At 36.6% G+C, this 57671-nt stretch carries 49 protein-coding genes, 1 pseudogene and 1 CRISPR repeat array (2 of these 51 running past the window's edge); of the genes and pseudogenes, 40 read left to right on the forward strand and 10 right to left on the reverse strand.

All coding sequences use genetic code 11. From position 1 onward, the window contains the following. The 12 genes from H3R21_RS06310 to H3R21_RS06365 all read left to right on the forward strand — a co-directional run. On the forward strand, positions 1 to 588 hold the 3' portion of the coding sequence (locus H3R21_RS06310; RefSeq protein WP_046305973.1) for a ParB/RepB/Spo0J family partition protein. Its footprint begins 300 nt before the window's first position; the window shows 588 of its 888 coding nt (coding positions 301-888); its start codon lies off the left edge, out of view; its stop codon occupies positions 586 to 588. Continuing rightward, on the forward strand, positions 581 to 856 hold the full coding sequence (locus H3R21_RS06315; protein ID WP_046305975.1) for a DUF951 domain-containing protein: 276 nt from the start codon (positions 581 to 583) through the stop codon (positions 854 to 856). The genes H3R21_RS06310 and H3R21_RS06315 overlap by 8 nt, the downstream gene beginning before the upstream one ends. A 24-nt stretch (positions 857 to 880) precedes the next feature. Further along, entirely contained in the window at positions 881 to 1981 is a 1101-nt protein-coding gene (ychF, locus tag H3R21_RS06320; protein ID WP_198183857.1) for a redox-regulated ATPase YchF, read from the forward strand. Between the two features lie 9 nt (positions 1982 to 1990). Then, complete coding sequence (locus H3R21_RS06325) at positions 1991 to 2773, forward strand: DUF1129 family protein (protein WP_046305979.1); 783 nt, start codon at positions 1991 to 1993, stop codon at positions 2771 to 2773. Between the two features lie 144 nt (positions 2774 to 2917). Continuing rightward, entirely contained in the window at positions 2918 to 4642 is a 1725-nt protein-coding gene (locus tag H3R21_RS06330) for an ABC transporter ATP-binding protein (RefSeq protein WP_198183859.1), read from the forward strand. Between the two features lie 3 nt (positions 4643 to 4645). Beyond that, positions 4646 to 6514: an ABC transporter ATP-binding protein gene (locus H3R21_RS06335; RefSeq protein WP_198183861.1), complete on the forward strand. Its 1869-nt coding sequence runs from the start codon at positions 4646 to 4648 to the stop codon at positions 6512 to 6514. A gap of 216 nt (positions 6515 to 6730) precedes the next feature. Beyond that, the gene (locus H3R21_RS06340) at positions 6731 to 8257 is read left to right on the forward strand and encodes an ABC transporter permease/substrate-binding protein (RefSeq protein ID WP_198183933.1); all 1527 of its coding nucleotides are present in this window, start codon (positions 6731 to 6733) and stop codon (positions 8255 to 8257) included. Position 8258: 1 nt separating this feature from the next. Beyond that, on the forward strand, positions 8259 to 9239 hold the full coding sequence (locus H3R21_RS06345) for an ABC transporter ATP-binding protein (RefSeq protein ID WP_198183863.1): 981 nt from the start codon (positions 8259 to 8261) through the stop codon (positions 9237 to 9239). Between the two features lie 165 nt (positions 9240 to 9404). After that, positions 9405 to 10091: a response regulator transcription factor gene (locus tag H3R21_RS06350; RefSeq protein ID WP_046305986.1), complete on the forward strand. Its 687-nt coding sequence runs from the start codon at positions 9405 to 9407 to the stop codon at positions 10089 to 10091. A 6-nt stretch (positions 10092 to 10097) separates the two neighbouring features. Next, complete coding sequence (locus H3R21_RS06355; protein WP_198183865.1) at positions 10098 to 11252, forward strand: cell wall metabolism sensor histidine kinase WalK; 1155 nt, start codon at positions 10098 to 10100, stop codon at positions 11250 to 11252. Positions 11253 to 11295: 43 nt separating this feature from the next. Further along, positions 11296 to 12864 (forward strand): UDP-N-acetylmuramoyl-L-alanyl-D-glutamate--2,6-diaminopimelate ligase, encoded by a 1569-nt coding sequence (locus H3R21_RS06360; protein WP_122034203.1) that lies wholly within the window; start codon positions 11296 to 11298, stop codon positions 12862 to 12864. A gap of 15 nt (positions 12865 to 12879) precedes the next feature. Further along, a complete protein-coding gene (locus H3R21_RS06365; RefSeq protein WP_198183867.1) occupies positions 12880 to 13626 on the forward strand; it encodes an aspartate/glutamate racemase family protein in 747 nt (248 codons plus the stop codon). Between the two features lie 173 nt (positions 13627 to 13799). Here the strand turns inward: H3R21_RS06365 and H3R21_RS06370 are convergent, their stop codons facing one another. The 4 genes from H3R21_RS06370 to H3R21_RS06385 all read right to left on the reverse strand — a co-directional run bounded on the left by H3R21_RS06370 (position 13800) and on the right by H3R21_RS06385 (position 17874). Further along, positions 13800 to 14603 carry an ABC transporter ATP-binding protein gene (locus H3R21_RS06370; RefSeq protein WP_109715082.1) on the reverse strand — a complete coding sequence of 268 codons (804 nt, stop codon included), beginning with the start codon at positions 14601 to 14603 and terminating at the stop codon, positions 13800 to 13802. Next, entirely contained in the window at positions 14581 to 15498 is a 918-nt protein-coding gene (locus H3R21_RS06375; RefSeq protein WP_109715083.1) for an ABC transporter permease, read from the reverse strand. The genes H3R21_RS06370 and H3R21_RS06375 overlap by 23 nt, the downstream gene beginning before the upstream one ends. Before the next feature lie 30 nt (positions 15499 to 15528). Further along, positions 15529 to 16500, reverse strand: coding sequence for an ABC transporter substrate-binding protein (locus H3R21_RS06380; RefSeq protein WP_198183869.1), 972 nt, complete (start codon positions 16498 to 16500; stop codon positions 15529 to 15531). A gap of 402 nt (positions 16501 to 16902) precedes the next feature. After that, positions 16903 to 17874: an ABC transporter substrate-binding protein gene (locus H3R21_RS06385; RefSeq protein ID WP_198183871.1), complete on the reverse strand. Its 972-nt coding sequence runs from the start codon at positions 17872 to 17874 to the stop codon at positions 16903 to 16905. Positions 17875 to 18346: 472 nt separating this feature from the next. On the opposite strand from H3R21_RS06385, the gene H3R21_RS06390 reads away from it, so the two are divergent. The 9 genes from H3R21_RS06390 (at position 18347) to H3R21_RS06430 (ending at position 28520) form a co-directional block, all read left to right on the forward strand. Continuing rightward, on the forward strand, positions 18347 to 20908 hold the full coding sequence (locus H3R21_RS06390; protein ID WP_198183873.1) for a sigma 54-interacting transcriptional regulator: 2562 nt from the start codon (positions 18347 to 18349) through the stop codon (positions 20906 to 20908). 133 nt (positions 20909 to 21041) lie between these two features. Further along, positions 21042 to 21458, forward strand: a complete 417-nt coding sequence (locus tag H3R21_RS06395) for a PTS fructose transporter subunit IIA (protein ID WP_109715087.1) — start codon at positions 21042 to 21044, stop codon at positions 21456 to 21458. An 11-nt stretch (positions 21459 to 21469) separates the two neighbouring features. Next, positions 21470 to 21967, forward strand: a complete 498-nt coding sequence (locus H3R21_RS06400) for a PTS sugar transporter subunit IIB (RefSeq protein ID WP_109715088.1) — start codon at positions 21470 to 21472, stop codon at positions 21965 to 21967. Positions 21968 to 21977: 10 nt separating this feature from the next. Beyond that, a complete protein-coding gene (locus tag H3R21_RS06405) occupies positions 21978 to 22802 on the forward strand; it encodes a PTS sugar transporter subunit IIC (protein ID WP_109715089.1) in 825 nt (274 codons plus the stop codon). Continuing rightward, positions 22799 to 23626, forward strand: a complete 828-nt coding sequence (locus tag H3R21_RS06410; RefSeq protein WP_198183875.1) for a PTS system mannose/fructose/sorbose family transporter subunit IID — start codon at positions 22799 to 22801, stop codon at positions 23624 to 23626. The genes H3R21_RS06405 and H3R21_RS06410 overlap by 4 nt, the downstream gene beginning before the upstream one ends. Position 23627: 1 nt before the next feature. Continuing rightward, on the forward strand, positions 23628 to 25781 hold the full coding sequence (locus H3R21_RS06415; protein ID WP_109715091.1) for a hypothetical protein: 2154 nt from the start codon (positions 23628 to 23630) through the stop codon (positions 25779 to 25781). A gap of 2 nt (positions 25782 to 25783) precedes the next feature. Continuing rightward, the gene (locus H3R21_RS06420) at positions 25784 to 26899 is read left to right on the forward strand and encodes a glycoside hydrolase family 172 protein (RefSeq protein ID WP_109715092.1); all 1116 of its coding nucleotides are present in this window, start codon (positions 25784 to 25786) and stop codon (positions 26897 to 26899) included. A gap of 60 nt (positions 26900 to 26959) precedes the next feature. Further along, a complete protein-coding gene (gene rpoN / locus H3R21_RS06425; RefSeq protein WP_198183877.1) occupies positions 26960 to 28222 on the forward strand; it encodes an RNA polymerase factor sigma-54 in 1263 nt (420 codons plus the stop codon). Positions 28223 to 28283: 61 nt separating this feature from the next. Next, the gene (locus H3R21_RS06430) at positions 28284 to 28520 is read left to right on the forward strand and encodes a hypothetical protein (protein WP_109715094.1); all 237 of its coding nucleotides are present in this window, start codon (positions 28284 to 28286) and stop codon (positions 28518 to 28520) included. A gap of 109 nt (positions 28521 to 28629) precedes the next feature. Here the strand turns inward: H3R21_RS06430 and H3R21_RS06435 are convergent, their stop codons facing one another. After that, the gene (locus H3R21_RS06435; RefSeq protein ID WP_109715095.1) at positions 28630 to 29571 is read right to left on the reverse strand and encodes an aldo/keto reductase family oxidoreductase; all 942 of its coding nucleotides are present in this window, start codon (positions 29569 to 29571) and stop codon (positions 28630 to 28632) included. A 195-nt stretch (positions 29572 to 29766) separates the two neighbouring features. On the opposite strand from H3R21_RS06435, the gene H3R21_RS06440 reads away from it, so the two are divergent. The 5 genes from H3R21_RS06440 to csn2 all read left to right on the forward strand — a co-directional run bounded on the left by H3R21_RS06440 (position 29767) and on the right by csn2 (position 37074). Next, complete coding sequence (locus H3R21_RS06440) at positions 29767 to 30672, forward strand: L-lactate dehydrogenase (protein WP_109715096.1); 906 nt, start codon at positions 29767 to 29769, stop codon at positions 30670 to 30672. A gap of 119 nt (positions 30673 to 30791) precedes the next feature. Beyond that, entirely contained in the window at positions 30792 to 34985 is a 4194-nt protein-coding gene (gene cas9, locus H3R21_RS06445) for a type II CRISPR RNA-guided endonuclease Cas9 (protein WP_109715097.1), read from the forward strand. 226 nt (positions 34986 to 35211) lie between these two features. Further along, entirely contained in the window at positions 35212 to 36126 is a 915-nt protein-coding gene (cas1, locus tag H3R21_RS06450; RefSeq protein WP_198183879.1) for a type II CRISPR-associated endonuclease Cas1, read from the forward strand. Then, positions 36104 to 36409 carry a CRISPR-associated endonuclease Cas2 gene (gene cas2 / locus H3R21_RS06455; RefSeq protein ID WP_187158499.1) on the forward strand — a complete coding sequence of 102 codons (306 nt, stop codon included), beginning with the start codon at positions 36104 to 36106 and terminating at the stop codon, positions 36407 to 36409. Before cas1 ends, cas2 begins: the two co-directional genes overlap by 23 nt. Next, positions 36406 to 37074: a type II-A CRISPR-associated protein Csn2 gene (csn2, locus tag H3R21_RS06460; RefSeq protein WP_198183881.1), complete on the forward strand. Its 669-nt coding sequence runs from the start codon at positions 36406 to 36408 to the stop codon at positions 37072 to 37074. The genes cas2 and csn2 overlap by 4 nt, the downstream gene beginning before the upstream one ends. A 32-nt stretch (positions 37075 to 37106) precedes the next feature. Then, positions 37107 to 37802: a CRISPR direct-repeat array (repeat unit 36 nt; unit sequence GTTTTAGCTGGTTGTTAAATCAATGATGATTAGAAC). A gap of 4 nt (positions 37803 to 37806) precedes the next feature. On the opposite strand, the pseudogene H3R21_RS07580 reads toward csn2, so the two are convergent. The 3 genes and pseudogenes from H3R21_RS07580 to H3R21_RS06475 form a co-directional block, all read right to left on the reverse strand. Further along, positions 37807 to 37956, reverse strand: a pseudogene (locus H3R21_RS07580) (helix-turn-helix transcriptional regulator); the annotation flags it as partial. A gap of 317 nt (positions 37957 to 38273) precedes the next feature. Further along, the gene (locus H3R21_RS06470; protein WP_198183883.1) at positions 38274 to 39527 is read right to left on the reverse strand and encodes a glycosyltransferase family 2 protein; all 1254 of its coding nucleotides are present in this window, start codon (positions 39525 to 39527) and stop codon (positions 38274 to 38276) included. Positions 39528 to 39714: 187 nt separating this feature from the next. After that, on the reverse strand, positions 39715 to 40629 hold the full coding sequence (locus H3R21_RS06475) for a proline-specific peptidase family protein (protein WP_198183885.1): 915 nt from the start codon (positions 40627 to 40629) through the stop codon (positions 39715 to 39717). A 278-nt stretch (positions 40630 to 40907) separates the two neighbouring features. Between H3R21_RS06475 and H3R21_RS06480 the strand changes: the two genes are divergently transcribed. The 5 genes from H3R21_RS06480 (at position 40908) to H3R21_RS06500 (ending at position 44799) form a co-directional block, all read left to right on the forward strand. Beyond that, a complete protein-coding gene (locus H3R21_RS06480; RefSeq protein WP_046306013.1) occupies positions 40908 to 41357 on the forward strand; it encodes a DUF3290 family protein in 450 nt (149 codons plus the stop codon). A 12-nt stretch (positions 41358 to 41369) separates the two neighbouring features. Next, positions 41370 to 42005 (forward strand): DUF421 domain-containing protein, encoded by a 636-nt coding sequence (locus H3R21_RS06485; protein WP_101138703.1) that lies wholly within the window; start codon positions 41370 to 41372, stop codon positions 42003 to 42005. Between the two features lie 13 nt (positions 42006 to 42018). Beyond that, positions 42019 to 42843 (forward strand): Sir2 family NAD-dependent protein deacetylase, encoded by an 825-nt coding sequence (locus tag H3R21_RS06490; RefSeq protein WP_198183887.1) that lies wholly within the window; start codon positions 42019 to 42021, stop codon positions 42841 to 42843. Positions 42844 to 42852: 9 nt separating this feature from the next. Beyond that, positions 42853 to 43806 carry an exonuclease domain-containing protein gene (locus tag H3R21_RS06495; protein ID WP_198183889.1) on the forward strand — a complete coding sequence of 318 codons (954 nt, stop codon included), beginning with the start codon at positions 42853 to 42855 and terminating at the stop codon, positions 43804 to 43806. 105 nt (positions 43807 to 43911) lie between these two features. After that, a complete protein-coding gene (locus H3R21_RS06500; protein ID WP_198183891.1) occupies positions 43912 to 44799 on the forward strand; it encodes a DNA/RNA non-specific endonuclease in 888 nt (295 codons plus the stop codon). Positions 44800 to 45040: 241 nt separating this feature from the next. Here H3R21_RS06500 and H3R21_RS06505 read toward each other — a convergent pair whose 3' ends face one another. Next, positions 45041 to 45865, reverse strand: coding sequence for a helix-turn-helix transcriptional regulator (locus H3R21_RS06505; protein ID WP_198183893.1), 825 nt, complete (start codon positions 45863 to 45865; stop codon positions 45041 to 45043). Between the two features lie 825 nt (positions 45866 to 46690). Between H3R21_RS06505 and H3R21_RS06510 the strand changes: the two genes are divergently transcribed. The 5 genes from H3R21_RS06510 to H3R21_RS06530 are packed head-to-tail and all read left to right on the forward strand — an operon-like array spanning position 46691 to position 52108. After that, positions 46691 to 47776: an ABC transporter ATP-binding protein gene (locus H3R21_RS06510; RefSeq protein ID WP_109715107.1), complete on the forward strand. Its 1086-nt coding sequence runs from the start codon at positions 46691 to 46693 to the stop codon at positions 47774 to 47776. After that, positions 47776 to 48642, forward strand: a complete 867-nt coding sequence (locus H3R21_RS06515; protein ID WP_074425974.1) for a carbohydrate ABC transporter permease — start codon at positions 47776 to 47778, stop codon at positions 48640 to 48642. The genes H3R21_RS06510 and H3R21_RS06515 overlap by 1 nt, the downstream gene beginning before the upstream one ends. After that, positions 48643 to 49467: a carbohydrate ABC transporter permease gene (locus tag H3R21_RS06520; RefSeq protein ID WP_046306031.1), complete on the forward strand. Its 825-nt coding sequence runs from the start codon at positions 48643 to 48645 to the stop codon at positions 49465 to 49467. It abuts the gene before it with no gap. Then, positions 49451 to 50746, forward strand: coding sequence for an MBL fold metallo-hydrolase (locus tag H3R21_RS06525; protein WP_198183895.1), 1296 nt, complete (start codon positions 49451 to 49453; stop codon positions 50744 to 50746). The genes H3R21_RS06520 and H3R21_RS06525 overlap by 17 nt, the downstream gene beginning before the upstream one ends. Before the next feature lie 48 nt (positions 50747 to 50794). After that, positions 50795 to 52108 carry an extracellular solute-binding protein gene (locus H3R21_RS06530; RefSeq protein WP_198183897.1) on the forward strand — a complete coding sequence of 438 codons (1314 nt, stop codon included), beginning with the start codon at positions 50795 to 50797 and terminating at the stop codon, positions 52106 to 52108. A gap of 56 nt (positions 52109 to 52164) precedes the next feature. Here the strand turns inward: H3R21_RS06530 and H3R21_RS06535 are convergent, their stop codons facing one another. Continuing rightward, on the reverse strand, positions 52165 to 53076 hold the full coding sequence (locus tag H3R21_RS06535; RefSeq protein ID WP_046306037.1) for a LysR family transcriptional regulator: 912 nt from the start codon (positions 53074 to 53076) through the stop codon (positions 52165 to 52167). A 111-nt stretch (positions 53077 to 53187) separates the two neighbouring features. On the opposite strand from H3R21_RS06535, the gene H3R21_RS06540 reads away from it, so the two are divergent. The 4 genes from H3R21_RS06540 to H3R21_RS06555 all read left to right on the forward strand — a co-directional run. After that, a complete protein-coding gene (locus tag H3R21_RS06540) occupies positions 53188 to 54435 on the forward strand; it encodes an MFS transporter (protein WP_198183901.1) in 1248 nt (415 codons plus the stop codon). Between the two features lie 11 nt (positions 54436 to 54446). After that, positions 54447 to 55949, forward strand: coding sequence for an FAD-dependent oxidoreductase (locus tag H3R21_RS06545; protein WP_198183902.1), 1503 nt, complete (start codon positions 54447 to 54449; stop codon positions 55947 to 55949). 249 nt (positions 55950 to 56198) lie between these two features. Next, the gene (locus H3R21_RS06550) at positions 56199 to 57509 is read left to right on the forward strand and encodes an extracellular solute-binding protein (protein WP_198183904.1); all 1311 of its coding nucleotides are present in this window, start codon (positions 56199 to 56201) and stop codon (positions 57507 to 57509) included. Positions 57510 to 57647: 138 nt separating this feature from the next. Continuing rightward, positions 57648 to 57671, forward strand: the start of a protein-coding gene (locus H3R21_RS06555) for a magnesium transporter CorA family protein (RefSeq protein ID WP_198183906.1). 894 nt of this gene lie beyond the right edge of the window; the window shows 24 of its 918 coding nt (coding positions 1-24); its start codon is at positions 57648 to 57650; the stop codon falls past the right edge of the window.

Here is a 57671-nt window from a genome sequence, read left to right on the forward strand (position 1 = left end):
GCCAAGAAAACAACAATTCCAGCAATTGTACGTGAGTTCACCGAAAGCCAAATGATGGAAGTGGCTGTTCTTGAAAACTTGCAACGTGAAGATTTGACACCGCTAGAAGAAGCGCAAGCCTATGAAATGCTGCAAAAGAATTTAGGTTTAACACAGGAAGAAGTTTCAAAACGGATGGGCAAATCACGTCCATATATTGCCAACTATCTGCGTTTACTTACTTTGCCTAGCAAAACCAAGCACCTTCTGCAGCATGGTGACCTTTCAATGGGTCAGGCTAGAACACTGTTAGGGCTAAAAAACAAAGATAAAATTGATGAGGTTGCCAAGCAAGTAGTTAAAGAGGGGATGCCTGTTCGTAAGGTAGAAGCCCTGGTAGCTAGTCTTAACGCAAAGAAACCTCATAAGAAAATGACCAAGAAGTCAGCCTTTATTCGGGAAAGTGAGCATCAATTATCTGATAAGCTAGGTTCCAAAGTTAATATTTCCGAAAGCAAAAAAGGTAACGGCCGTTTATCAATTGGATTCTCCTCAGTTGATGAGCTGAACAGAATTCTCGATATCTTGGGTGTTGATCTTGATGAATAAGACGATCAGTTATAACTTGGCAGACACAGTTTTAATGAAAAAACCGCACGCCTGCAAAGTAAATGAATGGGAAATTTTGCGTTTGGGCGCTGACATTCGTTTAAAGTGTATGGGTTGTGGCCACATTGTAATGATGCCGAGATCAAAGTTTGATCATAATCTCAAAAAAGTTTTAACTAAGGCAAATGATCCTGTAAATGAGAAAAACGAATTCTTTGTACCAAAGGAAAATATTGTCCAACCAAATTTTAATCAAGATAATAATTAATTTAGAAAAAAGAAGAGGATAAAGATGTCATTAACTGCTGGTATTGTTGGATTGCCAAACGTTGGGAAGTCAACCTTATTTAACGCAATTACTAAGGCGGGGGCCGAAATGGCTAACTACCCATTCGCCACGATTGAACCAAATGTAGGGATGGTCGAAGTACCTGATAAGCGTTTGGCACGAATTCAGGAATTAGTACCTGCGAAAAAAATTGTTCACACGACTTTTGAATTTACTGATATTGCAGGCTTGGTTAAGGGTGCGTCAAAAGGTGAAGGGCTTGGTAACAAGTTCTTAGAGAATATTCGTCAAACAGATGCGATTGTTCATGTGGTACGTGCCTTTGAAGATGACAACATTACCTCTGTAACTGGTAAGGTGGATCCAGAAGAGGATATCAATACCATTAACTTGGAATTGGCAATTTCCGATTTGGATGCAGTTAACCGTAGAATTGACAAGGTAAAGAAGCTTGCACAACAAAAAGATAAGGAAGCTAAAGTTGAACTTGCTGTTTTGGAAAAAATCAAGCCAGTTTTAGAAGAAGGCAAGGCTGTACGCTCAATTAACTTCAACGAAGAGGAGCAAAAAATTGTTAAAGGCTTGTTCTTATTGACAGCTAAGCCAGTTATCTATGTTGCCAATGTTGCTGAAGATTCTATGGCTGATCCCGAAAGTGACCAATACTTCCAAATCGTTAAAAAGCATGCAGAAAGCGAAAATGCTGAGTGCTTAGGAATTTCGGCTGCTACTGAAGAAGAAATAGCCGGACTTGATGATGATGAAAAAGCTGAATTTTTAGAGGCTGAAGGTGTCAGTGAGTCAGGACTGGACCGCTTAATCAGAGCAGCATATCACATCTTAGGACTTAGAACTTTCTTCACAGCTGGTGGATCAGAAACACGTGCTTGGACTTTCCATGAAGGCATGAAAGCTCCACAAGTTGCTGGTGTAATTCACTCAGATTTTGAACGCGGCTTTATCCGCGCTGAAGTTGTCTCATTTGCTGACTTAGACAAATATGAAACAATGCAAAAAGTTAAAGAAGCTGGTAAGCTGCGCCTTGAAGGAAAAGACTACGAAGTCCAAGACGGCGACATTATTGAATTTAGATTTAATGTTTAGGAAGAGATAATGGCTGAAAAGAAAACTGAAGAAGAAGTAAAAATAGATACGAATAAGCAAGAAAAGCTGAAAGAAAAAGTTGAGAGTCAAAATAAAGACGACGAAGTGAAGGAAATGAATCCGGAGCAACTGCGTAAGCAATTGAGTAATAAAAACTCGGATTATATTTATCGTTTGCAAAAAGAACTTGAAACCCAAGGCAAAATGAGTGCTGAAGATGCAGATAAACGTGTTGATGATTTATTGGCTGACCTAGTTGTTGCTCAACGTCATGGCCAGCCAGCTTCTACTTTTTATGGCATGGCACCAAAGCTCAAGGCAGCTGATATGTTAAAGCCAAAGAAAAAGACTGCAGCTGATATCCCATTTTGGCAATATGCAGTAGATAGTGCACTCTTATATATTGCATTATTTGTTGGTATTTTTGGTGTTATTGCACTCTTTACGCCAAACTCAAAGAATAATTCGCAAATGGGAATTTTGTCGCTGGTTCTTGTAGGTGGTGTAATGGGCGTCTTCATGACCAAATATAATGAATGGGTTTTGCCTTCAGCTGGAAAGAACAGAAAAATTCCTTGGTCAAAATTGATTTGGGGCTTTATTCTGATGCTGGTGATTCTGTTTGCCTGCTTCTGGGTATTGGCAATTCCAGCATTAAGAATTATTAATCCTGTTTTGTCTGGAGTAGCTAACATTATTATTGCAGCTGCGGCATACGGAATCCGTTGGGTATTCCGTCGACACTTCCAAATAATTGGTTCAGTTTTTAATCCGGCGACAACAAACAAATAGGTGCTTTTTATAAAAAAAAGGCCTATAATTAATGACTATATATTTTAAGAAGGATAAATAGCTTTTTAAGTCTATTTATCCTTTTAAATTAAAATTTGCACTTCGAGAAATAGCTATTTTCCCGTGGATAGAAAGAGGTACTTAATGATTAATACACTGCGTAAATCAATTAGGCAGTATAAGAAGCAATCTTTGCTGTCCCCACTTTTTGTTATTTGTGAGGTTATCATTGAAATGCTGATACCATATCTAGTTGGTATTTTAATTGATAATGGAATCATGAAGGGGAATATGTCATATATCATGAAAACAGGTTTACTGTTGTTCGTGATCACAATTGTGTCACTTGTTTTAGGTGCATGTGCGAGCTATTTCTCTGCTCACGCTGCAGCAGGGTTTGCTGCTAATCTGCGAAAAGATATGTTTTACCATGTTCAAGATTTTTCGTTTGAAAACATTGATAAATTTTCCAGTTCCAGTCTTGTAACTAGAATGACGACAGACGTTAACAACATTCAAATGGCATATCAAATGCTGATCAGAATTGCTGTTAGAGCACCAATGATGTTGATTGTTTCAATCATTATGTCTATAATTATCAGTCCTAGATTGTCATTAATCTTTGTCATTATTGCTCCTGTTTTTGTGATTATCATGGCGCTCATTATTAAAAGCGCTAATCCATATTTCCCTAAAATTTTTAGAGGCTACGATCAGATGAACCAGGTGGTTCGTGAAAACATCCGTGGTATTCGTGAAGTTAAGACATATGTTCAAGAAGATGAGCAAACGACTAAGTTTAAGAAGTCGTCTGGCTTTATTTACAAGCTATTTTCAACAGCACAAAAAATCATGTCACTTAACTCAATGGTTGTGATAGCTGTTTTAAATATTTCAAACTTAGCAATTTGCTGGTTTGGTGCAAAGGAAATCGTTGGTGGTACTCTACAAGCTGGTCAATTGATTTCAATGTTCTCATATTCAAACTCCGTTTTAAACAGTCTGAATATTTTAGCAATGATCATTACTCAGCTTGTCGTTTCAGCTGCTAGTGGTCGAAGAATTGCCGAAGTAATTAATGAAAAGCCATCCATTGAAAATCCACTTAAGCCATTAAAAGAAGTGACTAATGGTGAAGTCATCTTTGATCACGTTAACTTTAAGTATAATCCAGATGACAAAAATTTCGCTTTATGCGATATAAATTTAAAAATCAAACCTGGAGAAACGTTGGGTATCATTGGTAAAACTGGTTCATCAAAATCAACTTTAGTTTCAATGATTCCGCGTTTATATGATACGGACTCGGGTGCAGTTCGCGTTTCTGGACACAACGTTAAATCCTATAACTTAAAGACTTTACGTGACAATGTTGCGGTTGTTTTGCAAAATAACGTGTTATTCTCTGGCACAATTAAGGACAATCTGAAATGGGGAAATGAGAATGCAACTGACGACCAAATTTTAGCTGCTTCAAAGATTGCTCATGCAGATGACTTTATTCAAGAAATGCCTGATAAATACAACACAATGGTTGAACAAGGCGGTAACAACGTTTCTGGTGGACAAAAACAAAGAATTACTATTGCCAGAGCACTTTTGAAGAAACCGAAAATTTTAATTTTGGACGACTCGACTTCGGCTGTTGATACGCAAACGGAACGTGAAATTCGTGAATCTTTAGCACAAGAAATGCCTGATACGACTAAAATTATCATTTCCCAACGAATTGTTTCAATTAAGGATGCAGATCGAATTATCGTAATGGATGATGGAAACATTCAAGATATTGGTAACCATGATGAGTTGATGAAACGTAACGATCTGTATAGCTCAATTGCTAAATTCCAAGAAGAACAAAAGAAGTAGGTGATGAATTTGGATAAAGCAGTGACAAATAAAAATGCAGAAATGAAGGGGCAGCGAACTACTACCTTATTTAGATTATTGAAGTTAATCGCAAATACTAGTCCTTGGATGCTTATTACATCTATCATCGCCATTATTTTGTCGGCAGGGGCTAACATAATTGGATCACTATTTATTGAGCGGTTAATTAATGTTTATATCATCCCTCTAACTAAACAAGCACATCCAAATTTTGGTCCACTTTGGCAAGCAATTGTGGTAATGTTTGGTTTTTATGCAATTGGTTTTATTTCTAGTTACCTGTTTGCCGTTTTAATGGCAGTTTTAGCTCAAAAAGTTCAGTATCGGGTACGTAATGAAATGTTTGAGCACATGGAAAAACTGCCAATTTTATATTTTGATGAAAATGACTATGGCGATATCATGAGTCGTTATACAAACGATATTGATACATTAATGCAAATGATTTCCCAGTCAATTCCGCAATTTATGAACTCAACTTTAAACATTGTCTTCGCGTTAGTGGCAATGTTTACTTTAAGCTGGCAGTTAACAATTTTTACTTTAGTAATGTTTGTGCTCTCACTGGGAATTGTGCGTTTCCTAACTTCTCGTTCATCGCACTACTTCCAATTGCAACAAAAAGAACTTGGGCAAGTTAACGGCTATAACGAAGAAATGCTTAATGGACTGAAAGTTATCAAGGTCTTCAGTCATGAGCCAGAAGTTGAAGAGGAGTTTGAAACTTACAATCATGCCCTAGAAAATGCAGCTGGTAAGGCAAATACATACGCTACTGTCTTGTTCCCCATTATGGGTAACATGGGTAACTTACTTTATGTTTTAATTGCAGTTATTGGTGGTGCCGTTTCACTTAACCACCTCGCACCAATTTCATTGGGTGTGATTGGTGCCTTCTTGCAGCTAGCAAAACAGTTCTCAATGCCAATTGCACAAATTTCGCAACAATTAAACTCAATCGTAATGGCTTTGGCTGGTGCTAAACGAATTTTTGATTTGGAAGATGAACCGGTTGAAACTGATGATGGTGATGTAACTATCACTAAGGACCGCGACGTTAAGGGTGCATGGCACTGGAATGTTCCTCAAAAAGATGGATCTGTTAAGCAAGTAACTGTCAAAGGTCACATTGTATTTGACAATGTTAACTTTGGCTACTCACCAAATAAACAAATTTTGTATAATATTTCTCTTGATGCAAAACCAGGAATGAAAGTTGCACTTGTTGGTGAAACCGGAGCGGGTAAAACAACTATTTCCAATATGATTAATCGGTTTTATGAGATTAATTCAGGAACAATTACCTACGATGGCATTCCAATTAGCAGAATCAAGAAGGATGACTTGCGTCATTCACTATCAATTGTTTTGCAGGAAACTCACCTGTTTACCGGAACTGTAATGGATAACATCAGATTTGGTAATATGGAAGCAAGTGATGATGATGTTTACCAAGCAGCGCATTTATCGCATGCTGATGAATTCATCCATAATCTAGATGAAGGCTATAAGACTGTAATTGATGGTAATGGTGGAGATCTTTCTCAAGGTCAAATGCAGTTACTAAGTATTGCACGAGCAATGATTGCTGATGAGCCAGTAATGATTCTGGATGAAGCAACTTCAAGCATTGATACTCAAACTGAGAAACTTGTTCAAGCCGGAATGGATAACCTTTTGGCTGGACGAACTAGTTTTGTAATTGCACACCGGTTATCGACAATTGTTAACTCTGACTTGATTCTGGTTCTCGACCATGGTCACATTATTGAAGCTGGTAATCATCAAGAACTATTGAAAGAAAAAGGCTATTACTACGAGTTATATACTGGTAAAAAGGAAATCGAATAGTCTTAAATTAAGAAATCCTAATCTCTTATTAGAAGAGGTTGGGATTTTTTGTGTGCTCATAAAAAGCGCTCAAATAAAGGAAATACCGCAAAGCAGATGTTTGGCTTAGAACACTTGTTTGTGTTACCATTATACAAAGATAAAATTATAATGATAGGTTAAAAATACTATATTCAGCAATTAGCGTGGATGTAGGTAAATAAAAGGAAATTAGTGATGAACCAAATACTTCAAATTCTGAGCGAACGTAGGGGCGATTTGTGGGTAGCACTCTTACAGCACTTACAAATTTCGCTTGTTTCGCTATTGTTGGCGATGGTAATTGCCATGCCGCTTGCTTTTTGGGCAACGAAACACAAAAAAGCAGCGGAATTTCTCTTACAGGTGACTAGTATTTTACAAACGATTCCTTCGCTAGCCCTTTTAGGATTATTAATTCCACTTGTTGGAATTGGCACTATTCCAGCAGTGATTGCTCTTGTTGTCTACGCATTACTGCCAATTTTTCAAAACACTTATATCGGCCTAACTGGAATTGATCCGGCATTAGAAGAAGCTGCAAATGCCTTCGGCATGTCAAGGATGCAGAAGTTATGCAAGGTTGAGATACCGCTAGCTTTACCAACAATTATTTCTGGTATTCGAACTGCACTGGTGTTAATTGTTGGAACGGCGACAATGGCTGCATTAATTGGTGCGGGTGGTCTAGGTAGTTTTATTTTGCTGGGAATAGATCGTAATAACACTGCTTTGATTATTATTGGCGCGGTTTGTTCAGGTGCACTGGCAATTTGCTTGAGCGCACTAATTAAATGGCTTGAGCATGCATCTGTGAAAAAGGCTTTAGGCGTTTTTGCAGTTTGTCTGTTTTTCCTAGCAGGCTCAGGTATTTATCAGGCTGTGGAGAATCACACGGAAACAATTACTATTGCAGGTAAACTTGGTTCAGAGCCAGAAATATTGATTAATATGTATAAGGAATTAATTGAAGATGGCGATGCACACGTTAAAGTTGTTTTGAAGCCGAATTTTGGTAAGACTACTTTTTTATATAGTGCACTTAAAAATAATAAAATTGATATTTATCCAGAATTTACCGGGACAATCTTAGAGACTTTTGCTAAAAAGCCAATTTCAACTTCCGGGCTTGACGAACAGCAAACTTATCAAAAAGCTCGGCAATTAATGAAGCAGCAAGACAAGTTAGCTTTGTTAAAGCCAATGGCGTACGACAATACTTATGCGTTAGCAGTAAAAACCTCATTTATGAACAAATATCATCTGCATAAAATCAGCGATTTGGCACCAATTCAGTTCCAATTAAAAGGTGGAATGACGATGGAATTCATTGATCGTAGTGATGGTTTTAAAGGAATTAAAAAGCGCTATGATCTTGACTTTCCGGTTAAATCAATGGAACCAGCACTACGTTACCAAGCAATTCAACAAAATAAGGTCAATATTGTCGATGCTTATTCCACTGACAGTGAGCTACGGCAATATCATTTGAGTATTCTGCGGGATGATAAACATAATTTTCCTATTTATCAGGGTGCGCCTTTAATGAGCTTGGATTTTGCCAATAACCATCCCAAGATTGTTCAAAGCCTAAACAAGCTTGCCGGTAAGATTACTGAAAAAGAAATGCAGGAAATGAACTACGAAGTTAATGTAAAAAACGTTGATCCTGGCAAAGTTGCGCACCAATATTTGGTCAAGCATCATTTGATTAAGGAGAATTAAGATGACGGCAGCAATAAAATTTGAGCATGTAAAAAAATCTTTTGCCGATAAGTTAGTAATTAATGACCTTAATCTGGAAATTAAGCAGGGTGAATTGTTCGTCTTAGTTGGAAACTCAGGTAGTGGTAAAACAACAACAATTAAGATGATTAACCGATTGGAAGACCCTACGACCGGACAAGTACTGGTAAATGAGCAACCAACTACTTCATATGATTTACAGAAATTGCGTTGGAATATTGGTTATGTTTTACAACAAATTGCATTATTTCCGAATATGACCGTTGCTCAAAACATCTCGCTAATTCCAGAAATTAAGGGCGAATGTCGGCCCAAGGATAAGAAGCAGGAAAAGAAAACTGAACAATTGTTAACCGAAGTAGGACTCGATCCTAAAAGCTATTCTTCTCGCTATCCTAGTGAATTATCTGGTGGAGAGCAACAACGAATAGGCATTTTACGTGCGATTGCTTCTCAGCCGCCAATTGTTTTAATGGACGAACCGTTTAGTGCGCTTGATCCATTATCTCGAACTAATTTACAAGACTTAGTTATCGACCTACATGAAAATCTACATAACACAATTGTGTTTGTCACCCATGATATGAGCGAGGCACTTAAAATAGCAGATCGAATTGGAATCATGAAAGATGGTGAGCTGCTCCAAGTGGGTGAGCCCAATGAAATCTTGCGTCATCCGGCTAATCAATTCGTCCAAGACTTTTTCCGTGGCAGCTTGGGTAAGGATATCTACGAAACGCCTGTAAGGCAAGCAATCTTCTTCAATCGACTGGCTGAAGATCATGGACAAGAAAGCGAGCAGCTTCCAACAATCAGCGTTGATGAAAAGTTGGCTAAAGTGCTCAGCCTTTTATGTAATGCCGAAAAAGTTGCGGTTCAGGATCATGATGGTAAATTTATTGGCTTTCTTGACCGGCAATGGGTAATTAAATACTTGAATGGAATAAATGATTTTAGCTAAAAGTTGGGCCAAGTGCCCAGCTTTTTTAACAAAAAGATAAGTTATGTGTGAATGCTAGGTGATTGTAACAAAATTAGCTAAAATATGAATTATAGAGTCTGCTACACTATAAGTGGTAGAGATTATTCGCAATAATTAATAAATGAAAAGAAGGGACAAAGCCCTATGAAAATTTTGGTAGTCGATGACGATAAAGAAATTGTTGAATTATTGAGTATTTATCTAAAGAATGAAGGTTATACTCCGGTTATAGCATATAGTGGTAAAGAAGCTATCACTAAATTAACTACTACACCTGATATTTCGTTAATGATTTTGGACGTAATGATGCCAAGTATGAGCGGAATTGATGTAATTAAAGAAGTTCGAAAGGACTCTGATATTCCAATTATTATTGTGTCAGCTAAAACCGGCGACATGGATAAAATTCAAGGCCTAATTACTGGTGCTGATGACTACGTTTCAAAGCCATTTAATCCGCTTGAAGTAATGGCTCGGGTACGTTCACTTTTACGTCGGAGTCAAAAGCAAGTTAAGGATGATGAACCAGATGTTTTGGAAATCGGGCCGCTAGTTATTAACCGTGATTCACACGAAGTAAAAACAATTGATGGCAAAGATATTCAGTTAACAGCATTGGAATTTGGCATTTTGTATTTACTTGCTAGTCACCCAAATCGTGTTTTTTCTGCTGACGAAATTTTCGAACGAGTATGGCAACAGGAATCTATTGTCTCGGCCAAGACTGTAATGGTCCACGTTTCGCATTTGCGTGACAAAATCCAGAAAGCTACTGGCGGCGAAGACGTTATCCAGACTGTCTGGGGTGTAGGTTATAAGGTTGAGGCCTAAATAAAAATGAATAAAGAACATGTCAAGTTAACAGCTACGGAAAAAAGTGAACTGTTTGCTGAAGGCGTGATTACAATTGTGCTACTCTTGTTGCTCAATTTATCCATTGTTATTTTGATTAATTTGACGATTTTGCAAAATAAGAACTTAGTAAACGGTATTTATTTTTTGAAAAAAACAATTACGTTTGCTGGAGGCCGACACCTATGGTCCTGGCAAAATACGTTTTTAGTCATGATGGGCGTCGGCGATTTGATTGTCTTATATTGGCGTTTAATTAGACGTTATCATCAAATGCAGTTGCGCCATGTTATTTCAGAGCTGCACTATATTGCTCAAGGTCACTTTGACCATACTATTTCGTTTAAAGTAAAAACCGATTTACAGAAGGTGATTGATTCAATCAATTCTTTAGTTGACAGTACTGTAAATGCAATTAATGAAGAAAGGGCAATTGAGCAATCAAAAGATGAATTAATTAGCAACGTCTCACATGATATTAGGACGCCATTAACATCAATTATCGGTTATCTCGGCTTGCTTAAATCTGGTGTAGACGATCCTGAAGAACAGCAACGCTACCTTAACATTGCGTATTCTAAAGCAGAACAAATGAAGTCACTTGCACATGATTTGCTTGAATATACAACGCTAAAATCTACTAATACTAGTTTAAACCTGACTTCCCTGCATATTTTTTCAATGCTTGAACAGGTAGCGGCTGGTTTTGAATTTGAAGCAGATGAAAAAGGGGTTGTTTTTAACATTGAAACAAGACCCAAAGACTTGACGATTCAAGCTGACCCAGAAAAATTAGTGCGTGTGTATAATAATTTGATTACTAATGCCTTGAAATATGGTACCGGTGCTACCCAAATAAACTTGATTGCCAATTTAGTTAATAATAATGAGGTTGAATTGCGAGTAGAAAATAACGGTGAGCGCATTCCAAAGGACTCTTTAAAGAAAATCTTTGAGCGTTTTTATCGTATGGAAGGCTCGCGGAATACTCAAACTGGAGGAACTGGACTTGGCTTAGCTATTACCAAGAGCATAGTCGACTTGCACCATGGCAAGATTCGCTGTGAATCCGACGATAAGTGGACACGTTTTATCATTTGTTTGCCATTAGACCCAAAGAACACAAAATCTCTAGCCTAGCTGTGTTATAATTTTGACTAGATAACAAATAGAGGGGTATAGCATGAGTATTTCTTTAAATACCTGTATTTTAATATTAAAAGAACATCACTTACTTAAATCGAGCGCAGTTCAAGATACTGTTATGACCAAAATGGAATATGTGTCATACGATTCACGTGATATTAAAACCAACACCTTGTTTTTCTGTAAAGGTGCCGGTTTTAGACCAACTTATTTATCAATGGCAAAAGATAATGGTGCTAATTGTTATGTGGCTGAACAGCCCTACCCAGAAGGTAAAGGGATGCACGCACTGATTGTTCGCGATGTTTCAAAGGCAATGGCATTGCTATCTGCGGCATTTTTCCGTTTTCCACAAGATGATTTGTATGTAATTGCAATTACTGGAACTAAGGGCAAGACAACAACCTCTTACTTTTTAAAGGGGATGCTAGATCAAGTTAATGGTGGACGTACTGCATTAATTTCTTCTGTTAACAATGTCGTTGGTCAAAAGCCAGAAGATACTTTTAAGTCGAGTTTAACTACACCGGAGTCGCTTGATTTGTTCCGTGATATGCGTGAAGCAGTTGATAACGGAATGACTCATTTGGTAATGGAAGTTTCTAGTCAGGCTTATAAGCGTAACCGTGTCTTTGGCTTAACTTATGATTTAGGCTTCTTTTTGAACATTTCGCCTGATCATATTGGACCAAATGAACACCCAAACTTTGCGGATTATCTGCATTGTAAGTTACAGCTGTTGGTTAATGCGCGCAAGTGTATTATCAATGCGCAAACAGCCCACTTTGATGAAGTCTACGCAGCAGCTACAACGACAACAGATCCCGATAGTATTTACTTATTTGCGGATGAAAAGTTCACCAATCCGAGCTTAAAGCAAACAATTGACTTCCGCTTTTCTACGGAAGAACTTGATATGGCTCGTACGAAGTTCCAAGTTCTTTGTGTTAGTGACAAGGCAAAGCAGCTTAAGATAGCTGGTGATTATCAGTTGAAGATGCTTGGTGATTTTAACGAGTCCAACGGAACTGCAGCAGTTATTGGTGCAGGCTTGGCAGGTATGGAACATGATCCTGCTGCCAAAGGTATAAGTCAAGTATCTGTTCCCGGAAGAATGCAAACTGAAGTTACTAAGGATCATGGTGTGGTAGTTGTTGACTATGCTCATAATGAAGCATCAATGATGGCTTTAATGGGCTTCATGCAACGCGAATTTGATAATCCAAAAATCATAGTGGTAGTCGGTGCACCTGGTGATAAGGGGATTTCCCGACGTCCGGGTTTTAGTAAGAGCTTGAATGCATATGCTGACAAGGCCTTTTTGACAACTGATGATCCAGGCTTTGAAGATCCAATGGAGATCTGCCAGGAAATTGACGCGGGAATTGACCACTCTAAAGTTGATGTCACAATCGAATTAGATCGACAAAAAGCAATTTATGATGCAATTAGTATGTCAAAAAATGGTGACGTCGTTCTAATCTGTGGTAAGGGTGAAGATGGCTTCCAAAAGGTTCGCGGAGTTAATACACCTTACCCTTCTGATATCAATGTAGCCCAGCAAATGATTAATGAGCTGGAAGGACAGAACGAGCACTTTAAATAGTGAGAAAAGCGCAATATGAGAAACTTTTTTACAATTCTCGGTGGTATGGGGACGATTGCGACAGAAAGTCTTGCAAGGCAGCTTAACCACCGAATTAAAATCACTAAAGACCAAGACTATTTAAATTATGTTTTGGTTAATGACGCCCAAGTACCTGATCGAACAGCTTATATTAAAGACCATTCTAAAACAAACTTTTTCATTAATCTGCGTGAGGATGTTTTACAACAGGCGCAATTAGGTCCAGATTTCTTTATCATGCCATGTAATACAGCACACTATTTTTATGATGACCTTGCTAGTCTAACTGATGTTCCTTTTTTGCATATGATGCGGATTGCAGTGCACCGATTTGTTGAAGAATATCCTAATGAACAGAAAATTGGTGTAATTGCGACTGAGGGATCAATTTATGACCATTTATATGTTGATGAAATTACGGCAGTTGGCCGTCAGGCAGAACTAGGTGGGCCTGAGATTCAGCCGATGGTTACTGAACTGATTTATACTAATATCAAGCAAAAGGGTATAGTGGATGCAGAATTATATCATAGTATTTTGCGTAAGATGCATGATGAATACGGCTGTAATGTTATTTTGTTAGGCTGTACTGAACTTTCCTTAGCCCAAGAAAAAGCTCCTAATCATCCTTATAAAGTGATTGATCCTCAATCAATCATTGCTGATGTAGCGATTGAGTTAGAATTGAAAATTCGTGCGGGGATGGATCCTAAAGAAGCTGTAAAGAAGTACTTATATTAAAAAAGTTTCACTTGCTATTGTGAGTGAAACTTTTTTTAGTATGTAATTGATATTTTGGTTATTAGAAGACAAAAAATATTGCGGGGGAGAAAGATGATTGCAATCATTTTTTTGATTTGAAACAAAAATAAAAGCTCTGAAAGTATTATTCCAGAGCTTTTATTTTAGAATTTTTATACTAGTAACATAGCATCGTCTTCAACTTCAGCACCAACTTGCTTTTGGAATAATTCCATTAACTTAGGCACTGTTAAGCTTTGCTTTTCTTCACCTGCTAAGTTAACTGCAACTTTTCCTTGATGCAACATAATTAGTCGATTACCGTAGCGAATAGCGTCTTCCATGTTGTGTGTAACCATGAAAGCAGTTAGCTTTTGGTCATTAATTAGCTTTTCGGTTAATTCCATTACTGTGATTGAGGTCTTGGGATCAAGAGCAGCAGTGTGCTCATCAAGTAAAATTAAATCTGGTCGTTGCAATGTGGCCATTAATAATGTAATTGCTTGACGTTGACCACCTGATAATAAACCAATTTCTGTATCCAAACGGTTTTCAAGGTTAAGTCCTAACTGAGCGAGTTGTTTTTTGAAGAACTTGCGATCTTGCTTTTTAACTCCCGGACGAAAGCCACGTCTTTGTCCACGTTTCATTGCCAAGGCTAAGTTTTCTTCTACAGTCAATCTTACTGCTGTTCCCATTTTAGGGTCTTGAAAAACTCGGCTTATATTTTTAGCACGCTTGGTAACAGGCAATTTGGTAATATCAGTTCCGTTTAAAATGATTTGTCCTTCTTGCACCGGAATGGTTCCAGCAATACTGTTTAGTAAAGTGGATTTACCAGCACCATTACTACCGATAATGGTAACAAAATCACCAGCCTCTAAATCTAAATTAACGCCGCGCAGCACTCTGTTTTCATTAACGGTGCCACTTTCAAAAGTTTGGTGTAAATTTTTAATCTTTAGTACTTCTGGCATGATTTTTTCCTCCCTTTAGATTACGCGGTAAATGGAAATTAGGTAATACAAGACAAACAACTAGAACTAAGGCAGAAGCCAATTTGGCATCTGCAGGTTCAACGTTCATCTGGAAAACTAGCGCTAAAATCAAGCGGTAAATAATTGCACCCAAGACTAAAGTTAGTAAACGTCCCCAGATTGGCAAGTTGCGTACAAGAACTTCTGCGATAATGATTGAAGCTAAACCGATAACTAGGGTACCTACACCAGAGTTTAAGTCTGCAAAACCATTATTTTGGGCAAGTAACGCACCGGAAAGAGCAATACAACCGTTAGAAATCATGTAACCTAAAATCTTCATTTGTTCAGTTTTGATACCATTTGCGGCACTCATTTGTGGATTATCACCAGTTGCACGCATTGCTAAACCAATTTCAGTTCTGAAGAAAATTACAAGTAAAGCTATTACTAGTAGGGCAATGATTAATCCCATAACGATAACTGCATTATTTCTGGATAAGCCCCATTTTTGCGCGATTGAGAAAATTGTTTCTTTACCTAAGAGAGAAACATTAGCGGCATTTTGCATGACTCTTGAAGTAATCGAGTACAAACCAGTCATTGTGATGATTCCGGCCAATAACGACGGAATTCGTAATTTAGTATTTAAAACTCCTGTCACTAGTCCTGCAATTAAGCCACCGCCAAAAGCTGCTAGTGTAGCTATAAAAGGATTAACACCTTTAACTAGACACATTGTGGCGATTGCTCCGCCCAAGGGAAAACTGCCTTCTGCGGTCATATCGGCCAAGTCAAGAATCCGAAAAGTTAAGTATACGCCAATGGCCATTAGTGACCAAAGCAATCCTTGTGAGGATGCTGAGAGAAGTAATTCCCAAAAAGTATTTAACATTGTTCTACATTCACGCTACCTTTCTGCTATTTATTTAGGGGCTTTAATGGAATTAGGATCAATTCCAAGTGCCTTAGCCATCTTTTTGTTAACAACTAATTGTAATTTTTCTGCTTTTTCAACTGGCATATCAGCAGGTTTAGCTTTACCATCTAAAATTTTAGCGGCCATTTTTCCTGTTTGTTCGCCAAGTGATTCATAGTCGATACCGATTGAAGCTAAACCACCAGTTTTAACTTGGTCAGTTGAGCCGGCAACCAACGGAATTTTCTTTTCTTTAACAACTTTACCAATGATTGAAGCCGCTGAAGCAAAAGTATTGTCAGTTGGAACATAGATGCCTTGAACTTTTCCTGCCAAAGTTTCAGTTACTTGTTGAACGTCATTAGTTGTATTAGCTGTTTTAACTACTACTTTTACACCAGCTTTTTTAAGAGCCTTGATTGCTAAATCTGCCTGAATCTTTGAATTTGATTCACCAGCATTGTACATAACACCAATTGTTTTAGCTTTTGGAACAATTGATAAAAGCAATTTAATTTGCTTGTCAATTGAAACCATGTCGGTTGTACCAGTAATATTTCTGCCTGGTTTTGCGTTTGAATCAACTAACTTAGCAGCTTTTAAATCCGTTACGGCAGTGACAACTACTGGGATATCTTGAGTTGAGTTAGCCACACTTTGTGCTGCTGGAGTTGCTATTCCAAGAATTAAGTCTGACTTCTCGTTCACAAGTTTTTCACTCATACTCTTTAAGTTGTCTTGACTATTTTGAGCGTTTTGGTAGTCAATCTTAAGGTTTTTACCTTCAACGTAACCACCTTTTTTTAGACCCTTTTTAAATCCAGCATATGCTTTGTCAAGGGATGGGTGCTGTACAACTTGCAAAATCCCCACATGCTTAACTTCTGAACTGTTATCAGCTTTTTTATTATTGCTGCATCCACCCAATAAGAGTAATCCGGCTAAACTTAGCCCTGCCATTAATTTTTTGATCTGCATTTTGCAATCCTCCATAAAAAAATACCCACTTACTTCTAAGTGGGTATCACAAAAATTATTTTGTAATTTTAATAGTTGCGCCTAGCCACTTAAAAGTTATGTGGCTAACCGTAAACAAATCGCTCTAGCCATCATAGATAAATTCAAACTTGCGTTTTGTTTGAACCCACCTTGATGAATTCAAACACTATCTAAAGTAGCTAAAGTAATAACGGTTATTCAGTTGTGAATTTTGACAAATATTCATTATCAAATACCTCCAACCTTGATGAAAAAATTATAGGAAAAAAAGAAGAGAAAGTCAAGTTTTGTAATGGTTGTATCTGGAAATAGGGAAGGAGGATGTTTTAGCTGAATAAAAAAGGTCGCCGATATCGGCGACCAGAATTATATTTCTTACAGTTATTTAGGTGCTTTGATTGACTTAGGATCAATACCAAGCGCCTTAGCCATTTTCTTGTTGACAACTAGCTTCATGTCATGAGCTTTTTCAACCGGCATATCAGCTGGTTTAGCTTTACCTACTAAAATTTTAGCAGCCATTTTCCCAGTTTGTTCGCCAAGTAATTCGTAATCAATTCCGATTGAAGCAAGTCCACCAGTTTTAACCTGATCAACTGAACTTGCCACTAGTGGCACTTTCTTTTCTTTAACAACTTTACCAACAACTTCTGCAGCGGAATCGAAAGTATTGTCGGTAGGAACGAAAATACCGTCAACTTTTGAAGCTAAAGTTTCAGTTACTTGTTGAACATCGTTAGTTGAATTAGCTGTCTTAATTAAAACTTTGACTCCTGCTTTTTTTAGGACAGCTGTAGCTAGATCTGCTTGAATTTTTGAATTTGACTCCCCGGCATTGTACATAATACCGACTGTTTTAGCCTTGGGAACAATTGATAGAAGTAGCTTAATCTGTCTCTCGATTGAAACCATATCAGTGGTCCCAGTAACATTTTTACCAGGTTTAGCATCGGACTTAACTAGCTTAGCTGCCTTTAAGTCGGTGACTGCGGTAACCACAATTGGGATATCTTGACTAGCATTTGCCAAACTTTGTGCTGCTGGAGTTGCTATTCCAAGAATTAAGTCTGACTTCTCGTTCACAAGTTTTTCACTCATACTCTTCAGATTATCTTGATTATTCTGTGCATTCTGGTAATCAATCTTAAGATTTTTACCTTCGACATAGCCTTCTTCCTTTAACCCTTTTTTAAAGCCCTTGTATGCTTTGTCTAAAGAAGGGTGTTGAACGACTTGTAAAACACCAACATGTTTTACATTTGAACTATTATCAGCTTTTTTATTATTGCTGCAGCCTCCTAATAATAGTAATCCAGCTAAACTTAATCCTGCCATTAATTTTTTGATTTGCATTTTGCAATCCCCCATAAAAAATACCCACTTATTTCTAAGTGGGTATCATTAACTGATCTGTAAATTAATTAATTATTAGTACTATTTTGCTCTAATAATTAGCCACTTAGAAACCTATGTGACTAATTACACTCAAAAAGCTATAGCCATCATAGATAAATTCAAACTTTTCAGTCTAAATTCATCTAGATGAACTTAGACCTTATCTATAGTAGCTATAGTAATAACGGTTATTCTGCTGTAATTGCTGATTAGAAATCATCAAATTACCTCCAAACCTTTAATATTTTTAGCATAAAGTATTAATAAAAATGTGTCAAATGAATCTAAATATATGCGGCAGTGCAAAAGGCTTATTAATTAGTGTTTTCGCCTAGGAAAAACATTTTTCAAAATTTCTTTAGTTTTTTGCAATGGAAAGCGCTATTATTTATAACTATAACAGGTAGTTAAGTTGAGGGAGTTTGAAATAATGGGTACTGCTAAGAACCGAGTCCTAAGACAAATTGATAATTTGCCCACTAATGCAGCAATTGGCACTAGTGAGTTAGCTGATGAGTTGGATTTATCAAGATCAGTTGTAAGCCATTATCTTAATCAATTGGTTAAGGATGGTAAAGTAAAAAAGATTGATGAGCGTCCTGTAAAGTGGACTAAAGTTTCAGAAAAAGTTACAAAAAATCCACCTGAGTTTGACGACATTATTGGAAATCATGGCTCACTAGAAAAAGTGCTTGAGCAGGTAAGTGCAGCAGTAACTTATCCACCAAACGGGTTGGATGTGCTAATTACTGGCAATTCGGGAACAGGAAAAAGCTATCTGGCGAGCAAAATTTTTACATACGCTAAAAAAGAAGGTGCTATCACAGAAAAAGCACCCTATGTTGTTCTAAACTGTGCTAATTATGCTAATAATCCAGAGTTGATATCCAGTATGTTATTTGGCTATGTTAAAGGTGCATATACAGGAGCTGATAACGAAAAAGAAGGTTTATTAAAGCAAGCAGACGGTGGGTATCTTTTTTTAGATGAAGTTCATCGCTTGAGCAATGAAAATCAAGAGAAATTATTCAGTTTTATAGACACAGGACAATTTTATAAAGTTGGTGATAATGTTCATCCCGTAAGTGCAAGTGTCCGTCTAGTGATGGCAACTACAGAGAAGCCAGAGCAAGTTTTGCTCCCAACTTTTTTACGTAGAATACCAGTAAGAGTGGATTTGCCTGATTTTATCGATCGGCCAGTTGATGAGCGCTTGGAATTAATTAGTTCGCTTTTCTATGTAGAAGCTCAAAAAATCGATAAACAAATAATAGTTGATAAGCGAGTCGTTTCATCGCTTGTTCAGCTCAACCACTCAGGAAATATTGGCTATTTAAAAAACATTATCAAGGTTTCATGTGCTGCTGCTTATCATGATGAGCAAGATGCTGATGTCATTACTTTGGCATTAAAGAATTTACGGACCAATTCTTTACCACTTTTTAAAGATTATGGTCAGATTAAGGTAGGTAAAGGCAACAAAGGAATTTATACAAAAAACTTCAGTCTAGCCAACGAATTGGCAAGTATTAACGATTCGTTAAATGAGCTAGCTTCTAACTATTCTACGAAAAATTTAAATAATTGCCTGTTAGAAATTCAAGCAATTAATAAGTTTCTTACTGACGATGAATTGGTATCAGGGTTACATGTACAGCATCGTTATTTGTTTAAAAAAATCATTGAAAAACAATATGGTTTGAATAAAACTCATTATCTTGAACCAATTATCTACGTTCTTTATGAGCATCACTTTAAGCCCGATTGTAACTTAGAGGATCTTAAAGAAGCTATTAGAGAGCATTTACCGCGATCATTGCATGTGTCATATAAGTTTTATGAACAGTTATCCGTTTTAGATAAAGAAAGTCAAAATGGATTGATTTTGATTTTGGCAATCTTATTGAGTGATCATGTGGATGAAAACATCCAATTGCGTGGTCTGATGGTTGCGCACGGGGAGAGTACTGCTACGAGCATTCAAAGCGTTATTAATTCACTTTGTGGTAATTATGTGTTTGATGCAATTGATATGCCAATTGATGCTGATATCAAATTAATCATTAATGAAGCTAACAAGTTAATTGCCAGTTTTAACACAACAAATGGGTTTATTTTAATGGTCGATATGGGCTCTTTAAGTCAACTTTATGCAAAAATTAGCTCTCAATTAGATGGCGATCTACTGGTCGTTAACAACCTAACGACATTAACGGCACTTGATTTAGCATTGAAAATGAAGCAAAACTTGCCATTCAAACAAATTGCTGAAAAAGCAGATAAAGACTATGGCATTAGTGTGAAGTATTATGAAGGCTTTTCACAATCACTAAATATTTTAGTTTCATGTATTTCTGGCTTGGGAATTGCCGAAAAAATTAGCGAAATTATGAGACAGTATTTGCCTAATAATATTAAGGTCATCCCACTTGGCTATAACGCATTAAAGGAAAAAATTGAAGAAAAGAAATGGTCATACTTTAAGCAGACACTATTCGTATTAACAACAATTGACATTACAGATGAAGTTGAATTTAACTTCATGAATCTATACGATATCTTGGATTCAAGCGGGGAAAACAAGCTCAAGAAGTGGCTCTCTCCATATTTAAGTCCTGAGCAGTTGGACAGTTTTAATAATGAATTGTTACGTTTCTTTTCAAAAGAGGGAATTTCAGAACGACTGAGTTTTTTAAATCCTGACGTTGTCTTAAGTGAGGTTGAAACAATTAATAAAAAATACGAAGACTTTTATAATTTAAAACTGGACGGCAAGGTCAAGCTGAATCTTTATATGCACATTGCTTTAATGATTGAACGATTGATGATGCACAATGAAGGTAAAGTTGAGGTTGAACCATCTTCGAAAAAAGAAAGTGCATTTTTTAAAATTACTAAGAGTATCTTTCAACCAATTGAATTGAAATATAATATTAAAGTTTCAACATACGAAATGTCATTGCTATATGAGCTGTTTAGACAGTTTATCTAAGAGTGTTTAAAAGCGTAAAAAGAAGTGTTTAATTTTTAAACACTTCTTTTTTTGTGTTGCTATTTCAAGCTTTGTTTAACCTGGCATAGATCTTGCTAAAAGAAAAGTAAACAGGAAATAAAGGAGGGACAAGATGACTGATATATTGATTGCAAGTCACGGGCATTTAGCCAGTGGCCTGAAAAGCTCAGTTGATATCTTAACTGGCATGGGAGACAAAATCCAAGTGATAGACGCTTATGTAGACAAAACTGATTATACAAGTAAAATCACCGACTTTATTAAAGGCGCCCAACGACCAGCCGTGATTTTCACAGATTTAAAGGGTGGTAGCGTTAATCAAAAAGTGGTTTTAGAAGCAGCTAAGGAAAAAGATATTTTTATAGTTACTCAAACTAATCTAGCAATTGTAATGGCAGTTTTTCTTGATAGTGAAGAGCTGACAGAAGAACATTTAGAAGAATTGATTGGCCAAAGTCAGGTTGAACTTTTTAAGTTGGAAAAAGAACAAAAGAATGTAGAAGATCAGAAATCTGATTTTTTTGAATAAGGAGTTAAGAAATGATTGCAGCTTTACGTGTAGATGAAAGACTAATTCATGGACAAGTCTCAATGTCCTGGAGCAAGGCGCTGAGACTGAATGGAATTGTTGTTGCTAACGACAAGGCAGCAGCTGATGATATGCAAAAAATGATGTTAAAAATGGCGGCACCGTCTGATATTAAAACAATTGTTTTATCAGTTGATAATGCAGCTGAGTTATTGAATGATGCTCGCTCTAAAGACATGCGCCTTCTAGTGATTACAACTACGGTTAAAGACGCACTGACAGTAGCAGATCATATTAATGAAAAGCCAGATCAGGTCATTATTGGTAATGCTGGAAAAATGAATGCTGAAGGAGATGAAATAACTTTAACCAAAGAAGTTAGGCTGTCGCCAGCAGAAATCGAAAATCTAAGGAAGTTAGTAGATGAATTCCCAGATACATATTTCCAAGGTACTCCTAATATGGAAAAACATACGGGAAAAGAAATTTTGAAGAAAATCAAGGAATAGGGGATAGAAAATGTTTTATGACGCATTAATGACCGCGATTGCTGTATTTATTGGTACAGCTGGTCACGAGTTTTTCGGTAACGCGATGTTGAGTCGACCAATTGTTGTAGCTCCACTTTTGGGCTTTTTATTGGGTGACGTTCATACAGGTCTTATGGTCGGAGCATCAGTTGAAACTATTTTTATGGGAGTAGTTAATATTGGTATTTCCAGTACAGCAGAGCCTGCTTTGGCAGCAGCCTTAGCAACTGTTTTCACCATCCAGTCAGGTAACATGGGAGCAAATATTACGTTGGCATTCCCGCTCGCCGTTTTGGGTCTACAATTTTTGAACATGATTCTTTCATTTGTGATTGGGCCTTTTGCACCGCTGTTTGATAAGTTTGCTAAAAAAGGTGAAGACAAGAAAATGGTTGGACTTCACTTTGGACTATGGGTTCTTCACTATGGCCTATATGCAATGATTCCATTTTTTGCCGTTTTATTCGGTTCAAAGGCTGTACAGATTGCTCTCCAAGCAATTCCAAAGACAATCATGAATGGTCTAACTGTTGCAGGTAATTTGTTACCAGCCGTTGGAATGGCCATGTTACTGCTGCTTCTATGGGACAATAAATTGGCACAATATTACTTCTTGGGCGTAGTTTTAATGGCTTACCTAAAATTACCATTGATGGCTATTGCCGTACTCGCAGCTATTGTCGCTGTTGTTGTCGCTGAACGTGATATGAGTGAAATGAAAATTATGAAGAATAAGCCAGCTGCTGCAGCTGAAGCTAAGCAAACGGATGAAAAAGCGACCATTAGTCAAGAAGAGGAGGATTTCTTCGCATGAAACTAACACAAAATTTATCCAAAGATGAAAAGAAAATGATCCGCAGCATGTTCTGGCGGTCATCAACAATGTATATTTCCGTTAACCCAGTGCTAATGGGTGGTGGTGGCTTCTGTTTTTCACTAATGCCATTCATCAATAAATTCTACAAAAACAATGAGGAAGGTAGACGAAAAGCTCTAGAACGAGAAACTTCTTACTTCAGTACAACAGTTCCGATGTCGACTTTTGTTATGGGAATTGCTGCTTCAATGGAAAAAGAAAATAGTCAAGAACCGGATTTTAATGCGGACTCAATTAATGCAGTTAAAACTAGTTTAATGGGACCTTTGGCTGGTATTGGTGATTCTTTATTCTGGGGAGTCTGGCGTGCAGTGTGTGCAGCATTAGCAATTAACTTCGCACGTAATGACAATTTTTTGGCTCCAATTATCTTCTTGGTAATGTTTAACATCCCTAACTATGTTATTCGTTATTATGGTGGTTTTTTCGGATATTCACTTGGATCAAGTTATGTTAAGAAACTTTACGAAAATGGGCTAATGAATGTTCTGACCAAAGCAGCAAGTATCTTAGGGCTTGTGATGGTTGGTGCTATGACTGTGCAAATGGTCATTTTTAAGACAACGATTAAATGGACAATGGGCGGAAAAACAATTATGAATGTCCAATCCGTTCTTGATCAAATTTTTGAAGGTCTTTTACCCGTAGCAATTACTTTAGTTTGCTACAAACTGTTAAAGGACAAGAAGATTGGCGTAATTACATTGATATTTGCAATTGTTATTCTGTCTGTATTGGCTTCACTGATTGGTATTGTTTAAGATGAAAGAAGAACTTGGATTTATTTTTGAAACTGGCTGGCAAACTAAAAAGAATCAGTTTTATAATGTCACTACTAATAACGACAGCCAAATAACTACTAACCAAAAGAGTTATTATGGTCATTTATTTCCTGCTACAGACTTTTCGGTTGAAGTCAGTAATCAAAAAATGCAAGCTAGTATAAGCGAAAAGGGACTTATAAAAGCAATTAGCTTTTTTAGAGATGCATATTTTACGGAAGATAAGCCTGGTACTTGGGTCTCAAATGGATTTGTTCAAGAGGCAAATATCAGCACAGAAATCGAAGTAAATGGGCATGCAACTCCGCTAGATAAAGAAGACCATCAAATTGAATACGATTTGTTGTTTAAGCTGATACCTCGTTTTATTCATCGCTACTCTGATTTCACAGTTTTGCAATTGTTTTTACCAATTTATCTGGAATCAGGAGAATCGGTCAGTGGGTTAATTGAACTCTGTGCCATAAGAAATGACTCTTCGAAGGATGTAAAGCTGATTTTTCCTAAATGCTATCACTTGAAATATTCTGATCGTCATAATGTTGAATTTAACTATGCTAATAATCAGCGTGTAATGGATGATCAAGCAGGCTGGGCTACTTTAACTGATCCTAACGCAGCTTTTAATGTGACAGATGAAGAAATGAACAAAATAATAATTTCTTCTTATAATTATCTTATTGGAAAATACGGTCAGCTAGAAATACCGACTAATCCAGAATTAGCTACTTTGATTACACGTAAAGCAGCTAATGCGCTGAATAGTATTTCAGAAAGCACAAATGGGAAAGTGGTAGGTGCTAATTGGGGTTCAAGTCCAGTTGTTGATCGAACGTGGCTTCGTGACATGTTTTATGCTAGTTTGCCAGCAATATATTTTGACCATGAACTAGCTAAAAAGGTAATTCTTTGGTTTGTTCAATATGAAATAAAACCAAAGGGTGGAAAATTTAATGGTGGAATCCAACATTCAGTTGAAAATTCTTTGAATAGCGCGATTTTATTAACACTATATCTTACTGAAACTAACGACGTTGAATTTCTTAAGCAAAACCTTCAAATGTGGGAACATATTTTATATGTTGTAAATTACCTAATTGCACGTCGCGATTCCAAATTTGGCTTGATAAAATCACAATGGATATCAGACGGTATTGCGCTAGGGGAATTTCACACTGGTACACAAATCACCTTTTGGACAGCTGTAAATGGCATTGGTAAAATCTACCGTGAAGTTTTAAATCAACCAGATGAAGCAAAGCGTTATGAAGAAATTGCTGATGAACTAAAGAAACAAATTCTAGAATATTGTTTAATTGAAAACAATCAAGGACGAAAACGATTCATAGAAGGCGTTAATCCTGAAAATGGAGAATTAGCGACAGACTTAAAGCAATATCAAACTGATATTGTAGATCAAGGTCTAGACTTTTTAACTAGAGTTATTAAAGAAGACAAGATCACTTTAGAATTTCATGATGGCGAAGAATCTGATACAACACTTGCCCCATTTTATGGCTTTAATGATGTATTGGAAGGCTATTATTTGGAAACACTCCAATTTGCTAGTAGCTCAGATAATCCTACATACAGCAAGCTAAGTAAGGGAATATCGTGGGGTGATCAGTCCGAAGCAACCTTTCCCGGCTACATCACTTTGTTAATGGGTACTGTCAATGACCATTCAAAATTTATGGAAAAGATTGACATATTAGAGAAGTTAACCGACTTAGATGGTAGCTGGTGGTGGTGGCCATATGAAGTAGGAAGCAGTGGAGATAATGTCATGCGATTTAACCACTGCGGTAAATGTGGCTGGAGTGATGGCTCATTCAGTGTTTTAATGATTAAAAACGTTTTAGGTATAGAATTTGATGCACAAAAAGACCTATTGAAGATTAGGCCGTTAACAGTTATACCTAGTTTTAACTGGAATGATTTTCCTCTGACTGATAACTTAAAAGTAAATCTTAGTTATCAAAGTGAGAGTGGACAACAAAAATTAATAGCTAACTTGCATGGCGCAGAGCAGAGAAAAGTTACACTAGAATTTAAGCCACAAGGTTGGTCAACTGGGATAAGTAAAGATTTAACTTCTGATACTAAGGTTCGATTTGAAAAGGAGAGAAATTAGGGATGTTCAATAATCTGACAGAGTTTTCTTCATTTAAGACTAGAGCAATAACTCCAGAAAACCCTACTGGACAAAAAGGCAAAGCAGCAATGACTGCGAGTGATCTAGGTCCTTCGCGAAAAGGGAAGGCAAGTATTACTTTACCTAAGAGTGAAGAAGTGACAATTGCTGACATTAAGGGGCCTGGCACCATTAAACATCTTTGGTTTACAATTCGTGATCATACTGAAAAAGGTAGCTTTGTGATGCGTAATACAATATTACGGATTTATTGGGACGGCAGTAATGTACCGGCAGTTAACTGCCCACTAGGTGATTTTTTCTGTAATGGTTTTGGGGAACGCTATGATGTTAATTCGATTCCAATTGTAGTTGCTCCAACTGGTGGAATGAATTCTTATTTTGAAATGCCTTTTAAAAAGGGTGCAAAAATCACTATAACTAACCTATTTCGAGAAGATATTCGTTCATTCTTTTACACAATAAATTATGAACTCCATGAAGAATCCGATGTAGAAAACAAATTGTATTTCCATGCTTATTGGAATAGGCAGCGCCAAACAGAGCTACAAGAAGATTATGTTCTCCTACCCAAATTAAATGATCATGGCTATTATGTAGGTACATTTATTGGCTTAACAGCATTAGAAAGATATTGGTGGGGTGAAGGTGAATTCAAATTTTATCTTGATGGTGACAATGAGTATCCAACAGTAACATCCACTGGAATGGAAGATTATTTTGGTGGTGCTTGGGCATTTCATAAGTATCATGAAGATGGAACTACATATCCTGCTACCTTCTGTACACCTTATCTCGGCTTCCCTTATCATAGTAATGTAGATCATTCACGTGAGCACTTTAGCACAGGCAAGCCAAATTCACCGCATGCGTTTGGCAATGACGGATTACCTCAGAATGCCCTATATCGATGGCACTTGGTTGATCCAATTGAATTTGAGAAAGACATTCAAGTATCTTTACAGCAAATAGGAAATGATGACGTTGGATTATTTGAACGTAGTGATGATCTTTCATCCGTTTCATACTGGTATGGTGGTAAGGCAGAAGGAATAGAAGCAAGTTTACCTACTTTAGAAAGCTTGCGTCCACGCTAAAATACCAATTATTATAACTCGACTATCTGTTATAATATTAATAATAAAGGAGAAAAGCCGATGACACGATTGCAAAAAATGGTCTTAAAACCGAAAGAGCAGTTAGTTACGCGGCTTTTTTTGTCGCCTAAACTTCAGCAAAACCTAACTGTTCTGTCTTATAGCACCTATGATTTGGTTAGTGCAATGAAGGAGTTAAGCGAAAGCAATCCCTTTGTTTCATTGGCTGAACCTAAGAGTGAAACTCATAGCTTGGAATGGATTGGTGATACTGAAAGTGAAAGCTTGCCCGATCATCTTTTATTACAGGTAAGGATGAGTGACTGGAGTAGTAGGGAAAAGAGTGCTGTTAAGTTACTAATTTATAATTTGGATGATGATGGATACCTGCGCGTCAAATTAAATGAACTTGCTCAAGCATCAGAATTTTCACTTGCAGATTTGGAGCAAGCAAAAGTACTATTACAAAGTTTAGATCCATGTGGGATTGGTGCAAGTAGTCTAAATGAATGCCTGTTAATTCAAGCTCGTCAAAAAGAGAACTTTGATGAAACTGCAATGCAAATTTTACTTTCTGACAGTTTGGAATTACTTGCGGATCCACAAAAATGGGAGCAGTCAGATTTTTCGACTAGTCAATTAACTCAGGCACTAGCTAACATTCAGACACTAGATCCGATACCAGCAAGTGAATATGTGACTGAGCAAAACGTTCAATATTTGCTACCTGATTTGATTTTTAAAGTTGATGATGGACGCCTAACAATTGAAACAGCGAAGTCGCAAATTCCCGAATTACTATTTGATGAAAAAACTTACAAGGAATTAAAAACACAATCTGATCAAGGTAAATATTTTTCGCAACAACGTCAAGATTATTTAGAAATGAAAAATGCAATAGACCAGCGGCAACAAACTATCCTTCGCTTGGGAAAATATGCTGGTGAATATCAAAGAGCATTTTTAACTACAATGCAAACGCAGGAATTAAAACCTTTAGGCTTAAAGGATGCGGCTAATGCATTGAACTTAGCTCCAAGTACGATTAGTAGGGCAATAAAGGACAAGTACATCCAGTGTCAGAATAAAATTTTTAGTTTAAAAATTCTATTTCCACGCAAAGTTACGACCGATTTATCTCAGGCACGAATTGAGTATGATTTGCAAAAGTTAATTGATCAAGAAAGTTCTCAGCAGCCATTAAGTGATCAGCAATTAGTTGAACATTTTGCGGATCACGGTGTTACTTTGAGTAGGAGGGTAATCGCGAAATATCGTAAAAAACTAAATATTCCCAATAGCTATCAGCGCAAAAGAGACTGACAAAAGTAAAAGTTTTTCTGACTTCTATTTATTAATTGTTTAGAATATAAAGCTTCTGATATTGCACGCTGGTGCAAAATATGGAGAGCTAGAAACACTTGTCACGTATAATACTCCACAAAAAATGGCACAAGAAGCCTTTCAACAATTTGTTTATAAAGACGCTCAGGCAAATTTTGCCCATAGAGATGATTTAAAAAGCCGCTCTCTTAAAACCATTGGAATTGGTTTAGCTGTTACATACTATAATGGATATGATTCAAACGGTGTAACGTTCATTGTAAGTACAAATCTTTAGAATATATTCTAATCATTATATCAATAAAAAGCCTAGACAACAGTCTAGGCTTTTTATATTTAGTTAGCTTTCCTTTACAAATGCTAGAGTATTATTTCTAGATGGAAATTTAAGGCAAGTCATTGCCAGCAGCAAGGTAAATATCATACCATTCTTGAGCTGTTAGAGAGATGTCTGCACCTTTAGCACTGTCAACAATGTGTTCTGGTGTCATGGTTCCAATGATTACCTGGCCAATTGCTGGGTGACGTAGTATCCAGGCGGCTGCAATTGCGTTTTTAGAAACGCCCTTTTTGTCCGCTAGTTTCTGTAATACATCGTTAACTTCTGGGAACATAGGGTTGCCGATAAAGTTACCTTCAATTTGACCATATTGGAATGGTGACCAAGCTTGAACAGTCATATTGTGTAAGCGTGAATAGTCTAAGACACCGCGGTCGTGGTCAATGCTGCGAGCATCAGTCATATTAGTGTGGATGTTAAAGTCAATTGGGCCAGTGTGCATGACGCTCAGTTGCAATTGATTAATCAGCAATTTTTGACTCAATCCAGCCTGCAATAGTTCGACTTGCATTGGGTTAAAGTTGGACACGCCAAAATGACGCACCTTACCATCTTTTTGCAGTTCATCAAACGCAGCCGCAATTTCGGCAGGATCCATCAAAGCATCTGGACGATGCAAAAGTAGGCTGTCTAAATAGTCAATTTTCATGCGAGAAAGAATGCCATCAACACTTTTAATGATATGTTCTTTTGAAAAATCATAGCGAGTTGTCTTGTAGTTTTGCGATTCATCCTCAAAAATTCCGGTTTTTGATTGAATGTAAAAATCATCACGACTAAGTGAGGACTTTTCCAAAGCTTCGCCAAAAATTTCTTCTGATTTGCCATGACCATATATGTCTGAAGAATCAATAAAGTTAATTCCTGTGTCATGAGCGGTTTCTAATGCTTTAACAGCTTCATTAACTGACAGCTTGTTCATCCGCATTATCCCAAATGCGATTGCAGAAGCACTAAAGTTAGTGTTACCAATTTTTATTTGTCTCATAATGTACCTCCTAATGCTTAGTATAATTCATGAAAGATAAAAAGGGTTAAAATCATTTTTAATTTTTGTTGAAACTTCATTAGTAATCTAATTATTTTTTAAATTTAAGTTCATCTTTAATGGAAAACAGCTATAATAAAAGATAACAAATTTTTTAGATAAAACCTTAAATTACTTTCTAGGAGGACAAATATCATGAGTAATAAGATCGGTATCATAGGTGATGGTCATGTTGGTAGCACAGTAGCACATCAATTACTTATTTCAGGTTTGGTTGATGACTTAGTTTTAATTGATGTAAATGAGGCAAAAGTCACTGCGGATGAGCTTGATTTCCAAGATGCAATGGCTAACTTGAAGCATCACACCAACATTGTAATTAATGACTATTCTGCCTTAAAAGATGCCGATATTATTATTAGTGCTTTTGGTAACATTAGCTTAGAAGCTGGTGGAGAGCGTTTTGCGGAATTAAACTACAACAGAGAACGAATTGGGAATATTGCAGCTTCAATCAAAAAGAGTGGTTTTGATGGCATTTTGGTCGCAATTACCAATCCTGTTGATGCAATTACTAATATGTATCAAGAATTGACTGGTTTACCTAAAAAGCATGTCATTGGAACGGGTACACTTCTCGATACCTCAAGAATGAAAAGAGCTGTTGGCTCGCGTTTGAACGTTGATCCTCGTTCAGTTGAAGGCTTTAACTTAGGTGAACACGGCAACTCGCAATTTACTGCTTGGTCAACTGTTAAAGTTTTGGAGCAACCAATTACGGAGTTGGTTAAAGACAAGCCGTGGAAGCTTGAAGACCTAAATGATGAAATTAAGTTTGGCGGTCAAACTGTTTATAAGGGTAAGCAATACACCAATTATGGGATTGCAGCAGCAGTTACTAGATTAGTTGAAACAATTGAAAGTGACGCACGCACAGAGCTTCCAGTTTCAAATTACCAGGAGAAATACGGTACTTACTTATCATACCCAGCAATCGTTGGTAGGGATGGCATAGTTCAACAAGTCCAATTGGCTTTAACTGATGAAGAAGAAAAACTGCTGGCAAAATCGGCAGAAACAATTAAAGAAAAATCGAAATAAGTACTTTTGCTAAATGATGGCTAGTTAAGCCATCATTTTTCGTATACTAAAAAAGTAGAGATTATATTTCTTTTTAAGTGTATGATTATAGTAATTAAAAAGTCATTAGGAGAAGGAAAATGAGTCAAAAAAAGGATGACTATATATTAGGTCTCGATATCGGGACAAACTCATGTGGTTGGGCTGCAGCCGACAAGAAAAATAATCTTTTAAAGTTACGTGGTAAAACCGCTATCGGTTCACATTTATTTGAAGAAGGACATTCAGCCGCAGATCGTCGCGGCTTTAGAACTACACGCCGTCGCCTTAAGCGAAGAAAATGGCGTTTAGGATTGCTAGAAGAGATTTTTGCAGAGCCAATGGCTGAAGTTGATCCAGCATTTTTTGTTCGTCTTCATCAATCATGGGTTTCCCCCCTTGATAAAGACCGGCAAAAATACGCCGCAATTGTTTTTCCAACTGCCAAAGAAGATGCAAAGTTTTACCAGAAACATCCGACGATTAAATATCCGACGATTTATCATCTGCGTCAAGCCTTAATGACAGAAAACCGCAAATTTGATTTACGTGAGATTTTCTTGGCGATGCACCACATTGTTAAATACCGTGGCAATTTTTTGCAGGATACTCCTGTAAAAAGCTTTGAAGCTTCTAAAATAGATGTAGCGTCAGTATTAAATTCGATTAATGAGGCTTTTAATAATAAAGCTGATGAAGACTGCGAAAAGCTGGAGTTAAACTTAAAAAATGCACATGCTGTTGAAGAGGTAATAAGGGGTAAGGATCCAGACAAAACGACTTATAAAAAGGATAAAGTCAAAAAAATCGCGTTATTGTTACCAACCTCTACCGATAAAAGCGCAAAAAAAGTAGCTAAACAGATTGCTAATGCCATTATGGGTTATAAAACACAATTTGAAACTATCTTGGCTAAAGAAATTGATAAAAGCAATAAAGCAAGATGGGAATTTAAACTTAGTGATGCGGATGCAGACGACAAATTGGATGCGTTATTGTCAGAACTAAATGAAGATGACCAAACTATTATTGCGGAAATTAAGAAGCTATTTAGTTCAATTATATTGAGTACTATTGTTGATGAAGGTGAGAGTTTATCTGCATCAATGGTAAACAAGTACAAAAAGCATGGAGATCATTATGAATTACTAAAAGCAGTGATTAATGGTCAAGCAGATCGTCAGAAGGCTAAAACATTACGGCTTGGTTATGACTTGTATGTTAATAATCGTCATGGTCACTTATTAGAGGCTAAGGCTAAATTTGGTCAAGATGGTGCTTTAACTAAAGAAGATTTTTATAAAGTAGTTAAAGAAAATCTTGATGATTCCAAGGCAGCTAGTCAAATTTTACAAGAAATTGAAGCTGATAGTTTTATGCCTAAGCAGCGCACTAACAGTAACGGCGTTATCCCATTTCAGCTGCATCAAATTGAGTTAGATAAGATTATTGATAACCAAAGTCAGTACTATCCGTTTCTAGCTACTGAGAATCCTGTTGAAGAGCATCGAAAGCAGGCGCCATACAAATTAGATGAACTAGTTAGATTTAGAGTACCGTATTATGTTGGCCCGATGGTTACTGCACAGGATCAAGAGAAAACTTCTGGTAAGAATTTTGCCTGGATGGTAAGAAAAGAACCTGGACAAATTACGCCTTGGAATTTTGAGCAAAAAATAGATCGACAAGAATCAGCTAACCGTTTTATTAAGCGAATGACTATTAAAGACACCTATCTTTTAGGTGAAGACGTTTTACCTTCAAATAGTTTACTTTATCAACGATTTGAAGTCTTAAATGAGTTAAATAATCTTAGAATTAATGGAAAGAAAATAAGCGTAAGTCTTAAGCAAGATATTTTTAACAACTTATTTAAGGAGAAAAAAACCGTTACAGCTAAAATGCTAGTCAACTACTTGAAGCAAAATGAAAAACTGTTAAATGTGGAAATAAAAGGTTTAGCAGATCCGACAAAGTTTAATTCTAGCTTGTCTAGTTACTACCACTTAAAGAACTTACATGTATTTCAAAGCCAATTGGACGATCCTAAATATAACGCGGACTTTGAGAAGATAATTGAATATTCTTCGATCTTTGAAGATAAAAAGATATTTCAAGAAAAATTACGTGAGATTAATTGGTTATCTCAAGATCAATTTAAGGCGTTATCAACTTGGCGCTTGCAGGGCTGGGGTAGACTTTCGAAAAAGCTGTTAGTTGGTTTACATGATCAAAATGGCCAAAATGTTATGGAACAGCTTTGGGATAGTCAAAAGAACTTTATGCAAATTATCACCGAACCAGACTTTAAGGATGCTATAGAAAAAGAAAATCAGAGTATCACAGAGAAAAACGGTGTAGAAGAAATTCTGGCTGACGCTTACACTTCTCCTGCCAATAAAAAAGCAATCAGACAGGTAGTTAAAGTGGTCGAAGATGTTGTTAAAGCTGCAGGAAAGGCTCCGTCTCAATTTGCAATTGAATTTACTCGCAGCCCAGACCAGAATCCTAAATTGTCACAAATCAGGGGTAACCAGCTATTAAAGATGTATCAGGACACTGCTAAAGACCTTGTTGATCAGGATTTAACTAATAATCTAAAAAATGCAATGACCAGTCGAAAGCTTTTGCAAGATAAGTATTTTCTATATTTTATGCAAGCAGGACGTGATGCATATACAGGTAAAAAAATCAATATTGACGAAATATCTTTTGGCTATCAAATTGATCATATTTTGCCACAGTCATTTGTTAAAGACGATTCATTAGACAATCGTGTATTAACAGCAACACCATTAAATGCAGAAAAGTCAGACGACGTTCCTTACAAAAGATTCGCAAATAACCAAGTTTCTGACTTGCAAATTACGGTTGGTGAGATGTGGAAGAGGTGGCGAAAAGCTGGCATTATAAGCAAGTATAAGTTGAATAATTTATTATTAAATCCTGATAGCTTAACCAAGTATCAAAAGGCTGGATTTATTAATAGACAACTAGTAGAAACTAGCCAAATCGTCAAGTTGGTATCAGTTATTTTACAAAATAAATATCCTGACTCTGAGATTATTACGGTTAAAGCTGGAGACAATTCGGCTTTGCGTAAGCGGCTAGGCCTTTACAAGAGCCGTGAAGTTAACGACTATCATCACGCGATTGATGCTTACTTGTCAATTATCTGCGGTAACTTTTTATATCAGGTTTATCCTAAGTACCGCCCATTTTTTGTCTATGGGAAGTATAAAAAGTTTAGTCAAAATCCTGATTTGCAAAAAGAAGTTATTGATCACTTTAAAGGGTTTACATTTATGTGGCCAATACTACAAAAGGATAATAAGCAGCGTAAAGCTCCAGAAGAAATTTTAGAGAATAATAGTAATAGAGTGGTCTTTCTTAAACATCCCGATATTTTTGATAAACTACGTAAGGTTTATAACTACAAGTATATGTTGGTTTCGCGCGAAACTACTACTGAAAATAGTGGACTCTTTAATATGACTGTTTATCCACGGGGGGAGCGCGATACAGCAAAGACCCGAAAGTTGATTCCTAAAGGTAAAGACCTTGATACGGCAATTTATGGTGGCTATAGTGGAAATGCGGATGCTTATCTAGTAATTGTTAAAATTGAACAATCTAAAGGGGACACTTATAGAGTAGTAGGCGTTCCAATGCGGTTCTTAGCTAAATTACAACAAGCTAAGAGACAGGGTAATTATAATGATAAGCTACACCAAGTTCTCGAGCAATTAATTATGTTTGATAAAAATGGGAAACCCAAACGAGGCATTAAAGGATTCAGAATAATAAAAGACCACGTTCACTTTAAGCAAGTTATAGTAGATGGTGATAAAAAGTTCATGCTTAATTCAGTTAGCTACCAAGTTAATGCGAAACAACTTACCTTGTCACAAGAGACTATGAGGACAGTCACTGATAATATGGATCTAAAAGAAGATAATGAAGATCAACGCTTAGTGAGTGCTTATGACGAGATTTTGTCGAAGGTTGATGCATATTTGCCATTATTTGATACAAATAACTTTAGAGCAGGGTTACATGAAGGTAGAGCAAAATTTATTAACTTGACAGCTAAAGATAAGAAGCAAACTCTAAGTAATATTTTAAATGGTCTACATGATAACCCGGTTGCTTCCGATTTGAAGAACTTAGGAATTAAAACACAATTCGGAAAAATGCAATCACCAAGTGGAATAACTTTATCGTCTAATGCTATATTAATTTTTCAGTCGCCAACTGGCTTGTTTGAAAAAAGAGTAAAAATAACAGATTTGTAGAGCAAAATAGAGAGCCGATGAAATCTGGCTCTCTATTTTTATGTACAAAAAAACCTCCGCTATAGAGCTGAGGCAGGACGGTAATAATACCGCGTTGAAACTTCATATCTTAAATGATATGTCGTTTGATTTTAAATCTGGTTGTTAAATCAATAATGATTAGTTGCTGGGAGCTACCCAACAATTTTATTTTAACATTTATTTTAGAAAATACAAGGAGAATTTTATGGGATGGAGATCAGTCATTATCACACAACATGCCAAGCTAACCTACTCAATGAATATGATGATTGTGCAAACGCGTGATGGCATTAACCAAATTCCAATTGAAGATATTAATCTGTTACTTGTTTCAACAACGCAGGCAGTGATTACCAGTGCATTAATTAGTAAATTGGCTCAAAATCAAACTAAAGTAGTTTTTGTTGATGAAAAGTTTAATCCTGTTACCGAAACGGTTGATTATTACCCTGGGGCACGTAATGCTAATAAACTAAAACTACAGTTTAATTGGCATCAAAGTCAAAAAGAATTATTGTGGACTAAAATTGTTAGCACCAAAATTAAAAATCAAATTGCTGTTTTGAGCAATTATCATTTAAAGACAGATACTGTTCAAGCTGAGTTAGATAAGTTGGAACTAAATGACGTGACCAATCGCGAGGCAAGTTCTGCACGTAAATATTTCATGCTTTTATTTAATAAAGACTTTGTTAGACGAGATACTAGTGCGGTAAACGCGGCTTTAGATTATGGCTATGCTATTTTACTTTCAAGTTTTACACGAGAAATTGCTGTAAATGGTTATTTGTCTTACTTTGGCATTCATCATTGCTCAAATGAGAATCAATTTAATTTAGCTTCAGACTTAATGGAACCTTTTCGCCCGTTTGTCGATTATTGGGTAAAGGCACACGAAAAGATTCAGGAATTAACGCCGGATATAAAATATGGTTTAGTCGAACTTTTAAGCTTAGAAATTATTTTTAATGGTAAGAAAACTCTTCTAACTAATGCAATTACAACATATGTAAGAGAATGTTTGAAGTTTCTAAGTGATAATGAAAATAATGCCTTGCCAGAAATGGAGATGAGTTTAACTAATGAGGTACCGAATAATGCGCTTAATGATAATGTTTGACTTACCAACTGAAACTGCTCAAGAAAGAAAAGAGTACCGTCAGTTTCGTAAGAAGCTAATTAATGAAGGTTTCGTAATGGTACAGTTTTCTGTTTATGTAAGAGTTTGTGTAACTAGACAGACTGCAAAATTCTTAGAAAAGCGGGTTGAAAATTTCTTGCCTCATGGTGGACTGGTTCAATCACTAATGGTAACAGAGAAACAATATAATGATATGCGTTTCTTAGTTGGAAAGCCCGTCGAAGACGTACGCAATACTTCTGATCGGACGGTGATTCTATGATTCTGTCATATTTGACACACAAAAAGTGGACTTTACCAGATTCAGGAGTAACAGTTATTACTTTACAAAGTCCAATTGCATATCGTGATTTAGTTCAGGGATTTAAAGGAGAAAACAATTTGCTGCTTTGTAGCGATGGAGACTTTAATTCTCTAGAAATAACTAAAACTTTTGATTTTGTGGGAGACCCATTGCTCAGTGAGAACATTTCAAAAAGATATTTAACTTTTGTAGTTAATAATTATGTAAAGACTATAGACGAAGAAAACAGAAATAAAGTCTTTAAAGCTTATTACAACCTAGAGACCGTATTGCATGATTCACTTTTACTAGAAAATCTTCCTATAGACATTGACTTTAACGAAGATTTGAAAAAGCTATTAAAGTTGTTGGAAATTCATTTTGATAGGAGTATATTAACTAATCCATATGCTATAATAGAAACTGTTCTAAAAATTCATCAAAATTATGATTTGGGGACAATTCCTGTATTTTGTAATGTAGCGCATTATTTTGATGAGCAGGAATGGCAAGAGGTAGCTAATCTTGCTATGGAAGTCAATTCAAGTGTGATTTTTCTTGAATTTACTAATCCTCAAAATTTGAAAATATCTAAAAACATTACTTGTTATTATGTAGATCAAGATCTAGTCGATTGGTACTAACTGCTATATTAAAATTTGATTATAAAAAATCGGTTTTAGCTGGTTGTTAAATCAATGATGATTAGAACCAATACAGTAACTAACAGAACTAAAGTACGGTTTTAGCTGGTTGTTAAATCAATGATGATTAGAACTACATATCAGAGTTGTGCGTAAAAAGTTGAGTTTTAGCTGGTTGTTAAATCAATGATGATTAGAACACAGTAATGGTCTATTTAAACTTCTATCATGTTTTAGCTGGTTGTTAAATCAATGATGATTAGAACAAAAGGTCTTAATAAGGTTCTTGACGCACTGTTTTAGCTGGTTGTTAAATCAATGATGATTAGAACATGTTGATTTTGATAGAGCCTTAATTAAGGGTTTTAGCTGGTTGTTAAATCAATGATGATTAGAACACTACAGAGAGTGCTAAAAAAAGCGCTAAAGTTTTAGATGGTTGTTAAATCAATGATGATTAGAACTTTACAACGTAAACGTTGTAGCACCAGATAGTTTTAGATGGTTGTTAAATCAATGATGATTAGAACAGGCATTGTTTAACTGGCACTATTTCGTCTGTTTTAGATGGTTGTTAAATCAATGATGATTAGAACTTGAAGCATAGATAACCTTATTTCCTTCGCGTTTTAGATGGTTGTTAAATCAATGATGATTAGAACGTTCAAATTTGAATCGCTGCAACCGTCCCTGTTTTAGATGGTTGTTAAATCAATGCGATTAGGGCTGTTTTTATTGATATTTGTCAAGATCTAAATCAAATAGTGTTTCAATATCTGTATTAAAATACTTTGCTAATTTGTATGCAATGTTAATGGTTACATTGGTTTTAGACTTATTACTTTCTATCTTTCTAATATAAGCTACTGATACACCAGTTACTGTGGCTAAATTTTCCGGCTAAATGTCTAAATTCTGCTAATCTGTTGTGCATTATTACGCTCCCTAAGTGGTTTTTTGTTGGGTTCAGTATATATATACTATTTTATATGGAAGTCAAGCTTGCGGCGCTCTGTTAATATACTGATAGCTAGTGCTGTGCTTTCATGTATTTAAGGTTTTAGGTAGCTGTTAAATAGACGATAATTAGAAGCAAAAAGCCCTTTCTCCAATTAATTGAATTGGTCCAAGACATAGTATAATTACATAAAGAAAAAACGCGCCAGATAGAGCGCGCTTTTATTTTGCTAAAATAAAGTCTAAGTATGACTAGTTTTGGTCCAAGAATTATTGCCGATTAATTCTCTACCAATTGATCGGTAGGGGATAAATGATAATAACCAGCGGTAAACACCAAAACTAAAAATGATTCTTAAAATCTCAATTGGGTTGTTAACGGTACTAAAACCAGTTTCAAACCACTGTTTTTTAATCATTAAACCATTAATAGTGTATTCAGTTAATAATAGAGTCAGGATAATCGCTAAGCTTGCCCCCAAATTGAATCTGGCATAAGCAATCAACGTTATAACAGACACGATTGATGATGGAACCACGATAACTGATATATAAGGCACTAATAAAAATAATAGGATAAAGGCCTTAACTCCAGCTGACATCCGGTCAGATTTGATAATTTTTCCACCATAGATTTTTAGGCATTGCAGACCACCTTGACACCATCTTGTGCGTTGCCGGATTAGCTTGCCAAGATTAGTGATACCTTCTTGTCTAATTGCAACGGTATTTAAGAAGGTGCCATAATAACCTCTTAACAGTCCTTTTAGTGAAAACTCACAATCTTCAAGTAGAGAAGAGGACCAACCCACTTTTTCCGCCATGGTTAATGTAACAAATTGTCCATTGCCAGATGCGAGAGCCGTGCCCCAATTAGTACGGGCCATTTGCAACAAACCGTTGTAAATGGATAATTCAAAATTTTGCATAATCGTCAGATTGTCGACGGTGTTATAGACATCTACGCGTGTTTGAACCAAGTCATAATTTGAATTTTCAAAGGCATTAACTACTTTGTTTAAATAGTTACTATCAAAATGACTATCTGCATCAATAATTCCAACTAATGTTTGTTTTACAGGAAAATTCATTTTAAGCAGATGATTAATTGCGTCTTGCAGCGCCGGTCCTTTACCTTGCTGTGCATTAGGCTTAATACGATGGATAATGTAGAGATTTTCAGGGTTAGATTGTGACCATTCATCAAGCAATTCTGTAGTGCCATCGCTAGAAGCATCGTCTATAAAAACTAGTTTTAAGTCAATAAAGTCTTTGCATTTATCGTGTAATGTAAGCAATCCTGGCATATCTCGCTTCAATGTCGAATATTCATTCATTGCAGGGATTAAAAGAAGCAATGTATTGAATTTACGCTGAAAGCGAGGATATTTTTCTTGCTTAATATGTTGACTAAATGTTAAGTAAAGGCTAAAACACAAGTCGAAAATAAAGGCACACCCACTGATGATAAGCATAGCCGCTATAAAATACCTCATTTTATCAGCTCCTTGTTATTTAACAGTTACTATTTTCATGTTCATCTTACCACCATTATTAAGAAATCAGTTAGAAAATGACTTATCAGTTAAGACTAAATTGATATACAAGAGTATAGAATAAATAGTGTATGTGACTTAATAGTCAAAATAAAAATCAAGTAGAACTCTACTTGATTTTTACTAGTTATTCACCTTTAAAAGTGCCGTTTTCTACTTCACGAATGAAATCAGCCAAATGCTTGTAGTAAACATCTGGATTATCAACCATGTGGTGGTGTCCACCATCTGGAGTTGTTACTAGACGTGAGTTTGGAATCTCTTTTTGCATAGTTTTAGCAGTTGAGATTGGCATTGTTTCTTCTTCGCCAAAAGTTAATAAGGTTGGGACAGTGATCTTCTTCAATTGGTCTCTAAAGTGCCAGTCCTTTAATTTACCAGTGATAACAAACTCATTGTCACCTTGAAAAGCATTATATACTGCGCTTCCGCCAATATCATTTAAGTGGTAGAGCTTAGAAGGCTGCTTACGATCAACAAAATTGATGTTTAAAATGTTGACGTCTTCTTGATAACGAGCGTTGTCGTAGTCATTTTTTTCTTCACATTCGTGCATGAAATCAATTTCAGTTTGTGGCAAAACTTGTTGACGACGGCGATTAACAGAAGCAACGTATTCATCGATTTCGTCAACCATAGAAGAAATAATTGCGCCTTTTAAGTGGTTGCCGTATTTGACAGCATATTCTTGAACAAGAAGACCGCCCCAACTTTGGCCGATTAGATAAAAGTTGTCTAAGCCGAGCTTTTCACGAACTTCATCAACTTCGTCTAAGAAATATTCATAAGTCAAGTATTTTTTAGCGATTTCGGGATCGGAGTAGTCAGGTTGATCTGAATAAAGTGATCCCAGTTGGTCATACATTGTTACTTGAACGTCTAGACCTTGCTTTTTAAGTTGATCAGCAGTATCTTCCCAATATTCATGGTTACCGCCAGGGCCGCCGTGCAAGCAAAGTAAATGAATGTCGCCTTGTCCTTGGGTGTTAGTCCAAAGATGGTAACCGTTGTCTAAAGTAATAATTTTGGATCCAGTTTTCATGTTTTTCTCCTTACTTTTTATTAATCAATTTCTATTTTAGCCTATAACGAGTTAAAGCAAAACAGGACAAAAAGAAATAGAGTATGCTTTTGGAGCTAAATTTACCTAGCAAGCTTGAATCAATCACTTCTGATGAGTCTTTGCTATACTTAAATTAGGTGGCTTTATTTGCTCAGCTAGCTAGTGAAAAAGCTGATTATAAAGCCATAAACGAAGTTATAGCGCAACTACTTGCTGGCTTTTGGGTAGCTGCTATTTTTTAAAAAGGTGGGAATGTTATGACTTTTTATACACTTAAGTATATTGAGCAGAATCAAAATACTAACAAAACAATTTTGTATATTCTAATTGCAGTTGCAGCGGTTGCTATGATTGCTTTTACCGTCCTCTATTTGCGGCACCGATTTAACACCCGCTACCGTGATTTAGGTATTATCGCGTTATTGTTCTTGCTGTTATTTGGTGGCACACAATATGAAAAATACGTTCAAACCAACCTAGTTAAGTCTCAATCAGAGCAAATTACACCGTTTATTAAGTCTGTTGCCAAGGATTTTGGGGTGTCTAATAGTGATGTTTTGGTAAGTTCGACGACACTTCAAGACGGCTTGATAGTACGGATTAACTCAAAAGATATTGATTATCAGTTAGAACTAAATGATGACAATAACACTTATTCTTTGAAACAAGCGCATGTAATTAATCATCAAGTTGATATAAAGAATTAGGAGGAGATTGAGATGGACTATACACAGCTCTTTATTAAATTCGTTTTAGGTGTGTTAACTTTAATTTTTCAAATAAATGTTTTTGGTAAAACCAATATTGCTCCAACCACTGCTCTTGATCAACTCCAGAACTATGTTCTTGGTGGGATTATCGGTGGCGTGATCTATAATTCCAGCATTTCAGTTTTGCAGTTTTTACTAGTACTAATTGTTTGGACATTAGTGGTCTTTATTTTGAAGTTTGCGCGTGAGCACAGCAATTTTATTCGCAGCTTAATTGACGGTAAGCCGATTCAGATCATCAAGGACGGACAAGTTTTAGTAAAAAATTGCTTAAAAGCTGGTATTTCTGCCAATGAATTAATGTTTAAATTACGTAGTCAGGGAATCTATTCTGTTGATAAAGTAAAGAATTGTATTTTTGAAAAGAATGGGCAATTGACTGTAATTAAAACAGATGAGAAAAATGTTCGTTTTCCTTTAATAAATGATGGTCAAATCAATCAAGATGTGCTTGAATCTATTGATGAGGATGAAAACTGGCTGAAAGAAGAAGTGAAAAAAGCTGGCTTTAATGATCCTAGTGATATCTTTTTAGCTGATTTTGAAGATGGTCATGTCTCTTTCACGGGGTATGACCGAAAATAAGAAAGAGTAATTAATGGAAAATCTGAATAAAGCACAGCAATTGCTTAACAATGCGGATGTTGTGATTGTCACTGCAGGCAATAAAATGGCAAAAAATGAAGGACTTGATTTACTGGGAACAGAAAATTTTGAGCAAGATTTTCCGGAAGTTGCTAGTAAATATCATATGAATTCAATTGGGGCTGCTCTTGATCACAAGTTTGATTCCTGGGCTGAACAATGGTTATTTTGGAGTCAATTAATTGAAAAATATTCACTTAATTATGTTCCAAGTCCAGCAATGAAAAAACTGCGTGAATTAATTGGCGAAAAAAAGTTTTTTATTGCTACCTCAACTTTTGGACATTTTTTTGAACAAGCTGATTTCAATAAAAATCGAATCTTCAATGCGTTTGGTGACTGGACGATGATGCAGTGTTCAAGTGGCGTTAATCATGGTGCTAAAAGTGACCAAGAAGTTGTCCAGCAAATACTGATAGCCCACCAAGGTGATCAAGACATAACTAAGCTAGTCCCGAAGTGTGAGCAGTGTGGTCAACCAATGGAGATTCATATGCCATTAAACGAGCACTTTTACCCAGATACAGACGCTAACACTCGTTTTCGCTGGTTTTTAACTGGGAACGAAGAGGAAAAAGTGGTCTTTTTGGAGCTTGGTGTTGATGAAACGAGCCCTCAATTATTTGAGCCAATCATCAGACTGGTTCAACAATTCCCACAATGGACTTACGTAGCGGCAGATTATCAACAAGAAATGTTACCGCTGGACATTCAAGATAGAAGTGCAGCCGTAAATGCGGATACTGCAAGTTTATTGCAGGCTTTAGTTACAGATTAGGAAGATTGCATGAGTATTTATGTCAAAAATGGCGCTTTGCACGTCACGGGTTCTCAGGATAAATTGCGTGCGAAAGGTGAAGAAAAACCATGCTTTATTTCTGATTACACAATGCTTGATATTGAAACAACTGGACTTAATCCCTATCGTGACCATGTGACTGAGCTGGGTGCGGTCAAGGTGCGCAATAACGAAATTGTTGCAGAATTTAGTAAACTAGTCGTTTACCCAAGATCAAATAAGGTTCCTGCCTTTATAACTAAATTAAACGGCATTACTACCGAGCTTTTACTTAGCGAAGGTGTGCCTGTTAAAGAAGCGATGACTGAATTTCGTCAATTTATTGGCGATAATATTATTATTGGCTATAACGTTAACTTTGACTTGAACTTTTTATATGATTTGACGGAAAAATTCCATTTACCAGCATTAAATAATGATTATGTTGATGTTTTGCGACTTGCACGTGCGTACTATCCGTTCCAGCATAACCGGTTGCTGGATTGTATTCAGCGTGCTGGGATTGCAGAGGAAGAGCAGCATCATGGCTTGGCTGATTCAATCGATACCAAAAAGGTTTACGATGATTTTCGCGATCATTTTACCGATGAGCTTTTGGTAGAGGCGCAAGGCAAAATCAAAAACGTGGACTTACTTGAAGCAGAACTTGAGGCTTGGGAACTGGGCTTTCGCAATCCGATTAGTAATAAGCTGATCACATTTGCAGATGGAATTGGCATGGATAATGATGAAGCAGCTTTAATGGTTAATAACATGGGTGGCCAAGCCCAAACCATTGTTACTCCAGAAACCAATTATTTGATTATTGATGATGATCACTTTTTCAGTAAAAACAATGTGGCATGGCAGAAAGCTCAGGAATACAATAAGGATGGTAGTAAGATTAAGCGACTATCCGAAAGTTACTTCTTAAATATGCTTGATGAATGGGCTAGGTCTTAAAGTAAAAAGCAGAGAGAGCAATCTTTGCTTTTTTTATTTACCTTTGTTGCAAACGGCAGTTCGATTGGCTATACTTAGTTATTATTTAAGTAAGGGACTGACTAAATGGCTCGCAAGCGAAGACGGCAAAGCAAAAAAACTAGTGGTAGTGATTTTTGGGCAATTGTCATTATCATTCTTTTTTTGTTGTGGTTTGTTTCAACCAAAGGTGGCTCAGATCCTAGTGGACATCAAGCAATCGAACGAATTGGACGCAATGAACCAGCTAAGAAAAACAAAATTGACCAGGCTAAGCCAGCTGCCAAAGTGTACGGTGGCTTATCACAGGAAGATTACGCTAAATTAGCTAAGCTTGATTTTAAGAGTGGCGATGAAGCATACATTACAGTGAATAATGATAAGTCAACGCTAATTAAAAATGCATGGCGCGTTAACCGCGTTATTTATGCAAACTTGGATAGTTTAAATCGGACTTCTCACTCAAACACTGCCTTTTTGGAAAAAAGAAATGTTGCTAATGATAGTTTACGAGTTCAGCAATATGTTCAACCGACAGCTTGGCACTACAATCGACGCAATGGGACGCAAATTTATAACCGTGGACACCTAATTGCGTATTCTGTTTCTGCGGGAATCGATCAAGCAGGTAATTTCAACCCTCGTAATCTTTCCGGTGACCAGAATAATCCTAAAAATTTATTTACGCAGTCGGCCTATTCAAACCAAAGGGTACAAACTATTTTTGAAAGTAAGGTGCGAAAAGCACTAAGAGAAAATAAACGAGTTATCTATCAGGCTACGCCAATATTTCGTGGCGAGGAGCTAATGGCACGAGGAATCAACCTGCAGGCTGTTTCAACTGACGGCACACTCGACTTTAATGTTTATTTGTTCAATGTTCAACCTGGTTTTTCGTTCAATTATCAAAATGGACGCGCAAAGGTTAACCGCGAAATACAAGTTAAAAGTGAAAATCAAAAAGCTTACTACTAATTATGTAGTAAGCTTTTTTCGCACAAAATGTGAAATAATGGAACATTTTTAAATGGTAGTGATTCACCCTCTTAGAATTTAGAGTAAAGGAGGATGATTAGCATAGGCAACGGGGAAAGTTAGATAAATTAAAGTCGGCTTTCCTAAATATAATTCTATTTTGTAAAAACAATAAAAATATACCCTTCTAGAGACTGCTTAAATAAATTAGCGGTCTTTAGTCTTGTCTGTTGTAATCGCGTTAAGACAAGCGGGAATCAAACTGCTCAATTTCATTTTTCAATCCATTATAGACATCGTCTGCTTCAATCTCTTTAAGCACTTTTAAACAATAAAGTGCTTCTTTTTTCTCTTTTTGGCAAATTGCGAGTCGCCCTTTAGCCATTAGTAATTTATCATAGCGAAAGGTTGCTTTGGCCAAGGTAATTGCTTTAACTAATATCATTGCAGCATCATCAAAGTTCTGTCTGTTCATCAATATGGCTGCTTTGTTAAGAACAAAATTGGTTTCTAGCGATTTTAAAAATGGATATTTTTCTTCAATTGTTTTAATAGCACGATTTGAAATACCAATCATTGTGTCATCGTCAAAAACGAAGAAAATCATGTTAAGTAAATAGAGATCAAGAACATTCCAGTTGTCAGTTTTGGACACCTGGGTTTTCCAAAGTGGTATGACTAAGCTACGTGCTTCGCGTAAACTGCTTGCATTAAATGCTTTTAGAATGACTTTGATTTTTTGAATCTCCTGATCATTAGGAAATTGCTCACAGCGGTTAAGCAAAGAAGCTATTTTATTAACTTCAGAATTATAGGCAATATTGAAAAGATCAAAAATAATTTGTTCTTTGGCATTAAACTGATAATCGTTTCTTATGTAATCAAATTCAATTTGGGTGATGCCCAATCGTTTGATCAATTTTGTTGCATTTTCATAAGAAGGTTCTTCAAATGAATTTTCGATTTTAGAGAGCGTGGTTCGATTAATTAAAGAGCCAGCTAACTCAGATTGGGTAATACCGCGCGCCGTTCTGATCTCTTTTATTGTTTCCCCGAAAGATTTCACTGCAAGTTACCCCTTTCAATGGCTTATCTGAATAAGGTTAATGTGAAATAAGCCAACAATTCACTAAACTAATCTTTAGTTAGTACTATTATTTAATTGTAAGGGATATATTATCATCACTTTATGAATAAATGATGAATATATGTATTCTTTAAAACTTATAGGTTTCATAGAAAGAAGGGAAAAAATGATTTCTAACTTTATTTTCTTATTTGGCTGCTTAGCAGCATGATGCCGAATTGAGTAAGTTAAACTTCATTTAATAGTTCATACTAATTAAATTGCAAATGCAAAATTATATTTTCAATAACATTGTAGACAAGCAGATTATTTTGTAGTTATTAGTAAGCTATAGAATGAAATATTGTAGTGGGTTTATTGAGTGCATTTTATGAATGCATGATCTAAAAGCACATTCCTAACGACAGTCATGGGAGTGTGCTTTTTGTATGCAGTCAAAGATGATATTATTCTTAATTTATTTTATATATATAAATACCTAATTAACTGAATTAGGTGAAAAAAGATAAAATTAATATTCGGATTAAAAAAGCACTTTATGGAAAATTGCTTCAAAGTTGACTTGGCAAGTTTAGTTAGCAATTGGAATGAAATGATAGATTAGCAAAAGTGGAACATTACGAATAAATATGCGTCAATAATTTGTGATTTTGACTACACAAACGAATATTGAAAGAAAAAGCAAGTGTTTTTTAATCGAAGTACGAATTTTTATTAGATAAAACCGGTTGTATTCAGCTGGTTTTTATCATAAAATTAGTGAAGAAAAACTTTAAGCAATACAAGATATAGTGGTGCAGATTAATGGATAACAACAAATTCGTTGAAGTGAAAAATCTCAGAAAAGTTTACGATAATGGACATGAAGCAATCAAAAACGTCAGCTTTTCTGTTAAAAAAGGTGATTTGGTTTGTCTCTTAGGACCTTCTGGCTGTGGGAAGACAACCATTCTGAATATTTTAGCAGGTTTGCTTAATCCAACTTCAGGTGAAATTCTTTTTGACGGGAAGTCAGTAGTAAATGTCGAGCCTAAGGACCGACATATTGGTTACGTTTTTCAAAACTACGCATTGTATCCTCATATGACAGTCTTGCAAAACGTAATGTTTCCTTTAATAGTAGGCAAAAACAAAAAGTCTAAACCTGAGGCGCAAAAAATTGCCGAAAAGTATATGGAATTAACGCAGATTACTGAATTAGCTGATCAAAAGCCTGGTAATTTATCTGGTGGACAGCAACAGCGAGTAGCGATTGCGCGTGCGTTAGTTCAAGAACCTAAGATTCTTCTGATGGATGAGCCTTTGAGTAACCTTGATGCCAGATTGAGATTGAAGATTCGTGAAGAAATTCGTTCTTTGGTTAAATCTGTTGGTATTACAACCTTATTTGTTACTCACGACCAAGAAGAAGCCTTATCAATTGGTGATAAAATTATTTTATTTAATGATGGAGTTATTCAACAAGATGACTTGGGTGAAAACTTCTATTTAGAGCCTAATAATTATTTTGTTGCTAACTTTGTTGGTAACCCCGTAATTGACAACTTTAAGGTAACAAAGACCGATGATGAATTGCAGGGAACTGACTTCACTATCAAGTTAGCCGATTTAGATGAATCACGCTTTAAACGCTCAATTCCTAATGGCGAATATTTATTATCCGTTCGCCCTGAGAACATTGTTCCTGCTTCAGACGGTATCCTTAACGTGAAAGTTGATGATGTCGAATTAATTGGTCGAGAACGTATACTGAAATTTACACATGATGACTCTCAAGCGCGTTCTTTGATTAGTCTTGAAGTACCAGTTAATCATGGTGATCAAGTTAACCTTAAGATGAGACTTGATCGTGTATTTCTATTTACACCTGATGGGGAGCGGGTTTACTAATGAAGACCAATCAGAAAAAAGCGTGGCTGTATTTAGCACCAACAATTATCTTTGTAACTTTATTCAGTATTTATCCTATTTTACGTGCCTTTGGTATGAGTTTCCAAAGTGGATCATTAATCGATTTAACTTGGACGGGATTCAATAATTATAAGTACATTTTTAATGATCCCGAGTTTTGGTTGGCAATTAAAAACACCTTACTCTATGCCGTGATTTCGGTACCGGTTGGTCTAGCAATTTCAATTATGCTAGCTTGGATTATTTTTGACAAAGTTAAACATAAGGCATTGTTTGAGACCACCTTTTTCATGCCATATGTAACGTCAACGATTGCAATCGGAATTGTCTTTCGTTACATTTTCAACGGCGATTATGGGATGTTGAACTTTTTGTTGCGGGCTGTGCATTTGCCTGCACCGGATTGGATTGACGACCCAGCAATGTCTTTAACAACTATTATTATTTTCGGTATTTGGTCTTCTTTGGCCTTCAATATTGTTATTCTGATGGGTGCACTTAGGAACATTGATCCTAACTTCTACACGATTGCCGATATGTATGGTGCTAGCGGCAAAGACAAGTTTTGGCGAATTACAATGCCACAACTAGTTCCAACAATTGCCTTTTTGCTGACAATGAATATCATTGGTGCCTTCAAGATATACACATCAGTCTATGCGCTATTTAATGGTGCTGCTGGTGTTGGTAATTCTGGAACCACTGCTGTGTTCTACATTTACAATAAATTCCAAACAGTAGGTACTCCAGGGGTTGCAATGGCAGCGACGGTTGTCTTGTTCCTGATTATCTTATTTGCAACATTCTTACAACGTAAGATGATGAAGAAGATAGGAGAAAATTAAATGAAAAAGATTCGTTTAGGTGTTGTCTTCAGTTATATTATCTTATTCATCTTTGCCTTCATCACCGTTTTTCCATTCATTTACATGATACTAGGCGGATTGATGAACTTTCAGGAAACAACATCAATTCCACCAACATTAATTCCGCACCATTTTGAGTGGTCTAACTATGCAAAGGTTTTTGCTAGAGCCCCATTCGGTCGCTACTTCTTTAACACAGTTTTGACGGCAACAGTTACGACTGTAGTTAGTCTATTTAATTCACTACTTGGTGCCTTTGCAATGGTTAACTTGCGTTTCAAGGGGAAGGGGGTCATCCAGATGGTGATGCTTTCTCTTTTGATGGTTCCAGGTGAAGCAATTATTTTTACTAACTACAATACAATTGCTCATCTTGGCTTGCTCAACACCTATATTGGTTTGGTTTTACCATTTCTAACCTCGATTTTCTACATGTACTATTTACAAAGCTATTTTGGCTCAATTTCAACCACGATTTACAAAGCGGCAATGATTGATGGGGCAAGCGACTGGGATTACATTTGGAAAATTTTGGTACCAATGTCAAAGAGTGGTCTTTTTACAGTTGGTTTGTTGAGTTTTATTTCAGGTTGGAATTCATTTTTGTGGCCATTACTTGTTACCAACGAAGACACGATGAGATTGTTAAACAATGGTCTGTCTGCTTTTGCTTCTGATGCTGGTAGCGAAACCCAACTGCAACTAGCAGCAGCAACACTAACTGTTTTACCAATTTTAATTTTGTATTTCATCTTTAGAAAACAGATTATTAGGGGAGTAGTACGTAATGACATCAAAGGCTAAAACGACGATCACTTTTTATAATGGGTTAACGACTATTGGCGGTCCAATGATTGAAGTAGCTTATAACAAATCACATGTTTTGTTTGATTTAGGTGAAGTATATCGTCCAGAATTAGATTTGCCTGATGAAAAATATCAAACATTGATTGCAAATCAGTTGATTGGTGATGTCCCTAATTTTTACGATCCTGAATTTACTGGAAAACTAATTGATCATGAACGCTGGGAACATGCTGCTGCCTACATATCACACTTGCACCTTGATCACAGTAAGGCAATGAACTTCTTGGCACCAGAGATTCCGTTATATGCGGGCCCACTTACTGCCAAGATGATGCCAGCTTTAAACGAACACGGTAATTTTTTATTACCAGCTGCTGGTCATGAAGCAAGTTACGTTCGACCAATTATTGCAGCGGAGTACCGCAAGCCAATTCAGGTAGGTGATATTACGCTTGAAGTTTGGCCAAGTGACCATGATGCATATGGTGCAACAGGTCTAATTATTACTACTCCAGATAAGCGAATTGCTTACACTGGTGATATTCGCTTGCACGGTTATCACCCCGACTGGGTGCGCGAGTTTTTAGCAGCTGCCAAGAACTGTGATGCCCTAATTATTGAAGGTACCGGTGTTTCTTGGCCAGAAGAAAAACACGATCAATCAAGTGAAGAATTCACTGGTCCGAAGAATGAAAATGAACTGACTGCTCAATTTGTTGAATTGCAAAAAGACAATCCTGAGCGGCAGATTACATTTAATACGTATCCTACTAATGTTGAGCGACTTTTACGTATTATTGCAGATTCACCGCGCCGCGTTGTTTTGCATGCGCAAAGAGCGCACTTGCTCAAGGAAAGCTTGGGCAAGGACTTTGATTACTATTACTTGCCAGGGGAAGAGAAATTTGCAGATTTGCAACCGGAACTAGCAGTTTCTTATCAGGAACTGCTAAACGACGATCATGCATACCTCTGGCAAGCAGTTGGTAATTATACTGACTTACAGGAAGGTGGATTATACATCCACTCAAACGCTGAACCGCTGGGCGATTTTGATCCGGCTTATCAGCCTTTCCTGCAAGCTTTGTCAGATAAAAAGATTGAGTTCAAAGGATTGCGTTGTTCCGGTCACGCAGATGAAAAAGAGCTCAAGGAAATTATTAAGGAGGTTCAACCAGCAAACTTAATTCCGGTGCACACATTGCATCCGGAGCTGGAAGAGAACCCATTTGGAGAACGGATTTTACCGAAGCGCAATCAAACTATTACGCTTTAGTTAATCAAAAAATTGTTGTTTAGTTTTTATTTTTGGGAGGTTTACCAAATGAAGTTAAGTAAAAAGCTTGCTGCTGCTTTTGCAGTTAGTTTGACATTAGTAGGTACTGCGGCTTGTTCTAATGGCGGAAGCAATTCTTCTTCGTCATCATCATCTAGCAGTTCATCTAAGATTACTAAGGTTAAGAAGAATACCACTATTACTTTGTGGCACGGAATGACTGGGGTACAACAGGATACCTTGAAGGAATTAACAAAGGAATTCGAAAAGGATAATCCTAAGATCAAGGTTAAGTTAGAAAACCAAGGTCAATATACTGACTTGCAAGCTAAGATTAATTCAACTTTGCAGTCGCCAAACAATTTGCCCACAATTACCCAAGCTTATCCTGATTGGCTACAAACTGCAGCCAAGAATAAGATGCTGGTAGATATGACACCATACATTAACAACAAAGAAGTTGGTTGGGGAAGTGCTAAGGCTTCTGATATTAAGACCGCTCTTTTAGATGGTGCTAAGATTAACGGAACTCAATATGGTATTCCATTTAACAAGTCAATTGAAACATTAACTTACAATGCTGACATGTTTAAGAAATATGGTATCAAGAAAGCTCCTGCTACAATGGAAGAATTGAAGCAGGATGCTAAGACAATTTATGAAAAGAGTAACCATAAAGTTGTTGGTGCTGGTTTTGACTCATTATCAAACTACTACACTTTAGGTATGAAGAACGAAGGCGTAGACTTTTCAAGCAAGATTGATTTTGCTGGTGCAACTTCTAAGAAAGTTATCAACTACTATGCTGATGGTATCAAGGATGGTTACTTCAGAGTAGCCGGTTCAGAACACTACCTATCAGGACCATTCGCTAACCAAAAAGTTGCAATGTACATCGGTACTTCAGCTGGTGAAGGTTTTGTTAAGCAAGGTGTAGGTAACAAGTTTACTTACGATGTTGCTCCACGTCCTGGCAAATACACTATGTCACAAGGTACTGACATCTACATGTTTAACCACGCATCTGCTGATCAAAAGGCTGCTGCATTCATGTACATCAAGTTCTTAGTTTCAAAGACTAGCCAACTTAAATGGGCAAACGCAACTGGTTACATCCCAGTTAATAATGCTGCTGCAGAATCTTCTGAATACAAAGACAACAAGAAGATTAAGTTACCAGCTAAATTAGAAGACGCAATGAAGAACCTCTACAGTGTTCCTGTTGTTAAAAATGCTGGAGCTGCATATGGTCAATTAAACCCAATTATGCAAAATATTTTCGCTGCTGCACAAAAGAAACAAAATGTTAATAATGCAATTAACACAGGCAAGTCAAAATTTGATGCTGCTTGGAAGCAATAAAAACTAAATAGCAAGATTATAAAAAGGATTCGTTTTGATGACGAATCCTTTTTGCTTTACCACTGCGTTTTGGAAATGTTAATGGCTTGTGCAATGTACTTATTAATTATGTTAATGTTAGCTCTTTTTTCTGAGCTGACTAGCGACAAAATGCCGTAAGACAGTTTTTGATTCGTCTTTAAAGGAATATAGCGCAGATCGGTATCGTCTTTGTTGTATAAAATGCTGGGGACAATACCAATTCCCATTTTTGCCCGGACATATGCAATTAAAATCGAAGAGTCAATTTCCTCTTGGTAGTTAATGTCGTAGGGACTACTTTGTAAACTAAACTTCAGACTTTCAATTGCAGGAAAATTATCGTGGCCATTCCACAAATAAATTTGGCGGTTAGCCAAGTCACTAAAATCGATGTTGTTTTTAATAAAAAGACTGTCACCCTGTGGAACAACAACGGAAAAGCCTTTTTGCAAAACTTCGACGTAATGCGTTTCATCCTTTTCGTTAATAATATCTTTTTGCATGAGCATCAAATCAATTGTCCCGTCGCAAATTAGCTTGTTGATATTGTGTTCTTGTCCAGGATCAACGAAAAACGGCTTAAGTTCAAGATTAGTCTGTGTGTTGATCAGCCTTAGTGCAACAGGTAACCACTTTTTTTCAAAGGGCAGATCCGTGTAGCCCATCTTGATTTTAGGACGCAGAACGGTGCTACTTTGGCGCAGATTAGTGATTGTGTCGTTAATTTCGGACGTGGAAAGCACCATTTGATTAAAAAAAATCTTTCCTTTATCGGTTAATGCGATTTGGTGATAGCCACGTTTGAAGAGCTTTACCTGTAATTCCTTTTCTAAGTTCTTGATGTTTTTAGAAACAGTTGATTGTGAGAGGTACATTTTTTGTGCAGTTTGCGTGAAGTTTAGTGTTTTAGCCAAAGTTAAAAAACAGTTCACCTGAGTTGAATTCATGATTTAATATTCCTTTTTGTCATTATGCTATTCGGTTTTCAGTTTATCACATGGTTGTTATTGATGTAATATCAAGCTATATTCAAGAATTAGTATTTAGAGGTGATTTTGATGAATAATCAAAAAAGGAATATTAGGCCCTGGGTAGTTATGTGCTGTATAGGTTTAATTTCCGCAGCATGTTTAGGCTCAAGTATGGTTCTAATGGGTTCATTTTTAGCTCCACTAAGCCAAGCTCTGCACACTCAAGTTTCAACCTTATCTTACTACTACACGGTTTTAGTTTTAACAATGGCTGTGATGACGCCAAATGTTCCCAAAATTTTGGCTAAGGTAAACAATCGCTTGTTATATGTAATTGCCAGTTTGGCAGTTGCAGTCAGCTTAATTCTGATGCCGCACTTTACCAATATTTGGCTCTTTTTCATTATAGCCATCATTATCGGGATTGCGATTTCATTTATGTCGTTTACACCAGTTGGCATTTTGCTTGATAACTGGTTTGCGGAAAAAGCTGGTTTTGCGGTTGGACTTTGCTGGGCAATTACTTCTGTTTTCCAAGGAATCATGAGCCCAATCTTATCAGTTTTAATTGAAAAGGTTGGTTGGCAAAGTAGCTTAACGATTTTAGCTGTGATTGTAGCCGTTTTAAGTGTGCCTTGTGCTTTGTTTGGCGTTAACTTCTCACCTGAAAAAGAAGGACGCAAGCCATATGGTTTTAATGAAAAGACGGCACAAAACGATGCAGCTGAAACGGTTAAACCTATTTCTAATCATGAACTCTTCAAGTCAGCCACTTTTTGGATTCTATTAGTAATCGTAATTTTGTTACAATTCCCAGCTGTCTTAAATCAGATGTTTCCAACTTACGCTGTTTCTGCAGGCTTTGATGGTGCTGCGGGCGGCTTCATGGTTACTTCAGCAATGCTATTTGATATTTTCCTTAATCCATTAGTTGGTTCAACTTGTGACAAGTATGGGGCCGAAAAAGCAAGTTTAGCATGGCTTTTGTTAGCAGTTATCTCTTATGCACTACTAATCATTGCCACCAATACTCGTTCGGCTGGCTTGGCAATCTTCAGCGCAGGGATTAATGATGTTTTCTATGTATATCTCGGAACTGGTATTACGACAATTGCAACTGCAGCTTTAGGTAGGAGAGCATTTGCTAAAGGATTTTCTTATATTAACTCAATTGCCTTTTTAATTGGTGCATTCGCAATGCCAGTTAATAACTTGATTGCGGAAAAAATGGGCGGCTTTGTTGCGGTATACATTTTCTTTGCAATTATCACAGTAGTAATTATGGCCTTAGTAGCCGTTATTGCTAAAAATCACTTTGATCAATCACATAGTTAGGAAGTATTTTTATGAACAACCAAGAATATGATGTAATCGTTGTTGGTGCAAGTAACGCTGGTGGAATGGCCGCTGCGGCTGCTGCCGAAAAGGGTGCCAAGGTTTTGGTCATTGATAAAATGGGTAGTGCTGGCTATTTATACCGCGAAACGATTGCTGCAATTCACAGTAAAGCACAAAAGAAGGCCGGTGTTGAAATCGACCGTAACGAATTAGTTAACTTTATTTCTACTTTTAACCAAGGAAACGTTGATCAGCGTCTATTAAACGTTTGGGCAGACAACAGTTCAGAAATGGTTGATTGGCTCGATGATGAAGTTTTACAACCACATGGTGCCTACATTAAGGCAACGCCAGATGCGCATTACGAAACTGAGCGTAACCGTGCCTTTCCTACAGGAAATGAAGCAACTGCTCCTGACGGTAAGTACTGGCAAATGGGTTACGGTAATTGGGTAATTGCTAAGGCAGAAGAGCTCGGTGCAAAATTTGCTTGGCATACAAAACTAGAAGAACTAATTGCTGAAAATGGTCGGGTTGTCGGTTTAGTTGCCAAAAACATGAAATCCAAGAAAACTTCAACTTTTAGAGCGCGTAAAGGCGTAATCCTATGTACTGGTGGTTACGGCTCTAACCAAGCGCTAATGCAAAAATGGAATCCACTTGGCTTAAAAACAAACGTTTATACGGATAGTCAAAGAGACGATGGCTCAGGAATTGTAGCTGCTTTGAAAGTAGGTGCTGCTAAAGATGAAGAACCTGCTTCAATTGTGTTCAACCGTGGTGCAGTTCCAGTTGGAACAAATGCGGAAGACTTCTATGAAGTTGACTTGACTCCTCCTGATGATCCAGGTTACTTATGGCTAGGTTCCTATCCAATGCTAAAAGTTAACTTAAATGGTGAACGTTTCTTTAACGAAAGTGCACCATATCAATTCCAAATGACAGCTGCTTCAAAACAGCCTGGTTACTTAAGTGCAATGATCTGGACAGAAGAAACAATGAGTGATGAAAGCCTCAAGCAATATCATACATTGGGTTGTTCAAGATTAGGTTTCCCAGGAATCTTTACTGGAGAAGAAGCACGTAAGGAAGTAAATGATCGTTTGAACGAAGGCTTGGTTCAAAAAGCTGACACGATCGAAGAGCTGGCTGAAAAGTTAGGTTTACCAAAAGAAAACTTGCAAAAGACCGTTGACCGTTACAATGAAGTGGTAAGCAAAGGTCAAGATAGTGACTTTGGTAAAGAAAGCTATCGTTTAGAGCCAGTTAATAAGGCACCATATTATGGGGCGATTGTTGGGGGCAGATTATTAGCTACACTCGATGGACTGCGAGTTAACACTAAGATGCAAGTAATCAACAAGCAAGACAAGGTAATTGAAGGCTTGTATGCAGCTGGTAATTGCTCTGGCGGGTTCTTCTGGGGCATCTATCCAGATCATGTTCCTGGTTTAACTGCTAGCCATGCTTTAACTTTTGGCCGCTTAGCTGGTAAATACGCAGCAGAATAGAAATTTACAAGACTTGTCCTTTTAGGGCGAGTCTTTTTTGTTGCCAAAATTGATCAAGTAGAACAAAAAAATACCATTAGCAAGTTTATCGCTTCAAAAACGAACTTTAATTGCAAAAATAGATTAATATTGAGATAAAAGCGAATGTTTTTGTTGTAATCTTTCTTTTACTGCTATACAATAGACAAGAATAAAATAATTGACAAGAACTTGTTGATTAATCATCGATTTTTGGAGGAAAAATCAAAAATGAATTTTGGTAAAAAACTGGCAGCATTAGCTGTAGCCGGATTAGCTTTAGTAGGTACTGCTGCTTGTTCGAATGGTGGCTCGTCGTCATCTTCAACATCTGACACAAATAAGATACCAAAGGTAACCAAGAAAACGACTGTTGTTTTCTGGCATGGGATGCAAGGTCAGCAAGAAACTACGCTAAAGAAACTTGCTAAAGAATTTGAAGCTAAAAATTCTAATATTAAAATTAAGCTTGAACAACAAGGCGATTACGACAATTTACAGGCTAAGTTGACTTCTACAATGCAATCACCCAAGAACTTGCCAACAATTACCCAGGCATATCCTGGTTGGCTTCAAAGTGCTGCTAAGAACAAGATGTTAGTAAACCTGACTCCTTACATTAATAACAAAGAAGTCGGTTGGGGAAGTGTTGCTGCATCAGAAATTAAACAAGATATGCTTGATGGTGCCCAAATTAACGGTACACAATACGGTATTCCATTTAACAAGTCAATCGAAGTTTTGATTTACAATCCGGACATGTTGAAGAAGTACGGTATCACTAAAGTACCTTCAACTAATGCTGAATTAAAGCAGGCTGCACAAACAATTTACCAAAAGAGTAATCACAAGGTTGTAGGTGCAGGTTTTGATAACCTTAACAACTACTACGTATTAGGTATGAAAAATGAAGGCCAAAACTTCTCCAGCAAAGTTGACTTTACTGGCAAAGAATCTTCACGCGTTTTAGACTACTTCGTAAAAGGTGAAAAAGCAGGTTACTTCAGAATGCCTGGTTCTGATAAGTACCTATATGTACCATTCACTAACCAAAAGCTAGCAATGTTTGTTACTTCATCATCAACCGAAACTTGGATTAAGCAAGCTGCTAAGAAGGGCTTTAAATATGAAGTAGCTGCTCGTCCTGGTAAGTACACAATGCAACAAGGTACTGACATCTACATGTTTAGCCACGCTAGCGCGATGGAAAAAGCAGCTGCATTCAAATTTATGAGGTTCCTATCATCTAAGGAAAACCAAATTAAGTGGGCAAAAGAAACCGGCTATATTCCAGTTAATGAAGATGCTACGAAGTCAGCTGAATATAAGGAAAATAAAGAATTTATGTTACCTGCTAAGTTAGAGGATATTCTGTCAACTAACTCACTATACAGTGTGCCTGTAATTAAAAACTCTAATGCAGTATTTAGTGAATTGAAACCAATTATGCAGTCAATTTTATCTGCTGCACAAAAGGACCGTAATGTTAATAGTGCAATTAAAACCGGTAAGACAAAATTTGATGCTGCATGGAAACAATAAAAAATATAAATAATTAAAAAAGTGGGCTTTTTAGCCTGCTTTTTTAGTTGTCGTTTTGCAAAGGAATGGTAAGATAAGATAAGCAAATCAATAGCTTTCATTATAACTAGAAAGCTAACCAATCTAAGGATGGGGAAAATGATCAAAGAGCAAAGATTTCCG

Origin of the sequence: Lactobacillus sp. W8172 (assembly GCF_016102055.1) — a bacterium.
Classification (GTDB): Bacteria; Bacillota; Bacilli; order Lactobacillales; family Lactobacillaceae; genus Lactobacillus; species Lactobacillus apis_A.

Excerpts from the sequence above, each read along its gene's own strand:
- H3R21_RS06415 (WP_109715091.1), top strand. The coding sequence starts at position 23,628 with ATGAAAGAAGAACTTGGATTTATTTTTGAAACTGGCTGGCAAACTAAA.
- H3R21_RS06360 (WP_122034203.1), top strand. The coding sequence starts at position 11,296 with ATGAGTATTTCTTTAAATACCTGTATTTTAATATTAAAAGAACATCAC.
- cas1 (WP_198183879.1), top strand. The coding sequence starts at position 35,212 with ATGGGATGGAGATCAGTCATTATCACACAACATGCCAAGCTAACCTAC.
- H3R21_RS06495 (WP_198183889.1), top strand. The coding sequence starts at position 42,853 with ATGAGTATTTATGTCAAAAATGGCGCTTTGCACGTCACGGGTTCTCAG.
- H3R21_RS06410 (WP_198183875.1), top strand. The coding sequence starts at position 22,799 with ATGAAACTAACACAAAATTTATCCAAAGATGAAAAGAAAATGATCCGC.
- H3R21_RS06335 (WP_198183861.1), top strand. The coding sequence starts at position 4,646 with ATGAATTTGGATAAAGCAGTGACAAATAAAAATGCAGAAATGAAGGGG.
- H3R21_RS06350 (WP_046305986.1), top strand. The coding sequence starts at position 9,405 with ATGAAAATTTTGGTAGTCGATGACGATAAAGAAATTGTTGAATTATTG.
- H3R21_RS06405 (WP_109715089.1), top strand. The coding sequence starts at position 21,978 with ATGTTTTATGACGCATTAATGACCGCGATTGCTGTATTTATTGGTACA.
- H3R21_RS06330 (WP_198183859.1), top strand. The coding sequence starts at position 2,918 with ATGATTAATACACTGCGTAAATCAATTAGGCAGTATAAGAAGCAATCT.
- H3R21_RS06475 (WP_198183885.1), bottom strand. The coding sequence starts at position 40,629 with ATGAAAACTGGATCCAAAATTATTACTTTAGACAACGGTTACCATCTT.
- H3R21_RS06365 (WP_198183867.1), top strand. The coding sequence starts at position 12,880 with ATGAGAAACTTTTTTACAATTCTCGGTGGTATGGGGACGATTGCGACA.
- H3R21_RS06355 (WP_198183865.1), top strand. The coding sequence starts at position 10,098 with ATGAATAAAGAACATGTCAAGTTAACAGCTACGGAAAAAAGTGAACTG.
- rpoN (WP_198183877.1), top strand. The coding sequence starts at position 26,960 with ATGACACGATTGCAAAAAATGGTCTTAAAACCGAAAGAGCAGTTAGTT.
- H3R21_RS06520 (WP_046306031.1), top strand. The coding sequence starts at position 48,643 with ATGAAAAAGATTCGTTTAGGTGTTGTCTTCAGTTATATTATCTTATTC.
- H3R21_RS06395 (WP_109715087.1), top strand. The coding sequence starts at position 21,042 with ATGACTGATATATTGATTGCAAGTCACGGGCATTTAGCCAGTGGCCTG.
- H3R21_RS06515 (WP_074425974.1), top strand. The coding sequence starts at position 47,776 with ATGAAGACCAATCAGAAAAAAGCGTGGCTGTATTTAGCACCAACAATT.
- H3R21_RS06525 (WP_198183895.1), top strand. The coding sequence starts at position 49,451 with ATGACATCAAAGGCTAAAACGACGATCACTTTTTATAATGGGTTAACG.
- H3R21_RS06440 (WP_109715096.1), top strand. The coding sequence starts at position 29,767 with ATGAGTAATAAGATCGGTATCATAGGTGATGGTCATGTTGGTAGCACA.
- H3R21_RS06470 (WP_198183883.1), bottom strand. The coding sequence starts at position 39,527 with ATGAGGTATTTTATAGCGGCTATGCTTATCATCAGTGGGTGTGCCTTT.
- H3R21_RS06480 (WP_046306013.1), top strand. The coding sequence starts at position 40,908 with ATGACTTTTTATACACTTAAGTATATTGAGCAGAATCAAAATACTAAC.
- H3R21_RS06375 (WP_109715083.1), bottom strand. The coding sequence starts at position 15,498 with ATGTTAAATACTTTTTGGGAATTACTTCTCTCAGCATCCTCACAAGGA.
- H3R21_RS06435 (WP_109715095.1), bottom strand. The coding sequence starts at position 29,571 with ATGAGACAAATAAAAATTGGTAACACTAACTTTAGTGCTTCTGCAATC.
- cas2 (WP_187158499.1), top strand. The coding sequence starts at position 36,104 with ATGCGCTTAATGATAATGTTTGACTTACCAACTGAAACTGCTCAAGAA.
- H3R21_RS06535 (WP_046306037.1), bottom strand. The coding sequence starts at position 53,076 with ATGAATTCAACTCAGGTGAACTGTTTTTTAACTTTGGCTAAAACACTA.
- H3R21_RS06545 (WP_198183902.1), top strand. The coding sequence starts at position 54,447 with ATGAACAACCAAGAATATGATGTAATCGTTGTTGGTGCAAGTAACGCT.
- H3R21_RS06340 (WP_198183933.1), top strand. The coding sequence starts at position 6,731 with ATGAACCAAATACTTCAAATTCTGAGCGAACGTAGGGGCGATTTGTGG.
- H3R21_RS06500 (WP_198183891.1), top strand. The coding sequence starts at position 43,912 with ATGGCTCGCAAGCGAAGACGGCAAAGCAAAAAAACTAGTGGTAGTGAT.
- H3R21_RS06380 (WP_198183869.1), bottom strand. The coding sequence starts at position 16,500 with ATGCAGATCAAAAAATTAATGGCAGGGCTAAGTTTAGCCGGATTACTC.
- H3R21_RS06420 (WP_109715092.1), top strand. The coding sequence starts at position 25,784 with ATGTTCAATAATCTGACAGAGTTTTCTTCATTTAAGACTAGAGCAATA.
- H3R21_RS06345 (WP_198183863.1), top strand. The coding sequence starts at position 8,259 with ATGACGGCAGCAATAAAATTTGAGCATGTAAAAAAATCTTTTGCCGAT.
- csn2 (WP_198183881.1), top strand. The coding sequence starts at position 36,406 with ATGATTCTGTCATATTTGACACACAAAAAGTGGACTTTACCAGATTCA.
- H3R21_RS06550 (WP_198183904.1), top strand. The coding sequence starts at position 56,199 with ATGAATTTTGGTAAAAAACTGGCAGCATTAGCTGTAGCCGGATTAGCT.
- H3R21_RS06370 (WP_109715082.1), bottom strand. The coding sequence starts at position 14,603 with ATGCCAGAAGTACTAAAGATTAAAAATTTACACCAAACTTTTGAAAGT.
- H3R21_RS06510 (WP_109715107.1), top strand. The coding sequence starts at position 46,691 with ATGGATAACAACAAATTCGTTGAAGTGAAAAATCTCAGAAAAGTTTAC.
- H3R21_RS06390 (WP_198183873.1), top strand. The coding sequence starts at position 18,347 with ATGGGTACTGCTAAGAACCGAGTCCTAAGACAAATTGATAATTTGCCC.
- ychF (WP_198183857.1), top strand. The coding sequence starts at position 881 with ATGTCATTAACTGCTGGTATTGTTGGATTGCCAAACGTTGGGAAGTCA.
- H3R21_RS06400 (WP_109715088.1), top strand. The coding sequence starts at position 21,470 with ATGATTGCAGCTTTACGTGTAGATGAAAGACTAATTCATGGACAAGTC.
- H3R21_RS06385 (WP_198183871.1), bottom strand. The coding sequence starts at position 17,874 with ATGCAAATCAAAAAATTAATGGCAGGATTAAGTTTAGCTGGATTACTA.
- H3R21_RS06315 (WP_046305975.1), top strand. The coding sequence starts at position 581 with ATGAATAAGACGATCAGTTATAACTTGGCAGACACAGTTTTAATGAAA.
- H3R21_RS06485 (WP_101138703.1), top strand. The coding sequence starts at position 41,370 with ATGGACTATACACAGCTCTTTATTAAATTCGTTTTAGGTGTGTTAACT.
- cas9 (WP_109715097.1), top strand. The coding sequence starts at position 30,792 with ATGAGTCAAAAAAAGGATGACTATATATTAGGTCTCGATATCGGGACA.
- H3R21_RS06490 (WP_198183887.1), top strand. The coding sequence starts at position 42,019 with ATGGAAAATCTGAATAAAGCACAGCAATTGCTTAACAATGCGGATGTT.
- H3R21_RS06530 (WP_198183897.1), top strand. The coding sequence starts at position 50,795 with ATGAAGTTAAGTAAAAAGCTTGCTGCTGCTTTTGCAGTTAGTTTGACA.
- H3R21_RS06325 (WP_046305979.1), top strand. The coding sequence starts at position 1,991 with ATGGCTGAAAAGAAAACTGAAGAAGAAGTAAAAATAGATACGAATAAG.
- H3R21_RS06540 (WP_198183901.1), top strand. The coding sequence starts at position 53,188 with ATGAATAATCAAAAAAGGAATATTAGGCCCTGGGTAGTTATGTGCTGT.